Below are 56,185 nucleotides of genomic sequence, written 5' to 3'. Positions count from 1 at the left end.
AATGATTGTTGATATTTTAAAAACAGATCAAGGTAAGAAAGCTATTCAAGATGTATTAACTGATGAAAAAATGAAACAAGCACTCATACTAGATGAAACAGTAGTAAAGAAAACGATTGAAGATGCCATGGTATCCGATAAAGGGCAACAATTCTGGGAAAAGCTCTTTAAAGATCCTGAGTTCTCATCAAAATTTGCTAAAAGTATGGGGAAAGAACAAACTCAATTAATGAAAACCTTATTAAAAGACCCTGAATACCAAGCAGGCGTTATAGAAATTATGAAAAATCCTGAAGTAGAAAAAATGATGTTACAAACAATGAAGAGTAAAGAATACCGTCAATATCTACAACAAGTACTAACAGAAACTGCTGAAAGTCCACTCTTCCAAGCCAAGATGATTGATATCATTAGTAAAGGTGTGCAAAAAGCTGAAAAAGGCGGATCTGGCAAGAAAGAAGCAGGCGGTGACGGTGGTTCTCAAGGCGAGAAGAAGGAAGAACAGTAAAAAATAATAACTATAATAACGAGTGGACAATTTATATATTGTTCACTCGTTATTACTTTATCTTGCTATTAACAGACAAAATGGACCCCTCTAATTAAGCGAAAGGTTTACTAGCAACAAAAGCCTTATTGTTGTCAGTAACAGGTGAACCCCACTGATTAAAGTTTCACTTTATTTTTGTGTAACAGCTGTTTTATCAATTACTGTTTCAGCTATTTTACTATAAATAATGCCCGTTGTATGTGTATCTTCATATACTGAAGGAGCAAAGTCTTCTTTATTCCAATCGGGTTGTTGCAGTGGAATACGACCAAGAACATTCGTTTGTAATTCGGTAGCTAACTTATCTCCCCCACCTTTTCCAAATACATATTCTTTCTCACCAGTTACCTTACTTTCAAAATATGCCATATTCTCAACAACACCAAGAATACTATGTTCAGTGCGCAATGCCATCGCTCCAGCACGCGCTGCTACAAACGCAGCTGTTGGATGAGGCGTCGTTACAATAATCTCTTTGCAAGATGGCAACATTGAGTGCACATCTAACGCAACATCACCTGTGCCTGGTGGCAAATCTAGTACTAAATAATCTAAATCGCCCCATTCTACTTCTGTGAAGAAGTGGTTTAACATTTTCCCAAGCATAGGTCCTCTCCAAATAACTGGTGCATTATCCTCTACAAAGAAGCCCATTGAGATTACCTTTACACCTAAACGTTCCACCGGAATTATCTTGTCACCTCTTACGATAGGACGTTTTTCTATCCCCATCATGTCTGGCACACTAAAACCGTAAATGTCCGCATCAATAATACCAACTTTTTTTCCTAAACGAGCTAAAGCAACTGCAAGGTTAACGGAAACAGTTGATTTTCCCACGCCACCTTTTCCACTCGCTACTGCTAAGAATGTTGTTTTTGAATTAGGTGACAATAAAGATTCACTTTGCTCTTCTTCTTGTTCCAGTGCAAACTGAGCTAATTCCTCTTCTGTAAATTCTGCAAAACGAAGTCCAACTGTTGCTGCCCCAAGTTCTTTTACTAACTTTACAATTCCAGACTGCAACTGCATTTGTTCCGCTGTACCGGTTTTTACGATTGCAATTTTGACACTCACATGTTCCTTCTCTGGCTTGACTGTTACCTCTTTAATTGCACTTGTTTCTTTTAATGTTTTATGTAAAAACGGATCTACAATCCCTTCTAACGCTTCAACCACTTGCTCTTTCGTTACCATAATTAGCCCAGCCCCCTGTATGAAAAATAACGTAATGTTAATTGAATTTATCTCTGCTTATCCTTGAAATAAATGCGTTTACATTTCCAGTATAACATATTTTCCGAAAACTTCGTTAACGAGAGAAGCTCAAAAAAATCCTCCTTATTCTGGAGGATTTCCTTTTTCCGTGAAATAACGTAATATACCACGGTATATTGCAGCTGCTACCTTTTGCTGATATTTCTCCGAATTTAACATATACCTTTCGTTCACATTCGATAAAAAGCCAGCTTCAATTAAAGCACCTGGTGTTTTAGAATACTTTAATAAATATACATGCGAAATTGTCTTAGCAGAACGATTCGTGTTCTCTAAACTTGTTCTCAATTCAGCCTGTATAAATTTTGCAGCACGTTCATTTTCAATCGAAGAGCGGTAATAGAACGTTTGTGCGCCTTTCGATCCACTACTAGTTAAAGCATTTAAATGAATACTTGCAAAAAAGTCTACATCAGGTTTATTGATGATTTCTACACGTTTTTTTAAATCCTCTGCTTTACGTCTACTATATGACTTTGTATCTTTGTTAGCTAAATCATAATCTCCCTCACGCGTTAAAATAACTAGTGCACCTTGTTCTTGTAAATAGTCTTGTACCTTTTTTGTAATTTCAAGCGTAATATCCTTTTCTATAATATCCTTTCCACCAACAGCCCCTCCATCTGGTCCACCATGCCCAGCATCTAACACAATTACTTTCCCTGATAAGGGTAAATTCCAAGCTCGCCACGATTTTGTAATTTGAAATTCTTGCTTGACTAAAAAAAACAATACAACCGCAGCGAGTGCAAAAGAGATAATTCGAATTCTCTTCATACCTTTCCTCCTCCAGCTAGTCCCTCTAATTACTTATATGGGACAAGAGGAAAGTTTATGCTTGTCTTAATGAAGCTTTAATCGATATCTTCTTTCACCTTTTTCATACCCTTCTTGCCACCACAATCCTATAAACTGCTGACAAGATTCAAAAAGTAACTCCTCATCTTTCAACTTTATTTCTCGCATAGTCATACTCGTTAAAAATTGAAATAGCGTTTCAGTTAATTGTTGTTCTTCTTCTAAAGCTCTATATTTCACATCAAAAAACGATTCACCATAATAACCAAATTTACTGTATCTCGCTCCTAATAAATAAGATTCTATCCCTAATTCAATACAGTAATCTTCATACTGACGATGAAGCTCTTGCATTTGAAAGGCATCACGAATATTTGAACGCAATGTTTTTAATGATAATTCCCGCAACATCTTCCGCTCGTATTTTAACTGCTTTTCTTTTTGTTTTTCTTGTAAGCTGACAATGACATTCATAGTACATATAAACCTCCCTAATACGTATTAGTCTAAACTTCTAAAGAAGAAGCATACGCGTGGCGGGAGCACTAAAATATTCCAAGCTATAAAAATTGCAAAAGAGGAATGAAACATAAAAAACCCCAACCAAAATGGTTGGGGTTTGTAGTTCGCAAAAATTAACGTTTTGAGAACTGAGGTGCACGACGTGCGCCTTTAAGACCGTATTTTTTACGCTCTTTCATACGTGCGTCACGAGTTAATAGACCTGCACGTTTTAATGTTAGACGGTATTCTGGATCAGCTTTTAATAAAGCGCGAGAAATACCGTGACGAATAGCACCAGCTTGACCAGTGTATCCACCACCATTTACGTTTACAAGTACATCGTAGTTACCTAAAGTTTCTGTTGCAACTAGAGGTTGTTTCACTACTTCACGTAATGCAGCAAATGGGATATAGTTTTCAAAATCACGACCGTTAATGATAACGCGTCCTTCGCCTGGAACTAGGCGTACGCGCGCTACTGAACTCTTACGACGTCCAGTGCCATAGTATTGAACCTGTGCCAAAGTAAGCCCTCCTTTAATTAATTATCCGCGAAGTTCGTAAACTTCTGGTTTTTGTGCTTGGTGTGGATGCTCTGCTCCAGCATACACGTTAAGTTTCTTAGAAACTTGACGGCCTAAGCGTCCTTTTGGAAGCATGCCTTTAATTGCAAGCTCTAACATTTGTACAGGGTAGTTTGTACGCATTTCAAGAGCTGTTCTTTGCTTAAGTCCACCTGGGTGGTTAGTGTGACGGTAGTAAATTTTATCGTTTAATTTATTACCTGTTAAATGAATTTTCTCAGCGTTAATAATAATTACATGATCACCCGTGTCAACGTGTGGTGTAAATGTAGGTTTGTTTTTACCACGTAAAATGGATGCTACTTCACTAGCAAGGCGACCTAAAGTTTGACCTTCAGCATCAACCACATACCATTTACGCTCAACTTCGTTAGCTTTTGCCATAAAAGTCGTACGCATGTGTTTCCCTCCTCGTTATCTTTTCCATAGAAAAAATCTATTGTTTATCTTAAACACGATTTCCTTCCGGGGCTAATCGTGGTTTTAGAAACAATACCATATGTTATGATATACTTTTGAGTTTCTAATGTCAAGCAAATGTTACACCAGGATTAGTTGTTATAGTTTACCTCCCATAAGTAAAGCCCATGACCTGGAGCCATCTTTCCAGCAAACTGACGATTTTGTTTCGCTAAAATCTCTGGAATGCTATCAGGATCAAGCTTTCCTTGCCCTACGCTAAGTAACGTACCAACAATAATTCTGACCATATTATATAAAAATCCATTACCTACAAAACGAAAAATTATTTCATCATTTTGTTCAATTAACTCGATTTCATAAATTGTTCGCACTTTATCTTTTTTGTCAGTTTTTGCCGAACAAAAAGAAGTGAAATCATGTGTTCCAATAAAATAAGGAATTGCTTTTCTTATAGAGTTGATTTCGAGCGGGTATGGATATTGATATACGTAATTTCTACGGAATACATCCGCAGTCTTTGATAATAATACACGATAACGATATTCTTTTTTCTCAACACCGTAACGTGCATGAAATTCTTCTGTTTTTTTCTCTACTTGCCTAATAACAATATCATCTGGCAACATTGTGTTTAAAGCATTAATCCATTGCCATTCTTCAAGAGACAAAGGAGTATCAAAGTGTATTACTTGTCCTTTTGCATGAACTGTAGAATCTGTTCTACCAGATGCCTGAACACGAACAAGTTCTCCCTTATGCAATTTCTGCAATGCTTTTTCTATCTCCTGTTGAACAGTACGATGGTTCGGCTGAATTTGATAACCACAAAAATGCATGCCATCATATGCAACCGTACATTTTATTCTATCCATTTCTCTATTCTCCATTACGATCGCACCCATGCCAAAATACAAGCTAAACAAAATAAGCTGACAATCGTTACTGTATCGCTTGTTTTCCAGCGTAGTTGCCTAAATTTAGTACGTCCTTCACCACTTTGATATCCACGAGCTTCCATCGCAATGGCTAAGTCCTCTGCACGCTTAAAAGCACTGATAAACAGAGGAACGAGCAGTGAAATAATAGCTTTCATTCTATCTTTTATCGGTCCCCCGGCAAAATCAATACCACGTGACGCTTGTGCTTTCATTATTTTACTCGTTTCATCCATTAATGTCGGGATAAAACGAAGAGAAATTGACATCATTAATGCGATTTCATGAACAGGAACCTTTATACGCTTCAACGGCTTTAATAACGTCTCCAAACCATCTGTAATTTCAATAGGTGTCGTCGTTAACGTTAATAATGTCGTCATTAAAATAATAACGAAGAATCGTACAGAAATGTATATCCCTTGCTCTAATCCTTTTTCATATATCGAAAACCAACCAAGCTGGAATAGTACATCCCCCTCTTTATTTGTAAAAATATGCAGGAAAAATGTAAAAAGAAAAATCCATAAAATTGGTTTTAAGCCCGAAAGTACATAACGAATCGGCACTTTTGCAAAAAATAAAGCAATGAGTGCATATAAAAATAAAAATCCATATGAAATCGCATTATTTGCTAAGAAAACAACAAATACATATAAAAAGACAATCAGCAGCTTCGTACGTGGATCAAGTTGATGAATAAGTGAATTCCCCGGGATATATCTCCCAATAATCAACTGCTGCATGATTCATGACCACCTTTTCGTAACACCTGCACAACTTCATGAGTAAGATCCTCTAAAGATAAGGTAGCCTTTGGAATTGAAATACCAAACTTCTCTTCAATTGCACGTTTATACTTTAATGACATAGGAAGATCCACACCAATTTTCTCTAGTTCATCAGCATGTGAAAATACTTCCTCTGCACTTCCTTGCAAAAAGACCGTTCCTTTATGCATAACTACAATCTGCTCCGCATACTGAGCAGCATCCTCCATATTATGCGTTACAAGGATGACTGTAAGACCCTTCTCCTTGTGCAGCTTATAAAACATCTCCATAAGTTCGTTCTGCCCTTTTGGATCTAGTCCTGCTGTAGGTTCATCTAATACAAGCACTTCAGGTTCCATTGCCAGTACACCCGCTATAGCAACACGTCTCATTTGTCCACCACTTAATTCGAACGGAGAACGTGCTAACAGTTCTGGTTCTAGCCCTACAAGTTCAATTGCCTTTCTAGCCTTTTGCCTTGCTTCGTCTACAGATACTCCAAAATTAGTAGGGCCGAAACAAATATCTTTCTCCACAGTCTCTTCAAACAACTGATGTTCTGGGAATTGAAAGACAACCCCTACTTTCTTACGTAGTGGCTTTAGCTTTTTTTCTTTCTTTCCTGCCGAAATCAAATGTTCACCAATTTGAACTGTACCATTTGTCGGCTGCAATAAACCATTTAAATGTTGAATCATCGTCGACTTTCCTGAACCGGTATGACCGATAATGGCATAATAGCCCCCACTTGGAAACGACACGTCTACATCATAAAGTGCGCGTCTTTCAAATGGAGTTTTATATTGATAACGATGTTCTACTTTTTGGAATGTAATCTCCAAAGTTCGTTCACCAAGCTTTCCATTGTAAGATGCGTATTTTGCAAGAGAATTTCATTTCTTTTTAATAATTCTGCTATTTTCACCGAAAACGGTACATCTAAGCCAATTTCTTGGAGCATATGAGAGGATTTGAAAATTTTTTCTGGAGTCCCTTCCTCTAATATTTCTCCCTTATTTAAAATAATGACACGATCTGACTGTGCCGCTTCTTCTAAATCGTGCGTAATTGATAACACGGTAATACCTTTTTGAGTAACAAGTTGTCTAACCGTTTCTACTACTTCACGTCTCCCTTGAGGGTCTAACATTGACGTTGCTTCATCTAATATTAAAATAGATGGTTGAAGTGCTAAAACGCCTGCTATTGCCACTCGCTGCTTTTGCCCACCAGATAAGGAATGAGGCTCATCATTAAGAAAATCTTCCATACGGACAAGTTGCAAGGCCTGTTCTAATCTTTCAATCATTTGTTCTCTTGGCATTCCGATATTCTCCAAGCCAAATACAACATCATCTTGCACTGTCGTTCCAACAAATTGATTATCTGGATTTTGAAATACCATTCCAATTTGTTTTCGAACATCCCATACCGTTTCCTCTGATAAAACCATTGTATCATTTACTGTAATAGTCCCTGCTTCTGGCAAAAACAAACCATTCAATAATTTTGCAAGTGTAGACTTTCCTGAACCGTTTTGACCAATAATAGATACCCATTCTCCCTCATATAAGGAAAATGAAACATCTTTTAATGCATAAGTGGCTGCCCCAGGATATTGAAATGATATATTTTCTATCCGAAGTTTCTCTTTTTTCAATAGAAGGCACCCTTTCCTTCGCCAAGTTAGCCTATTTTTATATTTAAAAAAAAGGGCCATGACCAGTTTCTTGAAAAGAACTGTCCTGCCCTTTTAATTATCATTATACTAACTCGATAATTACCATTGGTGCTGCGTCTCCGCGACGTGGACCAATTTTTGCAATACGAGTGTATCCGCCTTGGCGCTCAGCATAGCGTGGAGCTACATCAGCGAATAGTTTTTGAAGTGCATCTTGACCAGTCTCAGCGTTAGCTACTTCATTGCGAATGAAAGCTGCTGCTTGACGACGAGCATGAAGATCTCCGCGTTTACCTAAAGTGATCATTTTTTCCACTACAGAACGAAGTTCTTTTGCACGAGTTTCTGTCGTTTGGATGCGCTCGTTGATAATTAAATCAGTAGCTAAATCACGTAACATAGCTTTACGTTGCGCACTTGTACGGCCTAATTTTCTGTATGCCATTCGTAGTTCCCTCCTTTGTTGATGGGTTTAAATCCTCAGTCGTCTTTACGTAAACCTAAACCTAATTCCTCAAGTTTATGTTTAACTTCTTCTAAGGATTTACGTCCTAAGTTACGAACTTTCATCATATCTTCTTCTGTTTTGTTCGCAAGCTCTTGTACAGTATTAATTCCTGCACGTTTTAGGCAATTATAAGAACGAACAGAAAGGTCTAGTTCTTCGATAGTCATCTCAAGAACTTTCTCTTTTTGATCTTCTTCCTTCTCGACCATAATCTCAGCATTTTGTGCTTCATCAGTTAAACCAACAAAGATATTTAAATGCTCAGTTAAGATTTTGGCACCTAAAGAGATAGCTTCTTTTGGCCCGATGCTTCCATCCGTCCATACATCAAGCGTAAGCTTATCATAATTAGCCACTTGTCCGACACGTGTCTTTTCCACTTGGTAAGTCACACGTGATACTGGAGTATAAATAGAATCAATAGGAATTACTCCTATTGGTTGATCTTCGCTTTTATTTGCATCAGCTGGCGTATACCCACGGCCACGCTTTGCAGTTAAACGCACGCGGAAATGCGCATCTTTTGCTAACGTTGCAATGTGTAAATCTGGATTTAAGATTTCTACATCACTATCGTGAGTAATATCAGCAGCTGTGACAATACCTTCGCCCTGTACATCAATTTCCAACGTCTTCTCTTCTTCAGAGTAGATTTTAAGAGCTAACTTTTTCAAGTTTAAGATGATCGTCGTAACGTCTTCTACTACGCCCTCAACTGTTGAAAATTCATGTAATACGCCATCGATTTGGATAGCAGTAACAGCGGCACCAGGGAGTGAGGATAAAAGAATACGACGTAAGGAGTTACCCAAAGTAGTACCATATCCACGCTCAAGCGGTTCAATTACGAATTTACCATATTTAGCATCTTCGTTAAGTTCAACCGTTTCGATTTTCGGCTTTTCGATTTCAATCATTAACTAAACCCTCCTTCAAAACGTCGAAACCCCGGTTAAACAAAGGTATAACCCCTGTCTAACCGAAAGTCCCCCTTAGGCAGTTCCCGATTGTGCACAACAAGCGATGTTTCTGTACGAAATTTCTCGATAATGCATCATATCCATTATAGACAAAAGGGAAAATTCTATACAGAAAAATTACACACGACGACGTTTTGGTGGACGACATCCATTATGAGGAACTGGAGTAACATCTCTAATTGCTGTTACTTCTAGACCTGCAGCTTGAAGAGCACGAATTGCAGCTTCACGACCAGCACCAGGACCTTTAACAGTAACCTCTAAAGTTTTTAAACCGTGTTCCATTGCAGCTTTAGCAGCAGTTTCAGCAGCCATTTGCGCAGCGAATGGAGTAGATTTACGAGATCCACGGAAACCAAGTGCACCAGCACTAGACCAAGAAAGTGCGTTACCGTGAGTATCTGTAAGTGTTACGATTGTGTTGTTGAAAGTAGAACGAATATGAGCTATACCAGCTTCAATATTCTTTTTCACACGTTTTTTACGAGTGTTTGTTTTACGTGCCATTGTTAGTTCAACCTCCTTTACTTATTATTTCTTTTTATTTGCTACTGTACGACGTGGACCTTTACGTGTACGAGCATTGTTTTTAGAGTTTTGACCACGAACTGGTAAACCACGACGGTGACGAAGACCACGGTAAGAACCGATCTCCATTAGACGTTTGATGTTAAGAGATACTTCACGACGAAGGTCTCCCTCAACTTTAATACGATCGATGATATCACGGATACGTCCTAATTCGTCTTCCGTTAAATCACGAACTCGTGTTTCTTCAGAAATACCTGCTTCAGCAAGAATTTTTTCAGCAGTTGTGCGACCAATGCCGAATACGTAAGTTAAAGAAATAACAACGCGTTTGTCTCGAGGAATATCTACACCTGCGATACGTGCCATTACGAATGCACCTCCTTCTGATTAACCTTGTTTTTGTTTATGTTTAGGGTTTTCACAAATAACCATTACTTTTCCACGTCTACGAATAACTTTACATTTTTCGCAGATTGGTTTAACTGACGGTCTTACTTTCATGTCTCGAACCTCCTTAAAGATTACGGAGTGCTATATTATTTAAAACGGTACGTAATACGACCACGATTTAAATCGTACGGAGATAATTCTACCGTAACTTTGTCTCCTGGTAAAATACGAATGAAGTTCATACGGATTTTACCAGAAACGTGAGCCAATACGACATGCCCATTCTCTAATTCTACTTTGAACATAGCATTTGGCAACGTTTCAAGAACGGTACCTTCGACTTCAATTACATCATCTTTAGCCATTCAATAGTTCTCCCTTCTTCAAATCAGTAACATTTTACACTGCTCTGAAATCCCGGAGAGCCAGCTACTTATAAAGTGGTAAGGATTTCGTATCCTGCTTCTGTAAGAGCAATCGTGTGCTCAAAATGGGCACACCATTTACCATCTACCGTTACCACTGTCCAGTCATCAGATAGTGTTTTTACATATCGTCTTCCTTGATTCACCATCGGCTCAACACAGATGACCATTCCCGGCTTTAATCTAGGGCCTCTATTTGGTGGACCATAGTGCGGGATTTGAGGGTCCTCATGTAAGTCTTGCCCGATTCCGTGACCAACATACTCCCTAACGATCGAGAATCCATTCTCTTCAGCATGGGTTTGAACCGCATGTGAGATATTTGATAATCTCTCGCCTGGTTTTACTTGTTCTAGACCAAGATACAACGATTTTTCTGTGACATCAAGTAGCTTTTGAACAGATTCAGAAATGTTTCCAACTGGATACGTCCATGCAGAATCTCCATGGTACCCATTGTATTTCGCACCAATATCGATACTGATGATATCGCCCTCTTTGAGCTTGCGCTTCCCTGGAATTCCGTGTACAAGCTCTTCATTTACAGAAGCACATATGCTCCCCGGAAATCCGTTGTATCCTTTAAAAGATGGCGTAGCACCATATTTTTGAATCGTCTTTTCCGCTATTTGATCGAGCTCTTTCGTTGTAATTCCTGGAGTAATGTGCTGTTTCAACTCTTGATGAGTCAAAGCAACGATCCTGCCAGCTTCTCGCATGATTTCTATCTCGCGAGGAGTTTTGCAGATTATCATTACGCTAAGCCTCCGATGAGAACATCGATATCAGCAAATACTTTATTGATATCTTGCTCACCATTAATGCTTTGTAAGTAACCAAGCTCTTCGTAGAAATCAAGCAAAGGTTTTGTTTGCTTAATATTTACATCTAAACGATTTGCTACAGTTTCTTCATTGTCATCAGAGCGTTGATATAATTCGCCACCACATTTATCGCACACATCAGCTTTTGCTGGTGGATTGAATTCTAAGTGGTAAGTCGCACCGCACTCTTTACAAATGCGACGGCCTGTAAGGCGTTTTAATAACAACCCTGAATCCACATTAATGTTTAAAACATAGTCGATTTTTTTGCCAAGATCTTTCATAATTTCTTCAAGAGCTGATGCTTGTGCAACAGTTCGTGGGAAACCGTCTAGTAAGAAACCTCTTACGCAGTCGTCTTGACTTAAACGTTCACGAACGATTCCGATTGTAACTTCATCTGGAACAAGTGCACCTTTATCAATAAAAGATTTTGCTTGTAGACCCATTTCAGTTTCAGCCTTCATAGCTGCACGGAACATGTCTCCTGTTGAAATGTGAGGGATGTTATACTTGGCAACAATCTGTTCGGCTTGTGTACCTTTACCAGCACCAGGAAGCCCCATTAAAATTAAGTTCATCCTTGTTCCCCCTCAGAGTACATGAGCATGTAGGGAAGACAATTCTTCCCACTTACTCACTGCTTGATAAACCCTTTGTAATGGCGTTTTACCAGTTGGCTTTCTAGCTGCTTCATTGTTTCTAAAGCAACGCCGACAACGATTAACATACTCGTTCCACCGATCTGTGCAGATGGAGGAAGATTTCCCAATTTCGTAAAGATAACTGGTAAGATTGCAATCGCTGCTAGGAAAATTGATCCTACAAAGGTCAAACGATACAAGATTTTTGTTAGATATTGTTCCGTATTCTTACCCGGACGAATACCTGGAACATATCCACCTTGCTTGTTTAGATTCTCTGACATTTGCTCTGGATTAACCTGAACAAATGCATAGAAATATGTGAAGGCTACAATGAGCGCAACATATATGATCATTCCCACTGGGTGAGAATAGTTAAAGTTTGCAATAATCCACTGCGATACATCATGTTTCGGGAAGAACTGTGCAATAGTCGGAGGCGTAATTAAGAATGAAACAGCAAAAATTACTGGAATAACACCAGCACTATTTACCTTAAGCGGTAAATGTGTGTTTTGTGCTCCAGCATAACCACCATTTCCTCCTGTTACACGCTTCGCATATTGAATTGGGATCTTTCTAACAGCCTGTTGAATGAAAATAACACCCACAATAACTGCTAGCACAGCTAGTAAAATCAATGCAACTTTAACGATACTCATGAACAATTGATCTCCGATATTTTGAAACTGTTGCTGATACACTTGAGATATAACACTTGGGATCGCTGCGGCAATACCGCCAAAGATAAGGATGGAAATACCATTACCTACACCTTTAGCTGTAATCTGTTCACCTAACCACATTAAAAATGCAGTACCAGCAGTCAGTACCGTAGCAATGTATAAATAAGTGCTCCAACCTGGATTCAAAATTAATTGTCCACCTACCATACCGTTAAAACCGATTGACATACCAAACCCCTGAATAAACGCAAGAACAATTGTAAAGTAACGCGTGAATTGCGTTAATTTACGACGGCCCATTTCACCTTGCTTCGACCATTCCGAAAATTTAGGAACAACATCCATCTGCAATAATTGCACGATGATGGATGCTGTAATATACGGCATGATTCCCATCGCAAAGATGGAGAAGTTTTTCAAGGCTCCACCGCCAAATGTATTTAGAATACCTAAAGCATTTAATTGATCTTGTGCCTTCAGTACGTCTCCATTTGTAAATGGCACGGGGATAAACGTGCCAATCCTGAATACGATTAACATCGCTAAAGTGAATAATATTTTACGTCTTATCTCAGCAACGCGCATAAAGTTGGAGATTGTACGAAACATTAGATCACCTCAACTGATCCGCCAGCTGCTTCAATTGCTTCTTTAGCACTTGAAGAGAACTTGTGCGCTTTAACAGTTAGTTTTTTCTCTACTGCTCCGCTTGCAAGAACTTTAACACCGTCGTTTAACTTGCTGATAACGCCAGTTTCCAGCAATAATTCAGGTGTTACTTCTGTACCATCTTCAAAACGATTTAACGTTGATAAGTTTACAATAGCAAACTCTTTACGGTTAATGTTTGTGAAGCCGCGTTTTGGTAAACGACGGAATAATGGAGTTTGACCACCTTCGAAGCCAAGACGAACACCGCCGCCAGAACGTGCGTTTTGTCCTTTATGACCTTTACCAGCAGTTTTACCGTTACCAGAACCGATACCACGACCGACACGGTTACGTACTTTACGAGAACCTTCTGCAGGTTTTAATTCATGAAGTTTCATTCCCAGGCACCTCCTTATATTAATGAGTTATCCTTAAGCTTCTTTTACAGTTACAAGGTGAGAAACTTTGTTGATCATACCAAGAATAGCAGGAGTTTCTTCCTTAACTACAGTTGAATTCAACTTTTTAAGACCTAAAGCTTCTACCGTCGCACGTTGATCTTGTGGACGACCAATTACACTACGAGTGAGGGTAATTTCTAACTTTTTCGCCATTTGTTTTCCCTCCTTAACCTAGTAGCTCTTCTACAGATTTACCGCGTAATTTTGCAACATCTTCAGCGCGCTTAAGTTCGCTTAATCCGTTCACAGTAGCGCGAATCATGTTGATTGGTGTGTTAGAACCAAGAGATTTCGAAAGAATATCTTGTACACCAGCTAATTCAAGGACCGCACGAACAGGTCCACCAGCAATAACACCAGTACCCTCAGCAGCAGGTTTTAAGAATACTTCACCAGCGCCAAAATGACCGTTGATTGTGTGTGGAATTGTTGTACCAACTAATGGTACAGCGATTAAGTTTTTCTTAGCGTCTTCGATAGCTTTACGGATTGCGTCTGGTACCTCTTGTGCTTTACCAGTACCGAATCCAACATGACCGTTTTTATCGCCAACTACAACTAGTGCAGCAAAGCGGAAACGACGACCACCCTTAACAACTTTCGCGACACGATTTATCGTAACTACACGTTCTTCAAGTTCTAATTTACTTGGGTCAATGCGATGCATCAATTTTCCCTCCTTTGACCATTAAAATTGTAATCCAGCCTCACGAGCAGCTTCAGCTAGAGCTTTAACACGGCCATGGTATAAGTAACCACCGCGATCAAATACTACTTCTTTAACGCCTTTCTCTACAGCACGCTTAGCAACTGATTCTCCAACTTTCGTAGCAGCTTCAATATTGCTAGTACCGTTAAGAGCAAGGTCTTTATCAAGAGTAGATGCACTTACTAACGTTACACCATTCACATCATCAATAACTTGAGCGTAAATATGTTGGTTAGAACGGAACACGTTTAAACGTGGACGCTCTGCAGTACCAGTAAGTTTAGCACGTACACGTGCATGTCTTTTCTTACGAGTCGCATTTTTATCAGCTTTAGTGATCATTCTTGTCACTCCTTTCTCTCACCTAACGGGTTTACTTAGCAGTTTTACCTTCTTTACGACGAACAACTTCGCCTTCGTAACGAATACCTTTACCTTTGTAAGGCTCAGGAGCACGTACAGCACGGATGTTAGCAGCGAATTCGCCAACACGTTGCTTGTCGATACCTTTAATTACGATCTTAGTTGGTGCAGGTACTTCAACTTCAAGACCTGCTTCCGGAGTCATTTCTACTGGATGAGAATAACCTACGCTTAATACAAGTTTATCACCTTGTTTTTGAGCACGGTAACCAACACCGACTAATTCAAGTCCGCGTGCGAAACCTTCAGTTACACCTTCAACCATGTTTCCGATTAAAGCACGAGTTGTACCGTGTAATGCACGGTGTTCCTTCTGTTCAGATGGACGCTCAACTGTTAATGTATTCTCTTCAATTTTGATAAGCATATCAGCATTGAAAGTACGAGTTAATTCACCTTTAGGGCCTTTTACTGTTACAGTATTGTCTTCTGCAACTGTAATAGTAACACCTGCAGGGATTTCAAGAATCTTTTTACCAATACGAGACATGTGGTCACACCTCCGTTCGTTTTAAATATATATTACCAAACGTATGCTACTACTTCTCCACCAGTTTGTAATTGACGAGCGTCTTTGTCTGTCATTACTCCCTTAGATGTAGAAACAAGAGCGATACCTAATCCGTTAAGTACACGTGGTACTTCGTCAGCTTTAGCGTAAACGCGTAAGCCAGGTTTACTGATACGTTTTAATCCAGTGATTACACGTTCATTGTTTGCACCATATTTCAGGAAAATACGAAGGATACCTTGTTTGTTATCCTCGATGTATTCTACATCACGAATGAAACCTTCACGTTTTAAAAGTTCAGCGATCTCTTTTTTGATTTTAGAAGCAGGAACCTCTAATTTCTCATGACGTACCATGTTCGCATTACGGATGCGAGTAAGCATGTCTGCAATTGGATCTGTCATCACCATGTGTTTTACCTCCTTCCCATTTGTGGGTTTTACCAACTAGCTTTTTTAACACCAGGAATTTGACCTTTATATGCAAGTTCACGGAAACAAATACGGCAAAGTTTAAATTTGCGGTATACAGAATGCGGACGACCGCAGCGTTCGCAACGTGTATACTCTTGTACTTTAAACTTAGGAGTACGCTTTTGTTTCGCTATCATAGATTTTTTAGCCACGTTTTCGCCTCCTCTACTTAGCGTTGGCTTCCATTATTTTTGGAATGGCATACCGAATTGTGTTAACAGTTCACGAGCTTCTTCATCAGTTTTCGCTGTAGTAACGATTACGATGTCCATACCGCGGACTTTGCTTACTTTATCATAATCAATCTCAGGGAAAATAAGTTGCTCTTTAACACCTAATGTATAGTTTCCACGACCATCGAATGATTTCTTAGAAACACCACGGAAATCACGTACACGTGGTAAAGAAACTGATACTAATTTGTCGAAGAACTCATACATTTGCTCGCCGCGTAAAGTTACTTTCGCACCGATTGGCATACCTTCACGAAGACGGAAACCAGCGATTGATTTTTTAGCACGAGTTACAACAGGTTTTTGACCTGTGATTTGTGTTAATTCTTCTACTGCGTTGTCTAACGCTTTTGAGTTAGATACCGCGTCACCAACACCAGTGTTGATTACGATCTTTTCGATTTTTGGTACCTGCATTACAGATTTATAGTTAAACTTGCTCACTAGAGCAGGAGTAATTTCCTTTTGGAACTTCTCTTTAAGGCGATTCAATGAAGTGACCTCCTTTCTTAAGAAAATTATTTATCTAATAATTCACCAGATTTTTTTGCAATACGAACTTTTTTACCATCTTCTACTTTGAAGCCTACGCGAGTAGGTTCACCTGTTTTCGGATCTAAAATCATAACGTTAGAAACGTGAATAGGTGCTTCTTTAGTAATAATTCCACCTTGTGGATTTAATTGAGATGGCTTAGAGTGCTTCTTAACGATATTGACACCCTCAACGATAACACGGTTTTGCTTTGGGAAAGCCACAAGGATAACGCCTTGTTTTCCTTTGTCTTTACCAGTGATTACCTGTACTTTATCACCTTTTTTTACATGCATCTTAATTCTGCACCTCCTTAGCAAGGCAATACCTTAAATTATAGAACTTCTGGAGCTAAAGAAACGATCTTCATGAAGTTGCTATCACGTAATTCACGAGCTACTGGTCCGAAGATACGAGTACCACGTGGGCTCTTATCGTCTTTAATGATAACCGCTGCGTTTTCATCAAATTTGATGTAAGAACCGTCCGGACGACGAGCTCCGCTCTTCGTACGTACTACTACTGCTTTAACAACGTCACCTTTTTTAACAACGCCACCTGGTGTTGCTTGTTTTACCGTAGCAACGATAATGTCACCAATGTTAGCATATTTACGACCAGAGCCGCCTAATACTTTAATTGTTAAAAGTTCACGTGCACCAGAGTTGTCAGCAACTTTCAAACGAGATTCTTGTTGGATCATGTTATGAAACCTCCCTTCGGACTAAAAATTCCGATTCGTCTATTTAGATAATAACCGCTTCTTCAACGATTTCAACTAAACGGAAACGCTTAGTAGCAGAAAGCGGGCGAGTTTCCATGATTTTAACGATATCGCCAAGTTTCGCTTGGTTTTGCTCATCATGGGCTTTGTACTTCTTAGAATACTTAACACGTTTTCCGTACAAGGAATGAGTTTTGTAAGTTTCAACTAAAACTGTAATCGTTTTGTCCATTTTGTCAGACACTACACGACCAGTATAAACTTTGCGTTGGTTACGTTCGCTCACTATGCAAACCTCCCCTCAATTTATCGATTAATTCCGATCTCTCTTTCACGAACTACAGTTTTCATACGAGCAATTGCTTTACGCACTTCACGAATGCGAGTTGGATTCTCTAATTGTCCTGTAGCAAGTTGGAAGCGAAGATTAAACAACTCTTCCTTTAAAGCTTTAACTTTTGTTTCGATTTCGGCAGTGGTTAATTCACGAATATCATTAGTTTTCATTAGATTCACCACCATTTTCTTCACGTTTTACGAATTTACATTTCACAGGTAACTTGTGAGCTGCAAGACGTAATGCTTCGCGTGCTACCTCTTCAGATACACCCGCGATTTCGAACATAATTTTCCCAGGTTTTACTACTGCTACCCAGCCTTCTGGTGCCCCTTTACCGGAACCCATACGTACTTCTAGAGGTTTTGCAGTGTAAGGTTTAGAAGGGAAAATTTTAATCCATACTTTACCGCCACGTTTCATGTAACGAGTCATTGCACGACGAGCAGCTTCGATTTGACGGTTTGTAATCCATGAAGCAGCTTGTGCTTGTAAACCGAATTCACCGAAAGCAATTTCAGTTCCACCTTTAGCACGACCACGCATTTTACCACGATGCTCTCTACGATATTTTACGCGTTTTGGCATTAACATATTATTTTCCTCCTTCCTCAGAAGCTTTCTTTTTTGTAGGAAGGACTTCTCCACGGTAGATCCATACTTTTACGCCTAATTTACCGTATGTTGTATCAGCTTCAACTGCTGCATAGTCAATATCAGCGCGAAGTGTATGAAGTGGAACAGTTCCTTCACTGTAAGATTCTGCACGAGCGATATCAGCTCCGCCAAGACGACCAGAAACCTGTGTTTTAATACCTTTAGCACCTGCACGCATAGCACGTTGAATAACTTGCTTTTGTGCACGACGGAATGATACACGGTTTTCTAATTGACGAGCGATGTTTTCGCCTACTAATTTAGCGTTAAGATCAGCTCTCTTAACTTCTAAAATGTTGATGTGTACACGCTTGCCTGTTAATTGGTTAAGAGCTTTACGAAGTGCTTCAACTTCAGTACCACCTTTACCAATTACCATACCAGGTTTTGCAGTGTGAATTGTAACATTTACACGATTTGCTGCACGTTCGATTTCTACTTTAGCAACAGCAGAATCTTTTAAGCGTACATTAATGTACTCACGGATTTTGATGTCTTCATGTAATAATGTAGCGTAATCTTTCTCAGCGAACCAACGAGATTCCCAGTCACGGATAACGCCGACACGAAGACCAATTGGATTAACCTTTTGACCCATCGATTATCCCTCCTTCTTTTCTGATACCACAACTGTGATGTGGCTTGTGCGTTTGTTAATTTGGCTTGCACGACCCATTGCACGTGGACGGAAACGTTTTAACGTTGGACCTTCGTCAACGAAAACTTTTTCTACAACTAGGTTGTTAATGTCCATCTCATAATTGTGCTCTGCATTTGCGATTGCAGATTTTAAAACTTTTTCTACAACTGGAGAAGCAGTTTTTGGTGTGTGGTTAAGGATAGCAATCGCTTCACCCACTTGCTTACCTCGGATTAAGTCTACTACTAAACGAACTTTACGAGGAGCAATACGAACTGTTCTCGCTACTGCTTTAGCTTGCATTGAAGTGCCTCCTCTCATTATCTTCTAGTTTTCTTATCGTCAGCAAGGTGACCTTTGTACGTACGAGTTGGTGCGAATTCACCTAACTTATGGCCAACCATATCCTCAGTGATGTACACAGGTACGTGTTTACGACCATCATATACAGCGATTGTGTGTCCGATGAACTGAGGGAAGATTGTTGAACGGCGAGACCAAGTTTTAACAACTTGTTTTTGCTCAGATGCAACTAATTTTTCCATTTTGCTCATTAAGTGATCATCGACAAATGGTCCTTTTTTTAAGCTACGAGCCATTTTGGTGCCTCCCTTCGTGATTGGCGTACGGTTCTAGAAATGAACCGTACTACAATCCCATTATTTTTTACGACGACGAACGATAAATTTGTCAGACGCTTTGTTTTTCTTACGAGTCTTGAATCCAAGAGTTGGTTTACCCCATGGAGACATTGGAGACTTACGTCCGATTGGAGAACGTCCTTCACCACCACCGTGTGGGTGATCAACAGGGTTCATTACAGAACCACGAACTGTTGGGCGTTTACCTAACCAGCGAGAGCGACCTGCTTTACCGATTTTGATAAGTTCGTGTTGTTCGTTACCTACTTGACCGATTGAAGCGCGACAAGCAGATAATACAAGACGTACTTCACCAGAAGTTAAACGTACAAGTACGTATTTACCTTCTTTACCAAGTACTTGAGCAGATGTACCAGCAGAACGAACTAATTGTCCGCCACGACCAGGCTTAAGCTCGATGTTATGAACAACAGTACCTACTGGAATGTTGATTAATGGTAATGCGTTACCGATTTTAATGTCAGCTTCTGGGCCAGACATAACTTCCATACCTACTTCTAAAGATTTAGGAGCAAGAATGTAACGTTTTTCACCGTCAACGTAGTTAATTAATGCGATATTCGCAGAGCGGTTTGGATCGTATTCGATCGTAGCAACGCGTCCTGGAATTCCATCTTTGTTACGCTTAAAGTCGATGATACGGTATTGACGCTTATGTCCGCCACCTTGATGACGTACAGTGATTTTACCTTGGTTATTACGACCAGCCTTCTTGCTTAAAGGAGCAAGTAATGACTTTTCGGGTCTATCAGTCGTGATTTCAGCGAAATCATTCGTAGTCATATTACGACGACCGTTAGTAGTTGGATTATACTTTTTGATTCCCATCTCAATTTCCCTCCTTCTTTAGTAAGAATTAAACGCCTTGGAAGATTTCGATTTCTTTGCTGTCAGCAGTTAGCTTAACGATTGCTTTACGACGACGGCTAGTAAAACCAGCGTGACGACCAACGCGTTTTGCTTTCGGCTTGTAGTTCATGATGTTCACTTTTTCTACTTTAACACCAAAGATCGCTTCAAGAGCATCTTTAACTTCTGTTTTATTAGATTTAACGTCCACATCGAACGTGTATTTTTTTTCAGCCATCATTTCCATAGAACGTTCAGTGATAACTGGGCGCTTAATGATATCACGAGGATCTCTCATTATGCAAGCACCTCCTCTACTTTTTCCACTGCCGCTTTTGTCATGATTAGCTTATCATGATGAAGCACGTCTAAAACGTTTACGCCATCAGCAGTGATTACTGTTACTCCAGGGATATTGCGAGCAGATAACTCTACAGATTCGTTTGCATCAGCAGTTACGATAAGAGCTTTCTTCTCAACAGTTAATCCTTTAAGTACTGCTAGCATGTCTTTTGTTTTTGGTGCATTTAACACTAGGTCTTCAAGAACTACAATGTTGTTCTCAACTACTTTAGTAGCTAATGCAGATTTGATTGCTAAACGACGAACTTTCTTAGGAAGTTTGTACGCATAGCTTCTTGGTGTAGGTCCGAATACCGTACCACCACCACGCCATTGAGGAGAGCGGATAGATCCTTGACGAGCACGTCCAGTTCCTTTTTGACGCCATGGTTTACGACCACCACCGCGAACTTCAGAGCGAGTTTTTACTTTGTGTGTACCTTGACGTAAAGATGCACGTTGCATCATTACAGCTTCGAAAAGTACAGCTTCATTTGGTTCGATACCGAAAATAGCTTCAGCTAATTCGATTTCACCAACCTGTGAACCAGTTTGGTTATATACAGTAACTTTTGGCATTGGAATTCCTCCTTCCTATTGTGAATTATTTGCTAACCTTCACAGCGCCTTGAACAACTACAAGAGATTTCTTAGCACCTGGAACGTTACCTTTTACTAGTAATAAGTTGCGCTCAGTGTCAACTTGAACGATTTCTAAGTTTTGGATAGTAACTTGGTCTCCACCCATACGTCCAGCAAGTTTTTTGCCTTTGAATACACGGTTCGGAGCAACTGGGCCCATTGAACCTGGACGACGGTGATAGCGAGAACCATGAGACATAGGTCCGCGAGATTGTCCGTGGCGTTTGATAACACCTTGGAAACCTTTACCTTTAGAAATTCCTGTTACATCAACGATTTCACCTGTAGCGAATACGTCAACTTTTACCTCTTGACCAACCTCTAATCCGTCCACGTCTGCATCGCGGATTTCGCGAATGAAGCGCTTAGGAGTTGTAGATGCTTTAGCAGTGTGGCCTTGTTCAGGTTTGTTAGTTAACTTTTCACGTTTATCTTCAAATCCTAACTGGATTGCATTGTAGCCATCAGTTTCAGTTGTTTTCTTTTGAAGAACAACGTTTGGATTAGCAGCGATAACTGTTACTGGGATTAACTCACCGTTCTCAGCAAATACTTGAGTCATACCGATCTTTCTTCCTAAGATTCCTTTGGTCATGAGTTACACCTCCTACATTTTTAAGTTATATAAATTATAGTTTGATTTCGATATCTACACCAGATGGTAAGTCTAAACGCATTAATGAATCTACTGTTTGTGGAGTAGGACTCACGATGTCGATTAGACGTTTGTGCGTGCGCATTTCGAATTGCTCACGAGAATCTTTGTACTTATGAACAGCACGAAGAATTGTGTAAACAGTTTTTTCAGTTGGTAATGGGATCGGACCAGAAACTGTTGCCCCAGAACGCTTAGCTGTTTCTACAATTTTCTCAGCTGACTGATCAAGAATACGGTGATCGTAAGCTTTTAAACGGATACGAATTTTTTCTTTTGCCATTATTTTCCCTCCTTCGTTCGCCTATTTCTAAAATAGACCTTCTCCATGGAAATTTCCCCACACCATGCCATGGCAAAGCGGCCGGGTGTGTCAGCAACCTTCCACTTCATCGCAGTCAAAGACCAACATTGTCTATTATACAATGTTATTCGTCTAGATGCAAGCATCTTTTTGTTTGCATCTGCTTTTCTCTACTTTTGCTATTATACATGGCACTTTAAAGAATTTCAAGTTTTCATCTAACAGAATTCATTTTACAGTTTCTGGATTATCTTTTGTCGTTTTTATATTACTATAGAAGAAACTCGTCAAAACAAAAAACACCCTCTTCTTCCTTATATAAACGCAAACAAAAAACCTAAGGGAAAATCCCTTAGGTTTTTTTATATCAGTTAAGATTACTCAACGATAGTAGCAACTACACCGTAACCTACTGTACGTCCACCTTCACGAATAGAGAATTTAGTTCCCTCTTCGATAGCGATTGGAGCGATAAGTTCGATAGTCATTTCGATGTTGTCACCAGGCATTACCATTTCAGTACCTTCTGGTAATTGGATGATACCAGTTACGTCAGTTGTACGGAAGTAGAACTGAGGACGGTAGTTAGCGAAGAATGGAGTGTGACGTCCACCTTCTTCTTTAGATAATACGAAAACTTCAGCTTTGAATTTAGCGTGAGCTTTTACAGAACCGCTTTTTGCAAGTACTTGTCCACGTTGGATGTCTTCACGAGCAACCCCACGAAGTAAAGCACCGATGTTGTCTCCAGCTTGAGCTTGGTCAAGAAGTTTACGGAACATCTCTACACCAGTTACAGTTGTAGAAGCATTTTCTTCAGCAAGACCGATGATTTCTACTACGTCACCAACTTTAACGATACCGCGCTCAACACGACCAGTAGCAACTGTACCACGACCTGTGATAGAGAATACGTCCTCTACAGGCATTAAGAATGGTTTGTCAGTTTCACGTTCTGGAGTTGGGATGTAAGCATCAACTTCAGCCATTAATTCAATGATTTTTGCTTCCCAATCAGCTTCTCCTTGAAGAGCTTTAAGAGCAGAACCTTTGATTACAGGAATGTCGTCGCCTGGGAATCCGTATTCAGATAATAGGTCGCGAACTTCCATTTCTACTAATTCTAATAATTCTTCGTCATCTACCATGTCGCATTTGTTTAAGAATACAACGATGTAAGGAACACCTACTTGACGAGAAAGAAGGATGTGCTCACGTGTTTGAGGCATTGGGCCATCAGCAGCAGATACTACTAAGATACCGCCGTCCATTTGAGCAGCACCAGTGATCATGTTTTTAACATAGTCAGCGTGACCTGGGCAGTCAACGTGTGCATAGTGACGAGTTTCAGTTTCGTACTCAACGTGTGCAGTTGAGATTGTGATACCGCGCTCTCTTTCTTCTGGAGCAGCATCGATTTGATCGTATCCGCGTGCTTCAGCACCACCAGCTTTTGCAAGAACTGTAGTGATCGCAGCAGTTAATGTAGTTTTACCATGGTCAACGTGGCCGATTGTACCGATGTTAACATGGGGTTTAGAACGTTCGAATTTAGCTTTAGCCATTCTAAATTCCTCCTTAGTTTATATAGGTTATTTTATATTTAGACTAGAAAGTGAAACTTACGTCCCACTTTCTAAGCTTACATAAGTAGTTATACTTGAACAATCGATAAAAATCAATTATTCACCTTTATTTTTTTTGATAATTTCTTCAGAAACAGACTTTGGTACTTCTTCATAGTGGTCAAACACCATAGAGAATGTTCCGCGTCCTTGAGTGTTAGAACGTAATGACGTTGCATAACCGAACATTTCAGAAAGTGGAACCATAGCGCGAACAACTTGTGCGTTACCGCGAGCTTCCATACCTTCTACACGTCCACGACGAGATGTTACGTCACCCATAATGTCACCCATGTACTCTTCAGGAATTACAACTTCAACTTTCATCATTGGCTCAAGAATTACTGGGCTACATTTAGAAACCGCAGCTTTAAGTGCCATAGATGCAGCGATTTTGAACGCCATCTCAGATGAATCGACATCATGGTAAGATCCGTCAACTAATGCAGCTTTAATGTCAACTAGTGGATAACCAGCTAGTACACCATTTTTAAGTGCATCTTCAAGACCTGCTCCAACAGCTGGGATGTATTCACGAGGAACTACACCACCGACGATCTTGTTTTCGAATTCGAATCCTTTACCTTCTTCGTTAGGTTCAAACTCAATCCAAACGTGACCGAATTGTCCACGACCACCAGATTGACGAGCGAACTTACCTTCAACTTTCGCAGCAGCGCGGAAAGTCTCACGATATGCTACCTGAGGAGCACCAACGTTTGCTTCCACTTTGAATTCACGACGCATACGGTCAACGATGATATCAAGGTGAAGTTCACCCATACCAGCGATGATAGTTTGGCCAGTTTCTTGGTCAGTGTGAGCACGGAATGTTGGATCTTCTTCAGAAAGCTTAGATAATGCTGTACCCATTTTATCTTGGTCAGCTTTAGATTTTGGTTCGATAGCTACAGAGATAACTGGCTCTGGGAATTCCATAGACTCAAGGATAACAAGGCTCTTCTCGTCACAAAGAGTATCACCAGTAGTAGTATCTTTTAAACCTACAGCAGCAGCGATATCACCAGCGTAAACTGTTGAAATCTCTTCACGGCTGTTAGCGTGCATTTGTAGGATACGACCTACACGCTCACGCTTACCTTTAGTTGAGTTTTTCACGTATGATCCAGAGTTTAACACACCAGAGTACACACGGAAGAACGTTAACTTACCAACATAAGGGTCAGTCATGATTTTGAATGCTAAAGCTGCGAATGGTTCTTCATCGCTAGACTTACGTTCTACTTCTTCATCTGTATCCGGTAGAGTACCTTTAATAGCAGGTACATCTAGTGGTGATGGAAGGTAGTCGATAACTGCGTCTAACAGAATTTGAACACCTTTGTTTTTGAATGCAGAACCACAGATTACTGGGAAGAATTCTACAGAAGTTGTAGCCTTACGGATACCAGCTTTAAGCTCTTCTACAGTGATTTCTTCACCTTCTAGGTACTTCATCATCATTTCTTCATCAAGCTCAGCTACCGCTTCAATAAGTTTTCCACGGTATTCTTCAGCTAATTCTTTGTGCTCTTCAGGAATTTCAACACGTTGAATGTCTGTTCCTAAATCGTTACCGTACATGTAAGCACACTCTTCAACAAGGTCAATGATACCATTGAACTCATCTTCAGCACCGATTGGTAACTGAATTGGATGTGCGTTTGCTTGTAAACGATCGTGGATTGTTCCTACAGAGTATAAGAAATCTGCACCGATCTTATCCATTTTGTTAACGAATACGATACGAGGTACGCCGTAAGTAGTAGCCTGACGCCAAACAGTTTCTGTTTGTGGTTCTACACCAGATTGCGCATCAAGTACCGCTACAGCGCCATCAAGTACGCGTAAAGAACGTTCTACTTCTACTGTGAAATCTACGTGTCCTGGAGTATCAATGATGTTTACACGATGACCTTTCCATTGTGCTGTAGTTGCAGCAGAAGTAATTGTGATACCACGCTCTTGCTCTTGCTCCATCCAGTCCATCTGAGATGCACCTTCGTGAGTTTCACCGATTTTATGAATACGTCCTGTGTAGTACAGAATACGCTCAGTTGCTGTTGTTTTACCAGCATCGATGTGAGCCATGATACCAATATTACGAGTGTTTTCTAAAGAGAACTCTCTTGCCATTTGGTGTCTTGCTCCTTCCATATATGGATTGGATTTTTTTATTTTAAGTAGCAAAAAAGCCACTTTATATTGTTACACATGTCAGTATGTCCAGTACTCTCATTATGTAAAACGAGCGCCCGATGAAAGGGAGAGGCATTCTCCCTCTCCACACTTCCATAAGCGACAAATAAAGCGGTTTATGCTTACATTTATTTTACGTTGAATCCTACCAACGGTAATGAGCAAATGCTTTGTTAGCTTCTGCCATTTTATGAGTGTCTTCACGTTTCTTAACAGATGCACCAGCGTTGTTAGCTGCATCTAAGATTTCGTTAGCAAGACGCTCTTCCATAGTTTTTTCACCACGAAGACGAGCGTAGTTTACTAACCAACGAAGACCTAAAGTTGTACGGCGTTCTGGACGAACCTCAACTGGAACTTGGTAGTTAGCACCACCAACACGACGAGCGCGTACTTCAAGAACAGGCATGATGTTCTTAAGAGCTTGCTCGAATACTTCCATTGGCTCTTTACCAGTACGTTCGTTTACGATATCGAACGCATTATAAAGAATTGTTTGAGATTTACCTTTTTTACCGTCAACCATCATTTTGTTGATAAGGCGTGTTACTAGCTTCGAATTGTACATTGGATCTGGTAACACGTCACGTTTCGCAACAGGTCCTTTACGAGGCATATTGAGTTCCTCCTTTCATTTTAAAGTTATTATTTTTTAGCAGGTTTTGGTCTCTTAGTACCATATTTAGAACGTCCTTGCATACGTTTGTCAACACCAGCTGTGTCAAGCGCACCACGAACGATGTGGTAACGTACCCCCGGTAAATCCTTTACACGACCACCGCGAATTAATACTACGCTATGCTCTTGTAGGTTATGACCGATACCTGGGATGTAAGCTGTAACCTCGATACCGTTTGTTAAACGTACACGAGCGTATTTACGTAACGCTGAGTTAGGTTTCTTTGGAGTCATTGTACCAACACGAGTACATACACCACGTTTTTGAGGTGCAGAGATATCAGTTGATTTTTTCTTTAAAGAGTTAAAACCTTTGTTTAACGCAGGTGATTTAGATTTCCATACTTTATCAGTACGACCATTTCTCACTAATTGGTTAATAGTAGGCATTTGATTATCCTCCCTTCGCATGTTTGTATGACCACATATCCAGGTGGTTCATTATTAGTTGAAAACAAAGTTTTTGCAAGGAAGAGCAAATGCTCTCTCCTCACAAAAACAGTTTTAACTTATTATTCCTATTGCTGAAGCTCCCACTTGAATCCCCGAAGCTTTACCAAGCTTACGAACTGATTCAACTTTTGTTATGGGCACGTTATATTGCATTGCAACACGAATGATAGCATGGGTTAACCGCATGTCAGCATCCTCTGCGATGACAACTTCTTTAACTGTACCATTTTTGATTGCCTCCAATGTACGTTTATGACCAACGACTACATTTTCAGCAGTTGATACTTTTTGATAAGACATATAAATATCCTCCAAAGCATCGTTCAGGAGCAACCTTGATTATAGTAACATTTTGACTCATACAATGTCAACTAAGATTAATTGTTTTTATACAAAATTTATGCCGGAAAATTTTACTGTTCCACATAAACCTCATCGTTTTCTACATTCATGTCATCTTGTGTTGTTTTTACAAGATCCACTTTGCGATAACGATTCATACCTGTTCCAGCAGGAACAAGTTTACCGATAATAACATTTTCTTTTAATCCTAGAAGTTCATCGCGTTTACCCTTAATTGCTGCATCAGTTAAGACACGAGTTGTTTCTTGGAACGATGCTGCAGATAAGAATGAATCTGTTTCAAGTGAAGCTTTTGTAATACCAAGTAGAACAGGTCTAGCTGTTGCTGGTTGCTTACCTTGCAGTAAGACCTTAGCATTCGCATCAGTGAACTGATGGATATCTAGTAATGTTCCTGGTAATACATCTGTTTCACCTGCATCACTTACACGAACTTTACGTAACATTTGACGTACCATTACTTCTACGTGTTTGTCACCAATTTCTACCCCTTGCATACGGTATACTTTTTGAACTTCACGTAATAAGTATTCTTGAACCGCCGTAATGTCCGTTACTTTTAGTAATTCTTTCGGATCAATAGAACCTTCTGTTAACTCTTTACCGTGGCTAATTGGCTGTCCTGGAGTTACTTTCAGACGAGCACCGTAAGGAATAGCATACGTACGAGCTTCAACTTCACCCTGTACAACTACTTCTTGGCGATCTTTAACGTCGTTGATCGCTGCGATAACACCGTCGATTTCACTGATAACTGCCTGACCTTTCGGATTACGAGCTTCGAAGATCTCTTGGATACGAGGTAAACCTTGAGTAATATCATCTCCGGCAACCCCACCTGTATGGAATGTACGCATCGTTAACTGTGTACCTGGCTCACCGATAGATTGAGCTGCGATAATACCTACCGCTTCTCCTACTTCTACGTCTGTTCCAGTTGCTAAGTTACGACCGTAACACTTCTTACATACACCGTGGCGAGTGTTACACGTAAACGCTGAACGAATGTTTACAGTTTCAACACCCGAATTTTCAACGATATGAGCGATATCTTCAGTAATTAATTGATTTTCAGCAACTAATACTTCACCTGTTTCAGGATGTTTTACAGTTTTTCTTGCAAAACGTCCAACAAGACGATCATATAATGACTCGATAACTTCATTACCCTCTTTAATCGCACCAATTAATAAACCGCGATCTGTTCCACAATCATCTTCACGAACGATTACATCTTGTGCAACGTCAACAAGACGACGTGTTAAGTAACCAGAATCGGCAGTTTTAAGTGCTGTATCGGCAAGACCTTTACGCGCACCATGCGTAGAGATGAAGTACTCAAGTACTGTTAAACCTTCACGGAAACTCGATTTGATTGGAAGTTCGATGATACGACCAGATGGATTGGCCATAAGACCACGCATACCAGCAAGCTGAGTAAAGTTAGATGCGTTACCACGGGCACCTGAGTCACTCATCATGAAGATTGGGTTGCGTTTATTCAAGGATTTCATCAGTTTTCCTTGGATAACATCTTTTGCATTACTCCAAATAGAGATAACGCGATCGTAACGTTCTTCTTCCGTGATTAAACCGCGACGGAATTGTTTAATTACATTATCTACTTTTGCTTGTGCTTCGTGGAGAATTTCATCTTTTTCGCCTAATACAAGAATGTCAGATACCCCAACTGTAATACCAGCTTTTGTAGAGTACTTGAATCCTAAGTTTTTCATACGGTCAAGCATGCGAGACGTTTCTGTAATTTGGAAACGTTTGAACACTTCCGCAATGATGTTACCAAGGATCTTCTTGCTAAATGGCGCCACTTCTTCGCGACTAGCAATAATTTCTTTAATGTTCGCACCTTTTTCAACGAAATATTTCGCTGGTGTTTCTTTTTCAAGGTTTGAATTTGTTGGTTCATTAATATAAGGGAACGACTCTGGTAAGATTTCGTTAAATATTAATTTACCAACTGTTGTTAATAGAAGCATACTCTTTTGCTCTTCAGTAAATGTTGCGTTGTTTACTGCACTTGCAGCTACTGCAACACGTGTATGAAGATGAACATATCCATTTTGATATGCAAGCAATGCTTCATTTGCATCTTTGAAGACCATACCTTCACCGATTGCACCTTCACGCTCAAGTGTTAAGTAATAGTTACCTAATACCATATCCTGAGATGGAGTAACAACTGGTTTACCGTCTTTCGGGTTCAAGATGTTTTGTGCCGCTAACATAAGAAGACGAGCTTCAGCTTGAGCTTCTGATGATAAAGGTACGTGAACGGCCATTTGGTCACCGTCAAAGTCCGCGTTGTATGCAGTACATACAAGTGGGTGAAGACGGATTGCGCGACCTTCTACTAATGTAGGTTCAAACGCCTGGATACCAAGACGGTGAAGTGTTGGTGCGCGGTTTAGAAGTACTGGATGTTCTTTAATCACAGACTCTAAAACGTCCCAAACTTCAGGTTGTACACGCTCGATTTTACGTTTCGCACTCTTAATGTTATGTGCTAATCCTTTTTCAACTAACTCTTTCATTACGAAAGGTTTGAACAGTTCAAGCGCCATTTCTTTTGGTAATCCACATTGATACATCTTTAAGTTCGGTCCTACAACGATTACAGAACGACCAGAGTAGTCAACACGTTTACCTAATAAGTTTTGACGGAAACGTCCTTGTTTACCTTTAAGCATGTGAGATAGTGATTTTAATGGACGGTTACCTGGACCAGTAACTGGACGGCCACGACGACCATTATCGATTAATGCGTCTACAGCTTCTTGTAACATACGTTTTTCGTTTTGAACGATGATGCTTGGTGCACCTAAGTCCAATAGACGTTTTAAACGGTTGTTACGGTTAATTACACGACGGTATAAGTCGTTTAAGTCAGAAGTAGCAAAACGTCCACCGTCTAACTGTACCATTGGGCGTAGTTCTGGTGGGATTACTGGTAGAACATCTAAGATCATCCAAGACGGTTCATTTCCAGAGTTACGGAATGCTTCTAATACTTCTAGACGTTTAATAGCACGAGTACGGCGTTGTCCTTGTGCTGTTTTTAATTCTTCTTTTAAGAAGTCTACTTCTTTATCTAAATCGATGTCTTGTAGTAGCTTTTTAATTGCTTCTGCACCCATAGCAGCTTGGAATGTGCTACCATATCGATCACGATATGCACGGTATTCTTTTTCAGAAAGTAATTGCTTCTTATCAAGTGGTGTATCTCCACTTTCTGTTACAACATAAGAAGCGAAATAAATTACTTCTTCAAGCGCGCGAGGGGACATGTCTAAGACAAGTCCCATGCGGCTCGGGATACCTTTGAAATACCAAATATGAGATACAGGAGCAGCTAATTCGATATGACCCATACGTTCACGACGTACTTTTGCACGCGTTACTTCAACGCCACATCGATCACAAACTACACCTTTATAACGTACACGTTTGTATTTTCCGCAATGACATTCCCAGTCCTTTTGTGGTCCGAAAATACGCTCACAGAACAAGCCATCTTTTTCAGGCTTTAACGTACGATAGTTAATAGTTTCTGGTTTCTTAACTTCACCGTATGACCAAGAACGAATCTTGTCAGGTGAAGCAAGTCCAATCTTCATATATTCAAAGTTATTTACATCTATCAAGGGGCCTACCTCCCTTTTAGTCTACAGGTTATCCCAATTATTCCTTAGTTGTCTCAACTTCGACATTCAATTTATCTGCTGATTGATGATCATCGTCATCTTCTGTATCACGCATTTCAATTTCTGTATCGTCGCTAGACATCATTTTAACGTCCATACCTAAACTTTGCAGCTCTTTAATCAATACTTTGAATGATTCAGGAACGCCTGGTTCTGGAACATTTTCGCCTTTAACAATTGCTTCATAAGTCTTAACACGTCCAACAACATCATCAGACTTCACTGTTAAGATTTCTTGAAGAGTATAAGCAGCACCGTAAGCTTCAAGTGCCCAAACCTCCATCTCACCGAAACGCTGTCCACCGAACTGAGCTTTACCTCCAAGAGGTTGCTGCGTTACAAGTGAGTATGGTCCAGTAGAACGAGCATGAAGTTTATCGTCAACCATGTGCGCAAGTTTGATCATATACATGACACCAACAGATACGCGGTTATCGAATGGTTCACCAGTACGTCCGTCATACAGGATTGTTTTCGCGTCATTTGCCATACCAGCTTCTTCAATTGTGCCCCAAACATCTTCCTCACGAGCACCATCGAATACTGGTGTTGCAATGTGAATGCCAAGGTATCTTGCTGCCATACCAAGATGAAGCTCTAATACCTGACCGATATTCATACGAGATGGTACCCCTAATGGGTTTAACATGATATCGATTGGCGTACCGTCTGGTAGGTAAGGCATATCTTCTTCTGGTAAAATACGAGAAATAACACCTTTGTTACCGTGACGTCCGGCCATCTTGTCACCTTCAGAAATTTTACGTTTTTGAACGATATATGCACGTACAAGTTGATTCACGCCTGGTGGCAATTCATCGCCATCTTCACGGTTGAATACTTTTACGTCTAAGATAATACCGCCACCACCGTGTGGTACACGTAGTGATGTATCACGTACTTCACGCGCTTTTTCTCCAAAGATAGCATGTAATAGACGTTCTTCAGCTGTTAATTCTGTTACACCTTTAGGTGTTACTTTACCAACAAGTAAATCTCCATCTTTTACTTCAGCACCAACGCGAATGATACCGCGCTCGTCAAGGTTACGTAATGCGTCTTCCCCAACGTTTGGAATGTCACGTGTAATTTCTTCTGGTCCAAGCTTCGTATCACGAGCTTCTGATTCATATTCTTCAATATGAATAGAAGTGTACACATCATCTTTTACAAGGCGCTCACTCATGATGATCGCATCCTCGTAGTTATAACCGTCCCAAGTCATGAAGCCAACAAGCACGTTACGTCCAAGTGCTAGTTCACCTAATTCCATAGAAGGACCATCCGCAAGGATTTCACCTTTTACAACTTCATTTCCAACACTTACGATTGGACGTTGGTTGTAACAAGTTCCTTGGTTAGAACGAATGAATTTTTGCATTTTGTAGCGATCTAAGTCGCCTTTTACTGTTTGACCGTCAACTTCTACATAGCGACGTACCCAAACTTCACGTGCTTCTACGCGCTCAACAACACCAGGATGTTTACAGATTACTGCAGCACCTGAGTCTTTTGCTGATACGTACTCCATACCTGTACCTACAATCGGAGATTCCGGATTCATTAACGGAACCGCCTGACGTTGCATGTTCGCTCCCATAAGTGCGCGGTTAGAGTCATCGTTTTCTAAGAACGGAATACAAGCTGTCGCTGCCGACACTACTTGTTTTGGAGATACATCCATGTAGTCGATGCGTTCTCTATTTGTGACAATGTTTTCACCACGGAAACGAGCTACGATATCTTCACTTAGGAATTCACCTTCGTCAGATAATTTCATATTCGCTTGGGCTACAACATAGTTATCTTCTTCATCTGCTGTTAAGTAATCAACATGCCCTGTTACAAGACCAGTTTCTGGGTCAACACGACGGTATGGTGTTTCAATGAAACCAAACTCATTTACTTTCGCGAACGAAGATAATGAGTTAATCAAACCGATGTTTGGTCCCTCTGGTGTTTCAATCGGACACATACGACCGTAGTGAGAGTAATGAACGTCACGCACTTCAAAGCCTGCGCGCTCACGCGTTAAACCACCAGGTCCTAATGCAGATAGTCTTCGTTTGTGAGTTAACTCTGCTAATGGGTTTGTTTGGTCCATAAACTGAGATAACTGAGAACTTCCGAAGAACTCTTTAATAGATGCAATAACAGGACGAATATTAATTAGTGCCTGTGGTGTAATTGCATTTGTATCTTGGATCGACATTCTCTCACGAACAACACGTTCCATACGAGAAAGACCGATACGGAATTGATTTTGTAACAGTTCTCCAACAGAACGCAGACGACGGTTTCCTAAATGGTCAATATCATCTGTATCCCCTACTTTGTATAGTAGGTTGAAGAAGTAACTGATAGAAGCAAGGATATCACCTGGTGTGATGTGTTTCACATCACGAGTAATGTTTGCATTACCAATTACATTAATTACGCGTTCGCCTTCCGACTCAGGAGCATAAATCTTAATAGATTGCAGCTCAACATCGCCTTCTACCACTCCACCCATTGGTTTCGCTGTTTTGAATCCAATGTTTTTCTCTAAGTAAGGTAAAATGCGATCAAGTGTACGACGATCTAAGATTGTTCCTTCTGCCGCTAAAATTTCACCAGTTTCTGGATCCACTAATGTTTCAGCTAAACGTTGATTAAACAATCTGTTTTTAATGTGTAACTTCTTGTTGATCTTATAGCGACCTACATTTGCTAAATCGTAGCGCTTTGGATCAAAGAAACGAGACACAAGTAAGCTCTTAGCATTTTCTACTGTTGGTGGTTCACCAGGACGTAGACGCTCATAAATTTCAAGCAATGCTTTTTCTGTGCTATCTGTGTTGTCTTTTTCTAATGTGTTGCTTAAGTATTCGTTATCACCTAAAAGCTCGGTGATTTCTTGATCAGAGCCAAACCCTAATGCGCGTAACAAAACAGTTACAGGAAGTTTACGCGTACGGTCAATACGCACATATACAACATCCTTAGCATCTGTCTCATACTCTAACCAAGCTCCGCGGTTTGGAATTACAGTAGCAGTAAAACCACGTTTTCCGTTTTTATCCACTTTGCCACTATAGTATACGCTTGGAGAGCGAACTAACTGGGAAACGATAACACGTTCTGCACCGTTAATTACGAATGTTCCAGTCTCTGTCATGAGTGGGAAATCTCCCATGAACACATCTTGTTCTTTTACTTCACCAGTTTCCTTGTTGATTAGACGCACTTTTACACGAAGTGGTGCTGCATACGTCACATCACGCTCTTTGCATTCGTCTACAGAGTATTTAGGTTCACCTAAGCTGTAGTCGATAAATTCAAGCGATAGATTTCCCGTAAAGTCTTCAATCGGAGAAATGTCTTGGAACATTTCTCGCAAACCCTCATCAAGAAACCACTGATAAGAAGAGGTTTGAATTTCGATAAGATTTGGTAACTCTAATACTTCACTAATACGGGCATAACTTCTTCGTTGGCGGTGGCGTCCGTATTGAACTAGTTGACCTGTCAACTGCTTCACCCCTCAAATCATGAGTATTATAAATGCACAAAAAAATTTGTGCAAAATCACAAATAAATACAACTACTGCTATTAGCGTAGTCTCTTTCTCTTAAAGATAAATACGTTGAGTCTTTCTACCTGCTCAAAAAAGAAAAATGGCTTCTATAAGAAAACCATCATTCTGTTTCATAATCTGCTGATTTTACTATCTTTTCCAAGAGAAACAAAAATATACATCTTTCTCAACGCAGAAAATCATATATTGGCATTGTATAATGTTAACATAGCCAAAAATAACCGTCAACGTTTTTTTGATTTTATGATATAATATCCTTTTTTCTTTTCTACAACCTCAACTTCAGAAAATACTTCTTCTAGTTTTTTTAGCGCAGACGGTGCACCTTGTTTCTTTTGAATAACAATCCAAAGCTCCCCATCTGGAACTAAATACTCCACAGCTTTTTCTAAAATCTCATGTACGATATCTTTACCCGCACGAATCGGAGGGTTAGATAGAATAGCAGCATACTTACCATCTACATTTTCATAGACGCTACTTTGAAAAATACGTATATTCTCGATTTTGTTATTAGCGGCGTTTTCTTTCGCAAGCCCAAGTGCCCTCTCGTTCACATCCACCATGTGAACTTCACGACCTTGAAACTCTTTCGCTAACGACAAACCAATAGGACCGTATCCGCAACCTACGTCTAATATATTACCTTTAATATCTGGCATTTGAAACGCTTCAATTAAAAGACGGGAACCAAAGTCCACTTCGTTTTTCGAGAACACCCCATGATCAGATAAGAAAGTAAATCGAGATCCACGAAGGGCAAACTCCCATCGCTTACGATCACTTTTACTAGAAGGGTCGTTAGAAAAATAATGGTCTGCCATATGGCCACCTCTTTTCTTTACAGTTAAAAAAAAAGCTCGCATGAGAGCGAGCTTTTTTTAAAGCATCAAAAGTTAATTACTTAACTTCTACAGCAGCGCCAACTTCTTCAAGTTTAGCTTTGATTTCTTCAGCTTCTTCTTTAGCAGCAGCTTCTTTGATTACTTTTGGAGTGTTGTCAACTAATTCTTTAGCTTCTTTTAAGCCAAGACCAGTGATTTCACGAACAACTTTGATAACTTTGATTTTTTGTGCACCAGCGCTAGTTAGTTCCACATCAAATTCAGTTTTCTCAGCAGCAGCTTCTCCAGCGCCACCAGCAACAGCTACAGGAGCAGCAGCAGTTACGCCGAATTCTTCCTCGATAGCTTTTACTAAGTCGTTAAGTTCTAATACAGTCATAGATTTAACTGCTTCAATGATTTGTTCTTTAGTCATTGTAAATATCCTCCCTTAAATAGGTTTGTATTGTTTTATCGATAATACGTAATTATCTTTTAAAAAATTAAGCGCCTTGCTCTTCCTTTTGGTCTGCAACTGCTTTAGTAGCAAGTGCAAGGTTACGGATTGGAGCTTGAAGAACGCTAAGAAGCATAGAAAGTAAGCCTTCACGTGATGGAAGAGTAGCAATTGCTTTAACCTCATCAAGTGTTACAAGTTTACCTTCGATTACGCCCGCTTTAATTTCTAAAGCTTCATGATCTTTAGCGAAGTCGTTTAATACTTTCGCAGGAGCAACTACATCCTCGTTACTGAACGCGATTGCGTTTGGTCCTGTTAAGAATTCATTTAACTCAGCCATTTCAGCAGATTCTGCAGCACGACGAGTTAGAGAGTTTTTGTAAACTTTGAACTCAACGCCAGCTTCACGTAATTGCTTACGTAATTCTGTTGCTTCAGAAACTGTTAAACCACGGTAGTCAACAACGATTGTAGATTTACTAGCGCGAAGTTTGTCCGCGATTTCAGTTACAACTTGTTGTTTAGTTTCGATTACTTTGCTCATGTTATTACACCTCCTGTAGATTATATAGAAGATGTACCGAAAGTGCACTAAAAACCTCCATGCCCAACTTGTAGACATGGAGGCATATAGTCACAGAAAAAAGATTCCGCTTCGTATATTAACACCTAGGTAGGAAATTAAGTCTATTGACACCTACTGTCTACGGTACACTAATTAAATTCACAACATAAATGATTATATTAAAACTTCTTTATGAAGTCAACTTCCAAAATTTACGCTAATGTAGAAACGTCTACACGTACGCCAGGTCCCATTGTAGAAGCAACTGTTACGTTCTTCATGTAAGTACCTTTTGCAGCAGCTGGCTTAACTTTTTGTAAAGTGTCAGCAATTGTTTTGAAGTTTTCTACTAATTTAGCATCTTCGAAAGATACTTTACCGATTGGAACGTGGATGTTACCAGCTTTATCAACGCGGTATTCAACTTTACCAGCTTTGATTTCGTTAACAGCTTTAGTTACATCGAAAGTAACTGTTCCAGTTTTAGGGTTTGGCATTAAACCTTTAGGTCCTAATACGCGACCAAGTTTACCAACTTCACCCATCATGTCAGGAGTTGCTACTACTACATCGAAATCGAACCAACCTTGTTGGATTTTACCGATGTAATCAGTATCGCCTACGAAGTCAGCTCCAGCAGCTTCAGCTTCTTTAGCTTTTTCACCTTTAGCAAATACTAATACACGTTGTACTTTACCAGTACCGTGTGGAAGAACAACTGCACCACGGATTTGTTGGTCAGCTTTCTTAGGGTCAACACCTAAACGGAATGCAGCTTCTACAGTTGCATCAAATTTAGCTGTGTTTGTTTTCTTTACTAATTCTACTGCTTCTGTTGCAGAGTAAGCAGCTGCACGATCAACAAGCTTTGCAGCTTCTACGTACTTTTTACCTCTTTTAGCCATTTTTATTTCCTCCTCGAATGTGGTTTTAGCGGAATAACCTCCCACGTTTACGCCTGTTTTCAGGTATAACCTGAGGATGAGCGCCATCCATTTATTTAAAAACGATAATCATTTACGATAATAAAGGTTGCGAATTGGAATTCCAGACCCGCAACCTTTTTTAAAAACAAATCGAATTAGTCTTCGATAACGATGCCCATACTGCGTGCAGTACCTTCAACCATACGCATTGCAGCTTCTACGCTAGCAGCGTTTAGGTCAGGCATTTTAGTTTCAGCGATTTCGCGTACTTTATCACGCTTAACAGTTGCCACTTTATTACGGTTTGGTTCACCAGAACCAGACTCAATACCAGCTACTTTCTTAAGAAGAACAGCAGCAGGAGGAGTTTTAGTAATGAAAGTGAATGAACGGTCCTCAAATACCGTAATTTCAACAGGGATGATAAGACCAGCTTGATCTGCTGTACGAGCGTTAAACTCTTTACAGAAGCCCATGATGTTAACACCTGCTTGTCCTAATGCTGGACCAACTGGTGGAGCTGGGTTAGCTTTACCTGCAGGAATTTGAAGCTTTACCATTTTAATTACCTTTTTAGCCACGAGACACACCTCCTTAAGTCCGTGATGTGGTCAATTGGACAGTGATTTGCCCTCCCACGTCATATTTTATCTGTAAGGATAAAATCTTTCAAAAAACGTCTCCGATAACGAAGACGTACTGACTTAAAAGATATTATCACTTTTTACAATTCATTTCAAGTTTCATTTTATAATTTTTCAATTTGATGGAAGTCAAGTTCAACTGGAGTCTCGCGACCAAACATGTCCACAAGCACGCTAACCTTTTTCTTCTCCACATCAATTTCTTCAATAGCACCTGTATAATCTGCGAATGGCCCCTCATTTACACGTACTGTCTCATGAAGTTCAAAGTCGAAATCAACCACTTCGTTGTCCATTCCCATATGTTTCATAATGGTAACAACTTCCTCTTCTAATAGAGGTGATGGTTTAGATCCAGAACCAGAAGAACCAACGAACCCAGTTACACCCGGCGTGTTACGTACAACATACCAAGAGTCATCAGTCATGATTAATTCTACTAATACATAACCTGGGAACACTTTTCTTTTCATTAATTTTTCTTTTCCGTTTTTCATTTCTACTTCTACTTCTTCCGGGACAACAACACGGAAAATTTTATCTTGCATACCCATTGATTCTACACGTTTCTCTAGGTTTGCTTTTACTTTATTTTCATATCCAGAATAAGTATGGACAACATACCAACTTTTTTCCATTCATTTAGGACGAGCGTCCTTCCCTCCCTGACGTACATTTTTTTGCGCAAATGAAAAAACCCGTTCACCGGGCTTTTACACAGTTCTTATAAATAACATTATATCATGGATAAGTGCTTCTTATTCAAGAATTAACCAAGAATTAACCGAATTAAAGAAGAAATGCCCATATCAACTACTGCGAAGAAAATCGCAAAGAACACAACTGTAGCAACAACAGTCGCTGTTGAGCGGAGTAATTCATCTTTTTTAGGCCAACTTACTTTTTTCATTTCGCGACCTACATCGCCGAAAAAGTTCGTTAAACGCATCTGCGGGACCTCCAGTGTATTATTTCAATTATTTATTTTGTTTCCTTGTGAACTGTATGCTGATTGCATGTTTTACAAAACTTTTTTATTTCAAGTCGCTCTATTGAGCTCGTATCTTTCATAGTAGAGTAGTTTCGATTTTTACACTCTTCACATGAGAGTACAACTTTTTTCCTCATTAGTTACACCAACCTTGTAACATTATGTCCCTAAAAATGTATCATACAATAAAAGACAATGTCAATGACATGCATTTTGTACTCTCTACAAAAGAAAACAGGTGATTTATTTTACACCTGTAGCACTTGTTACTTCTTATGAATTTAAAGTTGTACTTTCTCTCATTTCCATATATCGTTCCAATTTCCTCTTTACTCTTTGTAAAGCGTTATCAATAGATTTCACATGCCTGTTTAACTGTTCTGAAATCTCTTGATAAGAACGACCATCTAAATATAAAGAAAGCACTTTTCTTTCTAAATCGCTTAATAATTCAGATATTTTTGATTCTATGTCTGTATATTCTTCCTGGCTAATGATCATCTCTTCAGGATCAGTCACCTTCGCTTCAGAAATAACATCCAATAACGTTCGATCAGATTCCTCATCGTAAATCGGCTTATCTAAAGACACATACGAATTTAAAGGAATATGTTTTTGTCTTGTTGCCGTTTTAATAGCGGTAATAATTTGTCGAGTGATACATAGTTCAGCAAATGCTTTGAATGAAGACAGCTTGTCCTCTTTATAATCACGAATTGCTTTAAACAACCCTATCATACCTTCTTGAACAATGTCTTCTCGATCGGCACCCACTAAAAAGTAAGATCTTGATTTCGCACGAACAAAGTTCTTATACTTGTGAATTAAATATTCTAGAGCGTCAGTATTACCTTTTCGAACTAACTCAACGATTGCCTCATCCTCTAAATCACGAAATGTAACGTCGCCTATACTTACGAAGCCTGCTTCCACCTTGATCCCTCCGACCGCTATTTATTTAGCAATATTATACAGTAAAAAGATAAAGAGCGTCAATGCTTCAACGCTCTCCTCTTCTTAATTTTTCTAATTTTTCTGTAATATCTTTACTGAATATCTTTCGCATGGCGGGCTGCTGTTCTTTCGTGTCTTTTGTACGCCTTCTTACTTGTTGTTCCATCGCTTGTACTTCCAACTCTAATTCACGCGCAGATTTTCGAAGGGCACCTTGCCCAAATATAACCCATTGTTCTGTATAATCAGAAGTCGCAACATATATTTGTGTATTTATATTTCTAAGCTCTATCGCAAGTTGCTCTATCTTTTCGTCTGCAGTTTGATTCTTTCGTGTGAATATTACTTCTACACGAGATTGTTTCATCTTTTTTTCAATACCATGGACTGTATAGGCATCAAAGACTATCATCACTTTTGTGCCTGTATAACCTTGATAATCCGCCATCTTATCAATAAGCGCATCTCTTGATGATTGTAAATCTACATCCCGCAGTTTCTTCAAATCTCCCCAAGCTCCGATAATGTTGTAGCCGTCAACGATTAAAATATCGTTCATTTTTTATTTACCAATTTCGTGACGTTTACGATATACCTCATACATTAACAAACTTGCGGCTACTGAAGCATTTAAGGATGTAACTTTACCAACCATCGGTAGAGTGATTAAGAAATCACACTTTTCACCAATAATACGACTCATACCTTTTCCTTCACTACCAATTACTAATCCAATCGACATTGTACCATCTAAATTACGGTAATCCGTTTTCCCTTTGGCATCTGTACCAGCAATCCAAAGTCCACGCTCTTTTAATTCATCAATTGTACGAGATAAGTTTGTTACGCGCGCAACAGGAATGTATTCAATCGCTCCTGTTGATGCTTTCGCAACTGATGCGGTAAGTCCCACAGCTCTTCTCTTTGGAATAATAATTCCATGAGCTCCTGTTGCATCAGCAGTACGCATAATAGAACCTAGGTTATGCGGATCTTCAATCTCATCTAAAATCAAGAAGAATGGATCTTCATTACGTTTTTCTGCCACTTTGAATAAATCTTCTAACTCTGCATACTGATATGCAGCTACTTGAGCAATTACACCTTGATGATTACCCTCAACTAATTGATCTAACTTTTTCTTTGGTGCATGTTGTAAAATAATCTTATTTTCTTTCGCTAATGCTAGTACAATTTGTACTTGTCCTTTGGCAGCACCTTCTGCGATCCAAATTTTATTAATATCTCTCCCTGATCTTAACGCTTCAATTACAGGGTTACGTCCGATAATATATTCACTAGTCATGATGATGTGCCCCCTTCCTTTTCTTCTAAAACTGCTATTGCCTTATATACAATTTCGTCTAATCTTTCACGATTATTTAATAAATGATGGTAACCAATTAGCGCTTCAAAGGCTGTACTATGTCGATATGTTTGTACATCCGTATTTTTCGGAACTGTACCTGAATTTGCATTACGCCCTCTTCTTAATACCGCCTCTTCTTCCTCTGTCAAAAATGCCGTCTCTAATAAATGATAAACAACTTTCGCCTGTGCTTTTGCTGAAACAAAGCTCGTCCCTAAGCGGTGTAATTGATTAGGTCGAACTTTTCCTTTTTGAAGGAGGTGATAGCGGATATATTGTTCATATACCGCATCACCCATATATGCTAACGCCAAGCTGTTTAATTGCTTTGCATCGATCATCCTTATCCTCTTTTCCATCTTGTACCTTGAGCGGTATCTTCTAAAATAATATTACGTTCTTTTAAATCGTCACGAATTTGATCAGACAATGCAAAATCACGATTTTTACGAGCTTCAATGCGCTTTTGGATAAGCTCTTCAATTTCTTCATCCAGTAATTCTTCTTTTGATAATTCTAATCCTAAAATATCAAATAACGTTTCCAGTTGTTTTACGTATGCTTCAATCACAACTTTAGATGTATGCTCTTCAAGTAAATATTGATTTGCATGATTTGCTACGTTGTATAATTCGGTAATTGCATTTGCAGTGTTAAAGTCATCATTCATTGCCTCTTCAAATGCAGTCTGGAATTTCTCTATTTCAGCTAACCATTTCTCATTATGGTCCGTTAAATCCGTACTACTCTCCATACGATGCTTTAAGTTTCCATAAGCTGTTTTAATTCTTTCCAGTCCATTATTCGTACTTTGTAATAACTCTTCACTAAAGTTAATCGGGTGACGATAGTGTACTGATAACATAAAGAATCTAATTAACTGCGGGTCGTATTGCTTAATAATATCGTGAACTAAAATAAAGTTACCCAGCGATTTAGACATCTTCTCATTGTTAATATTAATATATCCATTATGCATCCAGTAACGTGCAAACGTTTTTCCAGTCAATGCTTCTGACTGCGCAATTTCATTTTCATGATGTGGGAATGCCAAGTCTTGACCACCAGCATGAATGTCAATTGTATCCCCTAAGTACTTACGCGCCATTGCTGAGCATTCAATATGCCATCCTGGACGTCCTTGCCCCCAAGGGCTTTCCCAGAAGATTTCTCCTTCTTTCGCAGCTTTCCATAAAGCAAAATCAAGAGGGTCTTGTTTCTTTTCCCCTACCTCAATACGAGCACCGTGACGTAAATCTGCGATTGGTTGATGTGATAATTTACCGTAACCTTCGAATTCCTTCGTCTTAAAGTACACATCACCCTCTGATTCATATGCATACCCTTTATTCACAAGTTCTTGAATAAATTCAATAATGATATCCATATTTTCTGTTACACGAGGATGAACTGTTGCGTGTTTGCAACCTAGTGCTGTTACATCTTCAAAGTACGCTTCAACAAAGCGATCAGCAATTGTCGGTACATCTTCACCTAATTCATTTGCCGCTTTAATTAATTTATCATCTACATCCGTAAAGTTAGATACATATTGCACATCGTATCCTTTGTATTCTAAATAACGACGCACTGTATCGAATACCATAGGAGGCCTTGCATTCCCAATATGAATGTAGTTATAAACTGTAGGTCCGCATACATACATCTTTACCTTATTTTCTTCTAATGGAACAAACTCTTCTTTTTGACGTGTTAACGTATTATAAATGTGAATAGTCATTTTTATCCTTCCTTTCTACCTTTAATTCCAATTGTTTCTTCAATTTATCAAGTTCTACTTCCATAGCCTTTAATTTATCAAAAATCGGATCCGGAAGGTCAGAGTGATTTAATTCTTGACCAATCTTTACTCCATTTTGAATAACGACACGGCCAGGTATACCTACAACTGTAGAATGTGCAGGAACTTCTTTTAATACGACAGACCCTGCTCCGATTTTAGAATTCTCTCCCACAGTAATAGAACCAAGAACTTTAGCACCCGTCGCAATTAATACATTATCCTGAATTGTTGGATGCCTCTTTCCTTTTTCTTTTCCTGTACCACCTAATGTAACCCCTTGATAAATCGTTACATTATCACCAATTTCACAAGTTTCTCCGATTACAACTCCCATTCCATGATCTATAAAAAAACGTCGACCAATAGTTGCTCCTGGATGGATCTCAATGCCAGTAAAAAAGCGGCTCACTTGTGAAACAAAACGTGCAAGAAAGAAAAAATTTCTTTTATAAAAAGCATGTGCAATTCGATGGGCCCAAACTGCATGTAATCCAGAGTAAGTTAAAATGACTTCGAAATAACCTCTTGCCGCTGGATCCTGTTCAAAAACGACTTCAATATCTTCCCGAAGCCTCTTAAACATCGGTGTTCCCTCCCCTTTATGGGCTGCTTTTTTGTCGAGCGAACTAACTCCCCTAACTCATCACTTCTCCCCTAATTCTTTATATAAGGAGATAAATTCTATATTCATACCTATTTACACGGTATAAAAAAAAGGCGTCTCTGTCATATTGACAGAGACGCCTTTTAAGCGCGGTTCCACTCTGTTTAGGCTTAAAAAAGCCTCAAACTCATCCATGATAACGGTGTACACCGCTTCTGCTTACTTTGCGGCCTAAGACATCCCACGAAGCAATTCGCTGTTCAGCAGAAGACTCGAAGGGGCATTTCAAAAATCCGCTTATAAACCACTCCCAGCCTAAAGGTGGTTCTCTCTGTAAAAAGCCTGATTTTCTACTTCTCCTTCTCGTCGCTTTTCCTTATTAGGTTTTAGGTATACTTATTATATTTCTAAACCTAGAAAATGTTAACCAATTACTTTTTGAAGACGATTTAAAACTTTTTCTTTTCCAAGAAGTGCAATAGCATTCGGAAGCTCTGGACCATGCGTTTGTCCTGTAGTTGCAACACGGATTGGCATAAATAAATTTTTACCTTTATGTCCTGTTTCCTTTTGAACTGCTTTAATCGCTGCCTTAATTGCTGCTGGCTCCATTGCTTCTAGAGCTTCTATTTGACCAGCAAATGCACGAAGTACTTCAGGTACTTGTTCACCATTTAGTACTTCTTGTCCTTCTTCTTCATAATCAACATGATCTTTAAAGAACATTTCAGAAAGCTCTACAATTTCAGCTCCAAAACTCATTTGTTCATGGTATAAAGCAATTACATCACGAATCCAAGCTTGGTCTTGTTCGCTTAAAGTTTCTCCCACACGTCCAGCTTTCACTAAATGCGGTAAGCTTAACTCTACAACCGTATCTAAATCTTGCTTTTTCATATACTGGTTGTTCATCCATTTTAGTTTTTGAGAATCAAATAATGCAGGTGATTTTGATAAACGAGCTGCATCGAACATTTTGATAAACTCATCTTTAGAGAAGATTTCTTCTTCTCCTACCGGAGACCAACCTAGTAGTGCAATAAAGTTAAAGATTGCTTCTGGAAGATACCCAAGCTCTTTATATTGCTCAATAAATTGAATAATAGATTCATCACGCTTACTTAACTTTTTACGACTTTCATTAACAATTAGAGTCATATGACCGAATTGTGGAATATCCCAGCCGAAAGCTTCATAAATCATCATTTGTTTCGGTGTATTTGAAATATGATCATCACCACGAAGTACATGTGTAATTTCCATTAGATGATCATCTACTGCTACTGCAAAGTTATAAGTTGGAATTCCATCCTTTTTCACAATAACAAAATCACCGAAATCATTTGAATGGAACGCAACTTCATCTTTTACAATATCTTTGAATGTGTAGTCACGATCAGCTGGTACACGGAAACGAATACTTGGAATACGTCCCTCAGCTTCAAATTCTTTCACTTGTTCTTCAGTTAATTCACGGTGGTTACCTGCGTAACGAGGTGTTTCACCGCGAGCGATTTGTCCTTCACGCTCTGCTTCTAGCTCTTCTTCTGTCATATAACATTTATAAGCTAGACCACGCTCTAATAAATCTTCATATAATTTTTTATAAATATCTAAACGCTCTGTTTGGCGATATGGTCCAAATTCACCACCAACATCAACACCTTCATCCCAGTCCATACCGAGCCATTTCAAGTATTTTAATTGGCTTTCTTCTCCACCAGCCACGTTACGTTTTACATCAGTATCTTCAATACGAATAATAAATTTGCCATCTAAATGACGAGCAAATAAATAATTAAATAATGCCGTACGCGCATTTCCGATATGTAAGTGTCCTGTTGGACTTGGCGCGTAGCGCACTCTCACTTGCTTTTCCATAATTGGTACACCTTCCATTCTTAATGTCAACACATTCTATAATTGTACACCAAAAAAATGTGATTATCCATCTTACGAATTAAAAACCATTATTTTTTCTGTAATAAAACAACCGCTTGAGAAGCAATCCCTTCTTCTCTACCTGTAAATCCTAATTTTTCTGTTGTTGTTGCCTTTACATTAATGTTATCGATAGACGTTTCTAACAGTTCACTAATGCGCTTACGCATACTCTCAATATGTGGTGCCATTTTTGGTTTTTGAGCAATAATTGTACAATCTAAATTTCCTAACTCGTAACCTTGTTCACGCACAAATTCCCAAACTTTTTGTAACAATACAGCTGAATCTGCATCTTTAAAAGCTGGGTCTGTATCAGGAAAATGCTTTCCGATATCTCCTGCTGCAATCGCACCTAAACATGCATCAGCAATCGTATGTAACAATACATCTGCATCTGAATGACCGATTAATCCTTTCTCGTGTGGAATTGTAATTCCACCGATAATCAACGGGCGCCCTTCCGCAAATTCATGTACATCAAAACCTTGTCCAATTCGAAACATCCTTACTTCCTCCTTAAGCTAAACTACTGAGCTTTATGACTCTATATTATATCGCTATCCTTATAAAGAAAAGCCCGGCTGTTGCCGAGCTTTTCTTTATTAACACGTCATCAATGTTATTTCTTCTGAACACGTAGGAAACTTTCAGCAATTAATAGATCTTCCGGAGTCGTCACTTTAATATTATAGTAACTCCCCTCTACTACACCTACTTGCTTCCCCACACGTTCTACGAGACTTGCATCATCTGTGCCAAGAAAACAACTTTGCTTTGCGCTTCTATGAGCTTCTAGCAAAAGAGAAACAGAGAATCCTTGTGGTGTTTGTACAGCGTTAAGTTGAGATCGCTCTACCGTTTCTACAACAACACCCTTCTCTACTTTCTTAACAGTATCTTTTACTGGCACTGCACAAATGGAAGCTCCATATTTTTCTGCTGCAGTTAATACATCGCGAATCACTTTATTCGTTACGAACGGGCGCGCCCCGTCATGCACAAGAACATATTCGACACCACTCGCATACTGAAGTGCGTTATAGACGCTATCTTGTCTTTCGGCTCCACCCTGAATGAATTGTACGTGCTTTTCAATCTGGTACTTCTGCATTAACTCTTCAAAATACGGGCGTTCTTCTTCGTTAATTGCCATAATAATACTTTTGCACGCTTTATCTTTTTCAAAAGCACGCAATGTGTGCACAATAATTGGTACTTCATCTATAAGTAAAAATAACTTATTTTTACCAGCACCCATTCGTTTTCCTTGGCCCGCTGCCGGAATAATTAATGTATACATATTAATAATCCTCTACTTATAATGCTTTTTCTAGCAATTTACGTTTTGCGAAAATCATACGACCAGCCGATGTTTGTAATACGCTAGTAACAAGTACGTCAAGTTGTGAACCCACATACTCTCTACCATCTTCTACTACAATCATCGTACCATCATCTAAGTATGCAACACCTTGATTTTGTTCTTTACCATCTTTCACAACATAAACACTTAATTCTTCACCAGGGAGTACGACTGGTTTAATCGCATTAGCTAAATCATTAATGTTTAACACCGTAACCCCTTGTAATTCAGAAACTTTGTTTAAATTGAAATCGTTTGTTACTACAGTTCCACCAGTGATTTTTGCCAACTTTACAAGCTTGCTATCTACTTCTTGGATATCATCGAAATCGCCTTCATAAATTTCTACCGGAATTGGCATCTCCTTTTGAATACGATTTAAAATGTCTAGCCCTCTGCGGCCACGATTACGCTTTAAAGCATCTGAAGAATCGGCAATATGCTGAAGCTCTTCTAATACGAATTGCGGAATGACAATTGTTCCTTCTAAAAACTTTGTTTGGCAAATATCTGCAATACGTCCGTCAATAATTACACTCGTATCGAGAATTTTCCAATGAGTCGTAGATTTTTCTGCTTCGACCTCTACCTCTTCATTCTCACTATTGTTTTTCTTCTTACCTCCGCGTTGGGGTAATGTAAATAATCCTAGCAATTCATTCCTCTTTTTAAATCCTACTTGGAATCCTAAATATCCAAGTAAAAGGGTGAAGAACACTTGCAACACCGTACTAATAACTGGAATTGTAAATTCACGAATTGGTATCAAAATTAAATATGCAACAATAAGACCAGAGATTAATCCTAATGTACCAAATAAAACATCTGCTACAGGCGCCTTTACAAGAGCCTCTTCAATATGCTTAATAAGTTGAACAATATAATCTACAAGCCAAAATGTTGTTAAAAATAAAATAATTGCACCAATAATTGCACGAACATACGATCCTTCCAACAAAGGAACCGCACCGATATCTAATACATTAATAATTTTTGGGATTAAGTAAATCCCTAACGCTCCCCCGATCACTAAAAAGAAGAGCTGTACAATCCGTTTTAACATCCAACCACCTCCTACTCATTATTAACCATTGTTTCGCTAATCAAAACGCCGAATGCAAAAGCGGACGTGTTTTTTTTGTAAATAGTTTTATTTACCAATATATCATATCATATACCAAAAATGTTCTAGTGTCGTTATATTATAGAATCAATGTAATATTCTTAATTGTGTCTACTCATATAGAGATGCTCTTGAATTCTTTTTAGACCTTCTCGTATTTTCTTCGCTCTCACTTCTCCAATTCCTTCCACATCATCCAATTCATTAATAGTTGCTCGGCAAACACCTTGCAATGTTTTAAATCGATTAATTAAATTCTCGATAATAAGTGGCGGAACACGAGAAATCTTGCTTGTGATTCGGTACCCTCTAGGTGTCACACTTTCTTCTAAACTTGTTTGTCCTGGATAGCCAAGCAATTTAACTAAATCACTATCCTCTAAAAGTTGTGTATTTGCAAGATCTTGTAACTTTTTCAATATTTGATGATGGTCTTGTGTTTTCTCCTGGTGATAATCTTTAATTAACAATGCTGCCTCTGCCTCTAAATCAGCTAGTAATTCTGTAAGCTGTAAACGAATTAACCTACCTTCTGTTCCTAACTCATGAATATAGCTCAATATTTCATTTTTAATACGCAGCACCATTTCAACACTATGTAAAACGTGAACCACCTCGGACATTGTAACGACCTCTTCAAATTCTAGAATACCCAAATTCGTAATGCCGTCATTCCATACAGCCTTATATTTTTCTAGCGTTTGAATTGCTTGATTTGCCTTCGTTAAAATGACACCTATATCTTTTAATGTATAACGTAAGTTCCCTTGATATAGCGTAATTACATTACGTCTTTGTGAAATGGCCACAACAAGGCTGCCCGTCTGCTTTGCTACACGCTCTGCTGTTCGGTGACGCATACCTGTTTCAATAGAATCAATAGATGAATCCGGAACTAACTGTGCGTTTGCAATTAAAATTTTACTTCCAGTTTCATTTAAAATAAGTGCTCCATCCATTTTTGCTAATTCATATAAACTAGCAGGAGAGAATGCGCAATTAATATGAAAACCACCATCAACAATGCTTTTAATCTGCTCATTATACCCAAGAACAATTAGTCCCCCTGTTTGTGCGCGAAGTACATTATCTATCCCTTCGCGCAGTGGTGTTCCCGGGGCCACGAGCTGTAAAATATTAATTATACTTTTGACACGTTGCTTATTTTCTTCCATAGCCTAGCCTCCTAATGTCAAACGAAGCGCTTCTCCTAAATTAGAAACACCTACAACCTCAATCCCCTCTGGAATTGTCCACCCCCCTAAATTTTTTCTAGGAATGATAGCACGTTGAAATCCTAATTTAGCTGCTTCTTGTACACGTTGTTCGATTCTTGATACTCTTCTTATTTCTCCAGTTAATCCAACTTCTCCTATTACCGCATCAGTTGGTGCCGTAGATTTATCTCTAAAACTTGAAGCTATACTTAAGGCAACAGCTAAATCAATTGCCGGTTCATCTAATTTCAAACCACCAGCTACTTTTAAATACGCATCTTGATTTTGTAATAGTAAACCTGTTCTTTTCTCTAGTACCGCCATAATAAGCGAGACACGATTATGATCAATTCCTGTCGCCATTCTTCGAGGATTTCCAAAACTAGTAGGGGAAATTAATGCCTGTATTTCTACTAAAACTGGTCTTGTTCCTTCCATTGAGGCAACTACTGTTGAACCTGCAACTCCAACTGGTCTTTCCTCAAGGAAAATTTCAGAAGGATTTAAGACTTCTGCAAGGCCAAGTTCTTTCATTTCAAAGATACCCATTTCATTCGTAGAACCAAAACGATTCTTTACAGCTCGTAAAATACGATATGTATGGTGTCGATCTCCTTCAAAGTAAAGAACTGCATCGACCATATGTTCTAGCATACGCGGTCCCGCAATTGCACCTTCTTTTGTCACATGCCCTACGATAAAAATTGGGATTCCCTTTGTTTTTGCAAGTTTCATTAATTCTGCTGTACATTCACGTACTTGCGCCACACTACCAGGAGCTGATGTCACTTCAGGTAAATGTATCGTTTGAATAGAATCAATAACAACAAAAGCAGGATTCATCTCTTCAATATGTGCTGCAATACGCTGTAAATCTGTCTCTGATACAACAAATAGATTACTACCATTTACATGTAAACGATCTGCACGAAGTTTAATCTGCTTTGCTGACTCCTCACCTGATATATACAATACATCATATGAAGCATCTGCTAATTGCGAGGAAATCTGTAATAATAACGTTGATTTTCCAATCCCAGGGTCCCCACCAATAAGTACTAAAGATCCATCTACAATTCCGCCACCTAGTACACGGTTAAACTCCTGAAATTTTGTTTCAATACGTGCCTCAGACTTTGTTTCTACTTCTGTAAGACGTCTTGGTTTTGTTACTTCTGTTTGAATTGCATTTGCATAATTTAGGCGTCTGGATGATACAACGGGTTCCATCTCTTCAACAAGCGAATTCCATTGACCACACCCTGGACATTTACCCATATATTTTGGTGATTGATAACCACACTCTTGACATGTGAATTTTGTTTTCTTTTTAGCCATATCTTTTTATATTTCACTTCGCTTTCATCTATAAACATTTGACCTTCTCGTACAAGAAAGAGGGCTATCTCGTAGCCCTCTTAGTTTGTCTATACTTATTTTACCTTTTCAGCACTATGAATGACAAATGTTTCCCCTTCTACATCAAAGATAACTTTTTGCCCTTTCTCAATAGCACCTTTTAAAAGTTCTTCCGATAGTCTATCTTCTACATGCTTCTGAATTGCTCTACGTAGTGGACGAGCACCATATTCACGATCAAACCCTTTATCAGCAATAGCTGCAATCGCCCCTTCTGTTAATTGCAATTCAATTTCTTGTTCTTTTAAGCGATTCACTAACTGATTTACCATAAGAGTCACAATTTCTTGAATATGTTTTTTCTCAAGCATATGGAATACGATAATTTCATCAATACGGTTTAAGAATTCTGGACGAAATGCCTTTTTCAGCTCATCCATTACTTTACCTTTCATATCCGAATAATCACGGCTTTCATCTTGTACGTTAAATCCAAGATGTTTGTTACGTTTTAACGCCTCAGCACCAACGTTAGACGTCATAATAACAATCGTATTACGGAAGTCAACTGTACGTCCTTTAGAATCAGTTAAACGACCATCTTCCAATACCTGTAGTAAAATATTAAATACATCGGGATGCGCCTTCTCTACTTCATCTAATAGGACAACTGAATACGGCTTACGACGAACCTTCTCTGTTAATTGTCCGCCTTCTTCATACCCAACATATCCTGGAGGAGAACCAACTAAGCGAGAAGTTGAATGTTTCTCCATATACTCAGACATATCAATGCGAATCATTGCATCCTCATCACCGAACATAGATTCTGCCAATGCTCTTGCTAATTCTGTTTTACCTACACCTGTTGGCCCTAAGAAAATAAATGAACCAATTGGACGTTTCGGATCTTTTAGTCCTGCTCTTGCACGACGAACAGCTTTCGCTACAGCCACTACCGCTTCATCCTGGCCAATGACACGATCATGAAGAATGGATTCTAAGTTTAATAATTTATCAGTCTCTGTTTGTGCAAGTTTAGAAACAGGGATACGTGTCCATGTAGAAACGACATTTGCAATATCTTCTACCGTAACCTCTGAATTTTCTTTTCCTTGTTGCTCTTTCCACTGACGCTTTGTATCTTCCAATTTCTCACGTAAGCGTTGTTCCATATCACGTAAGGAAGCAGCCTTTTCAAACTCTTGACTTTGTACAGCCGCATCTTTTTCTTTTCGAATTTCCTCAAGCTTCACTTCAAGCTCTTTTAAGTTTGGTGGTGTTGTATAAGAGCGTAAGCGAACCTTTGAAGCAGCTTCATCAATTAAATCAATTGCTTTATCCGGTAAGAAACGATCCGTAATATAACGATCAGAAAGTTTTACAGCTGCATCAATTGCATCATCTGTAATAGACACACGGTGATGCGCCTCATAACGATCGCGTAAACCTTTCAAGATTTGAGTTGATTCTTCTAGACTCGGCTCATCAACATGAATTGGCTGGAAACGTCTCTCTAAAGCTGCATCCTTTTCAATATATTTACGATACTCATCTAAAGTTGTCGCACCAATACATTGTAATTCTCCGCGTGCTAAAGATGGTTTTAAAATATTTGATGCATCGATTGCACCTTCTGCTCCACCTGCACCGATTAATGTATGAAGTTCATCAATAAATAGAATAATATTCCCTGCTTGACGTATTTCATCCATTACTTTCTTTAAACGATCTTCAAACTCACCACGATATTTCGTCCCAGCTACCACTGTTCCCATATCTAGTGTCATAACACGCTTATCTCTTAACGTTTCAGGAACTTCATTATTTACGATTTGCTGTGCTAACCCTTCAGCAATTGCTGTTTTACCTACACCAGGCTCTCCAATTAACACTGGATTGTTTTTTGTTCTACGGCTTAACACTTCAATTACACGTTGAATTTCTTTACTACGTCCAATAACAGGATCCAAACGATTCTCACGTGCAACAACTGTTAAGTCGCGTGCTAAACTGTCTAGTGTCGGTGTATTGGCATTTGTCGATGAACCACCTTGGTGACCTGAACTTGCTTCGTTACTTCCAAGAAGTTGTAATACTTGTTGTCTTGCTTTGTTGAGGCTTACGCCTAAATTATTTAAAACACGTGCCGCTACACCTTCACCTTCACGGATTAAGCCAAGTAAAATATGTTCTGTTCCAACGTAAGAATGTCCTAGCTTACGCGCTTCATCCATAGACAATTCAATAACTTTTTTAGCACGAGGTGTATAATGTACAGTTTGAGAAGCTTCTGTTCCACGTCCAATTAACGCTTCTACCTCTTTTTGCACTTTTTCCGGGCTCAATCCAAGAGCAATTAACGCTTTTGCTGCAATTCCTTCACCTTCGCGTACAAGCCCAAGTAAAATATGTTCTGTTCCAATATTATTATGCCCAATGCGAATTGCTTCCTCTTGAGATAAAGCTAATACTTTCTGTGCTCTTTCTGTAAATCTTCCAAACATCATAGAAATCGCCTCCTACTTGCGCTTAGTTTTTTTCAATACGTAATCGCTCACGGATTAAGGTTGCTCTTCGATAATCTCTTTCTTCTGGTCCTAAAGGTCCTCCTGCATATTGTTGTAAAATACCTGGTTGCGTAAGAACCATTAGCTCAGTCAAAATATTTCTCGATATACCTTTTATATATCCTAGATCAATACCAAGTCGTACATCCGATAAGCAAGTTGCCGCTTCTGCAGATTGAATTAAACGACTGTTTGCTAGTATACCGTAAGAACGATAAACCTTATCTTCAAGCTCAATACTCGAATTTTGTACAATTAATTCTCTGGCCAATTTTTCTTGTTGTATAATTTGCTGCATGACACTCTTTAAATCTGCAATAATATCTACTTCGGATTTCCCTAGCGTCATTTGATTTGATACTTGAAATATATTACCTAACGCTTCGCTACCTTCACCGTATATTCCTCTTACTACTAACCCTAATTTTTGAATTACTTGTATAATACGGCTAATTCTTTTTGTTAAAACCAGCCCTGGTAAATGAATCATTACAGAAGCTCTTAATCCTGTACCAACGTTAGTAGGACAACTCGTAATATATCCAAGTGATTCATCAAAAGCATATTCAACCTCTTTCTCAATCCAATTATCTATTTGATTAGCGCTTTGAAGCGCCTTTGATAACTGTAGCCCTGGAAATAGGCACTGAATCCTAATGTGGTCTTCCTCATTAAGCATCACACTAATGTGTTCGCTTTCTGATAACAGACATGCTCCATATTCGGTCCCTGCGAGATTTGGACTAATTAAATGCTTTTCGACTAAAACTCTCCTTTGAAGAGGCGTTAATTCATTCATTTTTAATAATCCAAACTTCCCAAAGGGCTCTACCGATTTATTTATAAATTTCTTTTTAAATAATTCTTGAACCTGTTGAGCTTCCTCTTCGTTTTGCATAGTAGAAAATTGATATTGCTTAAAATTACGAGCCAAACGAATTCGACTACTTAAAACAATATCAGAATCAGGGCCATCCCCCTTCATCCATGGACTAATCGCTTCATTCATAATTTTGTCCAGTGACATAGAACTACTCCCCCTCTCTATGCTCACTAAGCTGAGTTTCAAGCCCTCGAATTTCATCTCTTACCTCAGCAGCTTTCTCAAACTCCTCATTCTGTACATATTGTTTCAGAATAAGTTTTAGTTCATCTAATTCTTTCTTTAAGTGGATATTTCCTTCCATTCGTTCCGGAATTTTTCCACAATGTTCTGTATGTCCACCATGAAGTCGCTTTAACAATGGGTTTAAGTGTCCTTTAAATGTATCGTAACAAGAAGCACAACCAAAGCGTCCCACTTTTGTAAAATGTTCATATGTCATCTTACAATCTGGACATCTTACTGTATTTGTATTTGAAAACCCGTTTTTTCCTTCTCCAAACATTGTTGATTCACCGTGTAATAAACCAGCAAATACATCATGAAATGAAAAGTTAGACTGTGATGATTGAAAGAAAGACGTATAGCCACTTTGCTCCGCACATTGCTCACAAAGATGAACTTCCGCCTTCTTCTCGTTGATTACTTTTGTATAATGTAAAGTTGCTGGTCTTATATTACAGTTTTGACAAGTCATCAATATCCCCACCTTTACAATAGGAACGATCTACCTCATGATACTTTTCATACATTACTAGATTGTCCTCTTTCCTTAATCCATTTAGATAAAAGTACATGCTCTTTTTCAAAACTTCTACAATATTTAACTGCCCTATCTTAATTATCATTCTTTTACAAAAGCTGTATTTATTTATATTTCAGTGTTCTTAACATTGCGCATAATATTCGAGCCCTAAGTTCATCTCGAGAAGGAATATCCATTGATAATACAGAACGATCTAGTACACTTAACATTAGTTTTGCTTCACGGCCTGTTATAATTCCCTCTTCTAATAAACGTATAATCATACTCTCTGCATTCCCTTGTGCAACGCTATGATCAATCATATGAAGCATTTGATCAATAATGTCTATATCATCATGCAGTTTGACTTTTATAATGCGAATGTAACCTCCACCACCACGTTTACTTTCTACTATAAATCCTCTTTCTAATGTAAAACGGGTATTGATTACATAATTGATTTGAGATGGTACGCACTCGAATCGATCCGCAATCTCATTTCTTTTGATTTCAATCACATTATTATTACTTAAGTCAATAACTTGCTTTAGATATTGCTCAATGATATCAGATATATTTCTCATTTATCCGCCACCTTTATTGACTTTGACTATCTTTGACTTTAATTATATACGTATTAATAAAATTTGCAACTCTTTTGCTTATTCACTATCCTAGCCACATTCCCCTGCATTTAATCAAAATAGTAATTATTTAAGCACATTTTTTTAATTACTATGGATTATAAAAGAAAACACGAAAAAACACGAGTCATTTGACTCGTGTTTAGTTGCTTGGCGACGTCCTACTCTCACAGGGACAAGGTCCCAACTACCATCGGCGCTAGAGAGCTTAACTTCCGTGTTCGGTATGGGAACGGGTGTGACCTCTCTGCCATCAT

71 protein-coding genes, 1 rRNA gene and 2 other annotated features (1 of these 74 cut by a window edge) are annotated in these 56,185 nt (G+C 39.1%); of the genes, 1 reads left to right on the top strand and 71 read right to left on the bottom strand.

Annotation, left to right across the window (positions count from 1 at the left end):
- A protein-coding gene (gerD, locus tag ACTFRM_RS29790; protein WP_000827295.1) for a spore germination lipoprotein GerD crosses the window boundary here: on the top strand, window positions 1–508 show its 3' portion. Its footprint begins 110 nt before the window's first position; 508 of the gene's 618 nt are visible here — the last part of the coding sequence; its start codon lies off the left edge, out of view; the stop codon is at window positions 506–508.
- 171 nt (window positions 509–679) lie between these two features.
- Here gerD and ACTFRM_RS29785 read toward each other — a convergent pair whose 3' ends face one another.
- From ACTFRM_RS29785 to rrf, 71 genes are all read right to left on the bottom strand, one after another.
- A complete protein-coding gene (locus ACTFRM_RS29785) occupies window positions 680–1,747 on the bottom strand; it encodes a P-loop NTPase (RefSeq protein ID WP_163093564.1) in 1,068 nt (355 codons plus the stop codon).
- A gap of 144 nt (window positions 1,748–1,891) precedes the next feature.
- Window positions 1,892–2,605, bottom strand: coding sequence for an N-acetylmuramoyl-L-alanine amidase CwlD (gene cwlD, locus ACTFRM_RS29780; protein WP_000822439.1), 714 nt, complete (start codon window positions 2,603–2,605; stop codon window positions 1,892–1,894).
- Between the two features lie 66 nt (window positions 2,606–2,671).
- Complete coding sequence (locus ACTFRM_RS29775) at window positions 2,672–3,100, bottom strand: DUF2521 family protein (RefSeq protein WP_001101005.1); 429 nt, start codon at window positions 3,098–3,100, stop codon at window positions 2,672–2,674.
- Window positions 3,101–3,261: 161 nt separating this feature from the next.
- Window positions 3,262–3,654, bottom strand: a complete 393-nt coding sequence (rpsI, locus tag ACTFRM_RS29770; protein ID WP_000079986.1) for a 30S ribosomal protein S9 — start codon at window positions 3,652–3,654, stop codon at window positions 3,262–3,264.
- Window positions 3,655–3,675: 21 nt separating this feature from the next.
- Entirely contained in the window at window positions 3,676–4,113 is a 438-nt protein-coding gene (gene rplM / locus ACTFRM_RS29765) for a 50S ribosomal protein L13 (protein ID WP_001260793.1), read from the bottom strand.
- A gap of 152 nt (window positions 4,114–4,265) precedes the next feature.
- Window positions 4,266–5,009, bottom strand: a complete 744-nt coding sequence (truA, locus tag ACTFRM_RS29760; RefSeq protein WP_002098927.1) for a tRNA pseudouridine(38-40) synthase TruA — start codon at window positions 5,007–5,009, stop codon at window positions 4,266–4,268.
- A gap of 14 nt (window positions 5,010–5,023) precedes the next feature.
- Window positions 5,024–5,818: an energy-coupling factor transporter transmembrane component T family protein gene (locus tag ACTFRM_RS29755; RefSeq protein ID WP_001186526.1), complete on the bottom strand. Its 795-nt coding sequence runs from the start codon at window positions 5,816–5,818 to the stop codon at window positions 5,024–5,026.
- On the bottom strand, window positions 5,806–6,687 hold the full coding sequence (locus ACTFRM_RS29750) for an energy-coupling factor ABC transporter ATP-binding protein (protein ID WP_000406533.1): 882 nt from the start codon (window positions 6,685–6,687) through the stop codon (window positions 5,806–5,808). Before ACTFRM_RS29750 ends, ACTFRM_RS29755 begins: the two co-directional genes overlap by 13 nt.
- Window positions 6,663–7,505, bottom strand: coding sequence for an energy-coupling factor ABC transporter ATP-binding protein (locus ACTFRM_RS29745; RefSeq protein ID WP_000711757.1), 843 nt, complete (start codon window positions 7,503–7,505; stop codon window positions 6,663–6,665). The genes ACTFRM_RS29750 and ACTFRM_RS29745 overlap by 25 nt, the downstream gene beginning before the upstream one ends.
- Window positions 7,506–7,608: 103 nt before the next feature.
- Complete coding sequence (gene rplQ, locus ACTFRM_RS29740; protein ID WP_000331490.1) at window positions 7,609–7,971, bottom strand: 50S ribosomal protein L17; 363 nt, start codon at window positions 7,969–7,971, stop codon at window positions 7,609–7,611.
- Between the two features lie 35 nt (window positions 7,972–8,006).
- Entirely contained in the window at window positions 8,007–8,951 is a 945-nt protein-coding gene (locus ACTFRM_RS29735) for a DNA-directed RNA polymerase subunit alpha (RefSeq protein WP_000569643.1), read from the bottom strand.
- Between the two features lie 180 nt (window positions 8,952–9,131).
- Window positions 9,132–9,521, bottom strand: a complete 390-nt coding sequence (gene rpsK / locus ACTFRM_RS29730) for a 30S ribosomal protein S11 (RefSeq protein WP_000101798.1) — start codon at window positions 9,519–9,521, stop codon at window positions 9,132–9,134.
- A 24-nt stretch (window positions 9,522–9,545) separates the two neighbouring features.
- On the bottom strand, window positions 9,546–9,911 hold the full coding sequence (rpsM, locus tag ACTFRM_RS29725) for a 30S ribosomal protein S13 (protein WP_000090788.1): 366 nt from the start codon (window positions 9,909–9,911) through the stop codon (window positions 9,546–9,548).
- A gap of 21 nt (window positions 9,912–9,932) precedes the next feature.
- Window positions 9,933–10,046, bottom strand: coding sequence for a 50S ribosomal protein L36 (gene rpmJ / locus ACTFRM_RS29720; RefSeq protein ID WP_000868344.1), 114 nt, complete (start codon window positions 10,044–10,046; stop codon window positions 9,933–9,935).
- A gap of 35 nt (window positions 10,047–10,081) precedes the next feature.
- Window positions 10,082–10,300 (bottom strand): translation initiation factor IF-1, encoded by a 219-nt coding sequence (infA, locus tag ACTFRM_RS29715; protein ID WP_001029884.1) that lies wholly within the window; start codon window positions 10,298–10,300, stop codon window positions 10,082–10,084.
- A 68-nt stretch (window positions 10,301–10,368) separates the two neighbouring features.
- A complete protein-coding gene (gene map, locus ACTFRM_RS29710) occupies window positions 10,369–11,115 on the bottom strand; it encodes a type I methionyl aminopeptidase (RefSeq protein ID WP_000582539.1) in 747 nt (248 codons plus the stop codon).
- Entirely contained in the window at window positions 11,115–11,765 is a 651-nt protein-coding gene (locus ACTFRM_RS29705) for an adenylate kinase (protein ID WP_001048989.1), read from the bottom strand. The genes map and ACTFRM_RS29705 overlap by 1 nt, the downstream gene beginning before the upstream one ends.
- 56 nt (window positions 11,766–11,821) lie before the next feature.
- A complete protein-coding gene (gene secY / locus ACTFRM_RS29700) occupies window positions 11,822–13,123 on the bottom strand; it encodes a preprotein translocase subunit SecY (protein WP_000490117.1) in 1,302 nt (433 codons plus the stop codon).
- Entirely contained in the window at window positions 13,123–13,563 is a 441-nt protein-coding gene (gene rplO / locus ACTFRM_RS29695) for a 50S ribosomal protein L15 (RefSeq protein ID WP_000766081.1), read from the bottom strand. The genes secY and rplO overlap by 1 nt, the downstream gene beginning before the upstream one ends.
- Window positions 13,564–13,596: 33 nt before the next feature.
- Entirely contained in the window at window positions 13,597–13,779 is a 183-nt protein-coding gene (rpmD, locus tag ACTFRM_RS29690) for a 50S ribosomal protein L30 (protein WP_001085234.1), read from the bottom strand.
- Window positions 13,780–13,792: 13 nt separating this feature from the next.
- On the bottom strand, window positions 13,793–14,293 hold the full coding sequence (gene rpsE / locus ACTFRM_RS29685) for a 30S ribosomal protein S5 (RefSeq protein ID WP_000554646.1): 501 nt from the start codon (window positions 14,291–14,293) through the stop codon (window positions 13,793–13,795).
- A gap of 21 nt (window positions 14,294–14,314) precedes the next feature.
- Window positions 14,315–14,677, bottom strand: a complete 363-nt coding sequence (gene rplR / locus ACTFRM_RS29680; RefSeq protein ID WP_000628816.1) for a 50S ribosomal protein L18 — start codon at window positions 14,675–14,677, stop codon at window positions 14,315–14,317.
- A 31-nt stretch (window positions 14,678–14,708) separates the two neighbouring features.
- Complete coding sequence (gene rplF / locus ACTFRM_RS29675; RefSeq protein ID WP_000086558.1) at window positions 14,709–15,248, bottom strand: 50S ribosomal protein L6; 540 nt, start codon at window positions 15,246–15,248, stop codon at window positions 14,709–14,711.
- A gap of 32 nt (window positions 15,249–15,280) precedes the next feature.
- Window positions 15,281–15,679: a 30S ribosomal protein S8 gene (rpsH, locus tag ACTFRM_RS29670; RefSeq protein ID WP_000245511.1), complete on the bottom strand. Its 399-nt coding sequence runs from the start codon at window positions 15,677–15,679 to the stop codon at window positions 15,281–15,283.
- 29 nt (window positions 15,680–15,708) lie between these two features.
- Window positions 15,709–15,894, bottom strand: coding sequence for a 30S ribosomal protein S14 (gene rpsN / locus ACTFRM_RS29665; protein ID WP_001085700.1), 186 nt, complete (start codon window positions 15,892–15,894; stop codon window positions 15,709–15,711).
- A 33-nt stretch (window positions 15,895–15,927) separates the two neighbouring features.
- Window positions 15,928–16,467 carry a 50S ribosomal protein L5 gene (gene rplE, locus ACTFRM_RS29660; RefSeq protein WP_001080831.1) on the bottom strand — a complete coding sequence of 180 codons (540 nt, stop codon included), beginning with the start codon at window positions 16,465–16,467 and terminating at the stop codon, window positions 15,928–15,930.
- Window positions 16,468–16,493: 26 nt separating this feature from the next.
- Entirely contained in the window at window positions 16,494–16,805 is a 312-nt protein-coding gene (gene rplX, locus ACTFRM_RS29655) for a 50S ribosomal protein L24 (RefSeq protein ID WP_000558200.1), read from the bottom strand.
- Between the two features lie 38 nt (window positions 16,806–16,843).
- On the bottom strand, window positions 16,844–17,212 hold the full coding sequence (gene rplN, locus ACTFRM_RS29650; protein ID WP_000615912.1) for a 50S ribosomal protein L14: 369 nt from the start codon (window positions 17,210–17,212) through the stop codon (window positions 16,844–16,846).
- 43 nt (window positions 17,213–17,255) lie between these two features.
- Complete coding sequence (gene rpsQ / locus ACTFRM_RS29645; protein WP_000004106.1) at window positions 17,256–17,519, bottom strand: 30S ribosomal protein S17; 264 nt, start codon at window positions 17,517–17,519, stop codon at window positions 17,256–17,258.
- A 20-nt stretch (window positions 17,520–17,539) separates the two neighbouring features.
- Window positions 17,540–17,740: a 50S ribosomal protein L29 gene (gene rpmC / locus ACTFRM_RS29640; protein ID WP_000855718.1), complete on the bottom strand. Its 201-nt coding sequence runs from the start codon at window positions 17,738–17,740 to the stop codon at window positions 17,540–17,542.
- On the bottom strand, window positions 17,730–18,164 hold the full coding sequence (gene rplP / locus ACTFRM_RS29635) for a 50S ribosomal protein L16 (protein WP_000928969.1): 435 nt from the start codon (window positions 18,162–18,164) through the stop codon (window positions 17,730–17,732). Before rplP ends, rpmC begins: the two co-directional genes overlap by 11 nt.
- Before the next feature lies 1 nt (window position 18,165).
- On the bottom strand, window positions 18,166–18,825 hold the full coding sequence (rpsC, locus tag ACTFRM_RS29630; RefSeq protein WP_000529956.1) for a 30S ribosomal protein S3: 660 nt from the start codon (window positions 18,823–18,825) through the stop codon (window positions 18,166–18,168).
- Between the two features lie 3 nt (window positions 18,826–18,828).
- A complete protein-coding gene (rplV, locus tag ACTFRM_RS29625; protein ID WP_001148024.1) occupies window positions 18,829–19,170 on the bottom strand; it encodes a 50S ribosomal protein L22 in 342 nt (113 codons plus the stop codon).
- A 17-nt stretch (window positions 19,171–19,187) separates the two neighbouring features.
- Window positions 19,188–19,466, bottom strand: coding sequence for a 30S ribosomal protein S19 (rpsS, locus tag ACTFRM_RS29620; RefSeq protein WP_000124454.1), 279 nt, complete (start codon window positions 19,464–19,466; stop codon window positions 19,188–19,190).
- Between the two features lie 60 nt (window positions 19,467–19,526).
- On the bottom strand, window positions 19,527–20,357 hold the full coding sequence (rplB, locus tag ACTFRM_RS29615) for a 50S ribosomal protein L2 (RefSeq protein WP_000511583.1): 831 nt from the start codon (window positions 20,355–20,357) through the stop codon (window positions 19,527–19,529).
- Window positions 20,358–20,385: 28 nt separating this feature from the next.
- Window positions 20,386–20,676, bottom strand: coding sequence for a 50S ribosomal protein L23 (gene rplW / locus ACTFRM_RS29610; protein WP_001205558.1), 291 nt, complete (start codon window positions 20,674–20,676; stop codon window positions 20,386–20,388).
- Window positions 20,676–21,299: a 50S ribosomal protein L4 gene (gene rplD, locus ACTFRM_RS29605; protein ID WP_001127258.1), complete on the bottom strand. Its 624-nt coding sequence runs from the start codon at window positions 21,297–21,299 to the stop codon at window positions 20,676–20,678. Before rplD ends, rplW begins: the two co-directional genes overlap by 1 nt.
- Before the next feature lie 25 nt (window positions 21,300–21,324).
- A complete protein-coding gene (gene rplC / locus ACTFRM_RS29600; protein WP_000160207.1) occupies window positions 21,325–21,957 on the bottom strand; it encodes a 50S ribosomal protein L3 in 633 nt (210 codons plus the stop codon).
- 34 nt (window positions 21,958–21,991) lie between these two features.
- Entirely contained in the window at window positions 21,992–22,300 is a 309-nt protein-coding gene (gene rpsJ, locus ACTFRM_RS29595) for a 30S ribosomal protein S10 (protein ID WP_001040596.1), read from the bottom strand.
- Window positions 22,301–22,698: 398 nt separating this feature from the next.
- Window positions 22,699–23,886: an elongation factor Tu gene (gene tuf / locus ACTFRM_RS29590; RefSeq protein ID WP_001029614.1), complete on the bottom strand. Its 1,188-nt coding sequence runs from the start codon at window positions 23,884–23,886 to the stop codon at window positions 22,699–22,701.
- Between the two features lie 117 nt (window positions 23,887–24,003).
- Complete coding sequence (gene fusA / locus ACTFRM_RS29585; protein WP_000090370.1) at window positions 24,004–26,082, bottom strand: elongation factor G; 2,079 nt, start codon at window positions 26,080–26,082, stop codon at window positions 24,004–24,006.
- A gap of 208 nt (window positions 26,083–26,290) precedes the next feature.
- Window positions 26,291–26,761, bottom strand: coding sequence for a 30S ribosomal protein S7 (gene rpsG / locus ACTFRM_RS29580; RefSeq protein WP_001137491.1), 471 nt, complete (start codon window positions 26,759–26,761; stop codon window positions 26,291–26,293).
- A 29-nt stretch (window positions 26,762–26,790) separates the two neighbouring features.
- On the bottom strand, window positions 26,791–27,213 hold the full coding sequence (gene rpsL / locus ACTFRM_RS29575; RefSeq protein ID WP_001142341.1) for a 30S ribosomal protein S12: 423 nt from the start codon (window positions 27,211–27,213) through the stop codon (window positions 26,791–26,793).
- Window positions 27,214–27,327: 114 nt separating this feature from the next.
- Window positions 27,328–27,576 carry a 50S ribosomal protein L7ae-like protein gene (locus tag ACTFRM_RS29570; protein WP_000121837.1) on the bottom strand — a complete coding sequence of 83 codons (249 nt, stop codon included), beginning with the start codon at window positions 27,574–27,576 and terminating at the stop codon, window positions 27,328–27,330.
- Between the two features lie 113 nt (window positions 27,577–27,689).
- Entirely contained in the window at window positions 27,690–31,301 is a 3,612-nt protein-coding gene (rpoC, locus tag ACTFRM_RS29565) for a DNA-directed RNA polymerase subunit beta' (RefSeq protein WP_000567939.1), read from the bottom strand.
- A gap of 37 nt (window positions 31,302–31,338) precedes the next feature.
- A complete protein-coding gene (rpoB, locus tag ACTFRM_RS29560; protein WP_000147553.1) occupies window positions 31,339–34,872 on the bottom strand; it encodes a DNA-directed RNA polymerase subunit beta in 3,534 nt (1,177 codons plus the stop codon).
- A gap of 291 nt (window positions 34,873–35,163) precedes the next feature.
- Window positions 35,164–35,763, bottom strand: coding sequence for a class I SAM-dependent methyltransferase (locus tag ACTFRM_RS29555; RefSeq protein ID WP_000763265.1), 600 nt, complete (start codon window positions 35,761–35,763; stop codon window positions 35,164–35,166).
- A gap of 76 nt (window positions 35,764–35,839) precedes the next feature.
- The gene (gene rplL, locus ACTFRM_RS29550; RefSeq protein ID WP_000159736.1) at window positions 35,840–36,199 is read right to left on the bottom strand and encodes a 50S ribosomal protein L7/L12; all 360 of its coding nucleotides are present in this window, start codon (window positions 36,197–36,199) and stop codon (window positions 35,840–35,842) included.
- 67 nt (window positions 36,200–36,266) lie between these two features.
- Entirely contained in the window at window positions 36,267–36,767 is a 501-nt protein-coding gene (rplJ, locus tag ACTFRM_RS29545; RefSeq protein ID WP_000048716.1) for a 50S ribosomal protein L10, read from the bottom strand.
- Window positions 36,768–36,806: 39 nt separating this feature from the next.
- Window positions 36,807–36,951, bottom strand: a sequence feature (ribosomal protein L10 leader region).
- A gap of 49 nt (window positions 36,952–37,000) precedes the next feature.
- Complete coding sequence (gene rplA, locus ACTFRM_RS29540; protein WP_001987630.1) at window positions 37,001–37,693, bottom strand: 50S ribosomal protein L1; 693 nt, start codon at window positions 37,691–37,693, stop codon at window positions 37,001–37,003.
- Window positions 37,694–37,869: 176 nt separating this feature from the next.
- Window positions 37,870–38,295 (bottom strand): 50S ribosomal protein L11, encoded by a 426-nt coding sequence (rplK, locus tag ACTFRM_RS29535; RefSeq protein ID WP_001085872.1) that lies wholly within the window; start codon window positions 38,293–38,295, stop codon window positions 37,870–37,872.
- 167 nt (window positions 38,296–38,462) lie between these two features.
- A complete protein-coding gene (gene nusG / locus ACTFRM_RS29530; protein WP_000415794.1) occupies window positions 38,463–38,996 on the bottom strand; it encodes a transcription termination/antitermination protein NusG in 534 nt (177 codons plus the stop codon).
- 131 nt (window positions 38,997–39,127) lie between these two features.
- Window positions 39,128–39,307: a preprotein translocase subunit SecE gene (gene secE, locus ACTFRM_RS29525; protein WP_001241323.1), complete on the bottom strand. Its 180-nt coding sequence runs from the start codon at window positions 39,305–39,307 to the stop codon at window positions 39,128–39,130.
- 32 nt (window positions 39,308–39,339) lie between these two features.
- Window positions 39,340–39,486, bottom strand: coding sequence for a 50S ribosomal protein L33 (gene rpmG / locus ACTFRM_RS29520; RefSeq protein WP_014481927.1), 147 nt, complete (start codon window positions 39,484–39,486; stop codon window positions 39,340–39,342).
- Window positions 39,487–39,622: 136 nt separating this feature from the next.
- Entirely contained in the window at window positions 39,623–40,282 is a 660-nt protein-coding gene (locus tag ACTFRM_RS29515; RefSeq protein WP_000387193.1) for an RNA polymerase sporulation sigma factor SigH, read from the bottom strand.
- A 67-nt stretch (window positions 40,283–40,349) separates the two neighbouring features.
- On the bottom strand, window positions 40,350–40,862 hold the full coding sequence (locus ACTFRM_RS29510; protein WP_000997886.1) for an NYN domain-containing protein: 513 nt from the start codon (window positions 40,860–40,862) through the stop codon (window positions 40,350–40,352).
- Window positions 40,863–40,865: 3 nt separating this feature from the next.
- Window positions 40,866–41,609, bottom strand: coding sequence for a 23S rRNA (guanosine(2251)-2'-O)-methyltransferase RlmB (gene rlmB / locus ACTFRM_RS29505; RefSeq protein WP_000200238.1), 744 nt, complete (start codon window positions 41,607–41,609; stop codon window positions 40,866–40,868).
- Window positions 41,606–42,013, bottom strand: coding sequence for a Mini-ribonuclease 3 (locus ACTFRM_RS29500; RefSeq protein WP_000564261.1), 408 nt, complete (start codon window positions 42,011–42,013; stop codon window positions 41,606–41,608). Before ACTFRM_RS29500 ends, rlmB begins: the two co-directional genes overlap by 4 nt.
- Window positions 42,014–42,015: 2 nt before the next feature.
- Window positions 42,016–43,413: a cysteine--tRNA ligase gene (gene cysS, locus ACTFRM_RS29495; protein WP_000152276.1), complete on the bottom strand. Its 1,398-nt coding sequence runs from the start codon at window positions 43,411–43,413 to the stop codon at window positions 42,016–42,018.
- Window positions 43,394–44,059: a serine O-acetyltransferase gene (gene cysE, locus ACTFRM_RS29490; RefSeq protein ID WP_000476497.1), complete on the bottom strand. Its 666-nt coding sequence runs from the start codon at window positions 44,057–44,059 to the stop codon at window positions 43,394–43,396. Before cysE ends, cysS begins: the two co-directional genes overlap by 20 nt.
- A 150-nt stretch (window positions 44,060–44,209) precedes the next feature.
- Window positions 44,210–44,456 (bottom strand) — a binding site (T-box leader).
- 47 nt (window positions 44,457–44,503) lie between these two features.
- Entirely contained in the window at window positions 44,504–45,961 is a 1,458-nt protein-coding gene (gene gltX, locus ACTFRM_RS29485; protein WP_000415143.1) for a glutamate--tRNA ligase, read from the bottom strand.
- An 89-nt stretch (window positions 45,962–46,050) separates the two neighbouring features.
- A complete protein-coding gene (ispF, locus tag ACTFRM_RS29480; RefSeq protein ID WP_000488386.1) occupies window positions 46,051–46,527 on the bottom strand; it encodes a 2-C-methyl-D-erythritol 2,4-cyclodiphosphate synthase in 477 nt (158 codons plus the stop codon).
- A 116-nt stretch (window positions 46,528–46,643) separates the two neighbouring features.
- Complete coding sequence (ispD, locus tag ACTFRM_RS29475) at window positions 46,644–47,324, bottom strand: 2-C-methyl-D-erythritol 4-phosphate cytidylyltransferase (protein WP_000288283.1); 681 nt, start codon at window positions 47,322–47,324, stop codon at window positions 46,644–46,646.
- 16 nt (window positions 47,325–47,340) lie between these two features.
- Window positions 47,341–48,450 carry a PIN/TRAM domain-containing protein gene (locus ACTFRM_RS29470; protein ID WP_000919677.1) on the bottom strand — a complete coding sequence of 370 codons (1,110 nt, stop codon included), beginning with the start codon at window positions 48,448–48,450 and terminating at the stop codon, window positions 47,341–47,343.
- Window positions 48,451–48,611: 161 nt separating this feature from the next.
- Entirely contained in the window at window positions 48,612–49,685 is a 1,074-nt protein-coding gene (disA, locus tag ACTFRM_RS29465) for a DNA integrity scanning diadenylate cyclase DisA (RefSeq protein WP_000392158.1), read from the bottom strand.
- Between the two features lie 3 nt (window positions 49,686–49,688).
- Window positions 49,689–51,065, bottom strand: coding sequence for a DNA repair protein RadA (gene radA, locus ACTFRM_RS29460; protein ID WP_001085202.1), 1,377 nt, complete (start codon window positions 51,063–51,065; stop codon window positions 49,689–49,691).
- A gap of 95 nt (window positions 51,066–51,160) precedes the next feature.
- Window positions 51,161–53,596, bottom strand: a complete 2,436-nt coding sequence (gene clpC, locus ACTFRM_RS29455; RefSeq protein WP_000971184.1) for an ATP-dependent protease ATP-binding subunit ClpC — start codon at window positions 53,594–53,596, stop codon at window positions 51,161–51,163.
- Window positions 53,597–53,618: 22 nt separating this feature from the next.
- Window positions 53,619–54,683: a protein arginine kinase gene (locus ACTFRM_RS29450; RefSeq protein ID WP_000050843.1), complete on the bottom strand. Its 1,065-nt coding sequence runs from the start codon at window positions 54,681–54,683 to the stop codon at window positions 53,619–53,621.
- Window positions 54,684–54,687: 4 nt separating this feature from the next.
- Window positions 54,688–55,236, bottom strand: a complete 549-nt coding sequence (locus tag ACTFRM_RS29445) for a UvrB/UvrC motif-containing protein (RefSeq protein WP_000128399.1) — start codon at window positions 55,234–55,236, stop codon at window positions 54,688–54,690.
- Window positions 55,237–55,406: 170 nt separating this feature from the next.
- Complete coding sequence (gene ctsR, locus ACTFRM_RS29440) at window positions 55,407–55,868, bottom strand: transcriptional regulator CtsR (protein WP_001244558.1); 462 nt, start codon at window positions 55,866–55,868, stop codon at window positions 55,407–55,409.
- Between the two features lie 208 nt (window positions 55,869–56,076).
- Window positions 56,077–56,185, bottom strand: a 5S ribosomal RNA gene (rrf, locus tag ACTFRM_RS29435); the annotation flags it as partial.

It is taken from the genome of Bacillus cereus group sp. MYBK227-1, from assembly GCF_051916325.1.
Lineage (GTDB): Bacteria > Bacillota > Bacilli > Bacillales > Bacillaceae_G > Bacillus_A > Bacillus_A cereus.
Note: the sequence above shows the minus strand (reverse complement) of the source record. Positions and strands in the feature narration are given on the sequence as shown.

Bases quoted from the DNA above. Each gene is read 5' to 3' on its own strand.
- radA (WP_001085202.1), bottom strand. From the start codon at position 51,065: ATGGCTAAAAAGAAAACAAAATTCACATGTCAAGAGTGTGGTTATCAA.
- tuf (WP_001029614.1), bottom strand. From the start codon at position 23,886: ATGGCTAAAGCTAAATTCGAACGTTCTAAACCCCATGTTAACATCGGT.
- rlmB (WP_000200238.1), bottom strand. From the start codon at position 41,609: ATGACTAGTGAATATATTATCGGACGTAACCCTGTAATTGAAGCGTTA.
- ctsR (WP_001244558.1), bottom strand. From the start codon at position 55,868: ATGAGAAATATATCTGATATCATTGAGCAATATCTAAAGCAAGTTATT.
- rplO (WP_000766081.1), bottom strand. From the start codon at position 13,563: ATGAAACTTCATGAATTAAAACCTGCAGAAGGTTCTCGTAAAGTACGT.
- rplR (WP_000628816.1), bottom strand. From the start codon at position 14,677: ATGATCACTAAAGCTGATAAAAATGCGACTCGTAAGAAAAGACATGCA.
- rpsK (WP_000101798.1), bottom strand. From the start codon at position 9,521: ATGGCACGTAAAACAAACACTCGTAAAAAACGTGTGAAAAAGAATATT.
- rplF (WP_000086558.1), bottom strand. From the start codon at position 15,248: ATGTCTCGTATTGGTAAAAAGATTCTTGAAATCCCTGCAGGTGTTACT.
- rpmJ (WP_000868344.1), bottom strand. From the start codon at position 10,046: ATGAAAGTAAGACCGTCAGTTAAACCAATCTGCGAAAAATGTAAAGTT.
- rplL (WP_000159736.1), bottom strand. From the start codon at position 36,199: ATGACTAAAGAACAAATCATTGAAGCAGTTAAATCTATGACTGTATTA.
- ACTFRM_RS29735 (WP_000569643.1), bottom strand. From the start codon at position 8,951: ATGATTGAAATCGAAAAGCCGAAAATCGAAACGGTTGAACTTAACGAA.
- rplW (WP_001205558.1), bottom strand. From the start codon at position 20,676: ATGAGAGATCCTCGTGATATCATTAAGCGCCCAGTTATCACTGAACGT.
- truA (WP_002098927.1), bottom strand. From the start codon at position 5,009: ATGGATAGAATAAAATGTACGGTTGCATATGATGGCATGCATTTTTGT.
- clpC (WP_000971184.1), bottom strand. From the start codon at position 53,596: ATGATGTTTGGAAGATTTACAGAAAGAGCACAGAAAGTATTAGCTTTA.
- ACTFRM_RS29470 (WP_000919677.1), bottom strand. From the start codon at position 48,450: ATGTTAAAACGGATTGTACAGCTCTTCTTTTTAGTGATCGGGGGAGCG.
- ispF (WP_000488386.1), bottom strand. From the start codon at position 46,527: ATGTTTCGAATTGGACAAGGTTTTGATGTACATGAATTTGCGGAAGGG.
- rplN (WP_000615912.1), bottom strand. From the start codon at position 17,212: ATGATCCAACAAGAATCTCGTTTGAAAGTTGCTGACAACTCTGGTGCA.
- fusA (WP_000090370.1), bottom strand. From the start codon at position 26,082: ATGGCAAGAGAGTTCTCTTTAGAAAACACTCGTAATATTGGTATCATG.
- ispD (WP_000288283.1), bottom strand. From the start codon at position 47,324: ATGTATACATTAATTATTCCGGCAGCGGGCCAAGGAAAACGAATGGGT.
- rplX (WP_000558200.1), bottom strand. From the start codon at position 16,805: ATGCATGTAAAAAAAGGTGATAAAGTACAGGTAATCACTGGTAAAGAC.
- disA (WP_000392158.1), bottom strand. From the start codon at position 49,685: ATGGAAGAAAATAAGCAACGTGTCAAAAGTATAATTAATATTTTACAG.
- rpmD (WP_001085234.1), bottom strand. From the start codon at position 13,779: ATGGCGAAAAAGTTAGAAATTACCCTCACTCGTAGTGTAATTGGTCGT.
- rpsH (WP_000245511.1), bottom strand. From the start codon at position 15,679: ATGGTGATGACAGATCCAATTGCAGACATGCTTACTCGCATCCGTAAT.
- rpsG (WP_001137491.1), bottom strand. From the start codon at position 26,761: ATGCCTCGTAAAGGACCTGTTGCGAAACGTGACGTGTTACCAGATCCA.
- rplD (WP_001127258.1), bottom strand. From the start codon at position 21,299: ATGCCAAAAGTTACTGTATATAACCAAACTGGTTCACAGGTTGGTGAA.
- ACTFRM_RS29705 (WP_001048989.1), bottom strand. From the start codon at position 11,765: ATGAACTTAATTTTAATGGGGCTTCCTGGTGCTGGTAAAGGTACACAA.
- ACTFRM_RS29555 (WP_000763265.1), bottom strand. From the start codon at position 35,763: ATGGCAGACCATTATTTTTCTAACGACCCTTCTAGTAAAAGTGATCGT.
- rpmC (WP_000855718.1), bottom strand. From the start codon at position 17,740: ATGAAAACTAATGATATTCGTGAATTAACCACTGCCGAAATCGAAACA.
- ACTFRM_RS29445 (WP_000128399.1), bottom strand. From the start codon at position 55,236: ATGACTTGTCAAAACTGTAATATAAGACCAGCAACTTTACATTATACA.
- rplC (WP_000160207.1), bottom strand. From the start codon at position 21,957: ATGACCAAAGGAATCTTAGGAAGAAAGATCGGTATGACTCAAGTATTT.
- ACTFRM_RS29785 (WP_163093564.1), bottom strand. From the start codon at position 1,747: ATGGTAACGAAAGAGCAAGTGGTTGAAGCGTTAGAAGGGATTGTAGAT.
- rpsE (WP_000554646.1), bottom strand. From the start codon at position 14,293: ATGCATCGCATTGACCCAAGTAAATTAGAACTTGAAGAACGTGTAGTT.
- ACTFRM_RS29500 (WP_000564261.1), bottom strand. From the start codon at position 42,013: ATGATCGATGCAAAGCAATTAAACAGCTTGGCGTTAGCATATATGGGT.
- rplJ (WP_000048716.1), bottom strand. From the start codon at position 36,767: ATGAGCAAAGTAATCGAAACTAAACAACAAGTTGTAACTGAAATCGCG.
- rplB (WP_000511583.1), bottom strand. From the start codon at position 20,357: ATGGGAATCAAAAAGTATAATCCAACTACTAACGGTCGTCGTAATATG.
- rpsM (WP_000090788.1), bottom strand. From the start codon at position 9,911: ATGGCACGTATCGCAGGTGTAGATATTCCTCGAGACAAACGCGTTGTT.
- rpsL (WP_001142341.1), bottom strand. From the start codon at position 27,213: ATGCCTACTATTAACCAATTAGTGAGAAATGGTCGTACTGATAAAGTA.
- rplP (WP_000928969.1), bottom strand. From the start codon at position 18,164: ATGTTAATGCCAAAACGCGTAAAATATCGTAGAGAGCATCGTGGTAAA.
- rplQ (WP_000331490.1), bottom strand. From the start codon at position 7,971: ATGGCATACAGAAAATTAGGCCGTACAAGTGCGCAACGTAAAGCTATG.
- cwlD (WP_000822439.1), bottom strand. From the start codon at position 2,605: ATGAAGAGAATTCGAATTATCTCTTTTGCACTCGCTGCGGTTGTATTG.
- ACTFRM_RS29450 (WP_000050843.1), bottom strand. From the start codon at position 54,683: ATGTCACTGGACAAAATTATGAATGAAGCGATTAGTCCATGGATGAAG.
- nusG (WP_000415794.1), bottom strand. From the start codon at position 38,996: ATGGAAAAAAGTTGGTATGTTGTCCATACTTATTCTGGATATGAAAAT.
- ACTFRM_RS29570 (WP_000121837.1), bottom strand. From the start codon at position 27,576: ATGTCTTATCAAAAAGTATCAACTGCTGAAAATGTAGTCGTTGGTCAT.
- ACTFRM_RS29510 (WP_000997886.1), bottom strand. From the start codon at position 40,862: ATGAACGATATTTTAATCGTTGACGGCTACAACATTATCGGAGCTTGG.
- map (WP_000582539.1), bottom strand. From the start codon at position 11,115: ATGATAATCTGCAAAACTCCTCGCGAGATAGAAATCATGCGAGAAGCT.
- rpsS (WP_000124454.1), bottom strand. From the start codon at position 19,466: ATGGCTCGTAGCTTAAAAAAAGGACCATTTGTCGATGATCACTTAATG.
- rpsC (WP_000529956.1), bottom strand. From the start codon at position 18,825: ATGGGTCAAAAGGTTAATCCAATTGGTCTTCGTGTCGGCGTTATCCGT.
- rplA (WP_001987630.1), bottom strand. From the start codon at position 37,693: ATGGCTAAAAGAGGTAAAAAGTACGTAGAAGCTGCAAAGCTTGTTGAT.
- rpmG (WP_014481927.1), bottom strand. From the start codon at position 39,486: ATGAGGAAAAAAGTTGTACTCTCATGTGAAGAGTGTAAAAATCGAAAC.
- rplV (WP_001148024.1), bottom strand. From the start codon at position 19,170: ATGCAAGCTAAAGCAGTAGCGAGAACAGTTCGTATTGCTCCTCGTAAA.
- rplM (WP_001260793.1), bottom strand. From the start codon at position 4,113: ATGCGTACGACTTTTATGGCAAAAGCTAACGAAGTTGAGCGTAAATGG.
- infA (WP_001029884.1), bottom strand. From the start codon at position 10,300: ATGGCTAAAGATGATGTAATTGAAGTCGAAGGTACCGTTCTTGAAACG.
- ACTFRM_RS29775 (WP_001101005.1), bottom strand. From the start codon at position 3,100: ATGAATGTCATTGTCAGCTTACAAGAAAAACAAAAAGAAAAGCAGTTA.
- ACTFRM_RS29755 (WP_001186526.1), bottom strand. From the start codon at position 5,818: ATGCAGCAGTTGATTATTGGGAGATATATCCCGGGGAATTCACTTATT.
- cysS (WP_000152276.1), bottom strand. From the start codon at position 43,413: ATGACTATTCACATTTATAATACGTTAACACGTCAAAAAGAAGAGTTT.
- secE (WP_001241323.1), bottom strand. From the start codon at position 39,307: ATGCGTTTAACGAACTTTTTCGGCGATGTAGGTCGCGAAATGAAAAAA.
- rpsJ (WP_001040596.1), bottom strand. From the start codon at position 22,300: ATGGCAAAAGAAAAAATTCGTATCCGTTTAAAAGCTTACGATCACCGT.
- gltX (WP_000415143.1), bottom strand. From the start codon at position 45,961: ATGGAAAAGCAAGTGAGAGTGCGCTACGCGCCAAGTCCAACAGGACAC.
- cysE (WP_000476497.1), bottom strand. From the start codon at position 44,059: ATGTTTAAGAGGCTTCGGGAAGATATTGAAGTCGTTTTTGAACAGGAT.
- secY (WP_000490117.1), bottom strand. From the start codon at position 13,123: ATGTTTCGTACAATCTCCAACTTTATGCGCGTTGCTGAGATAAGACGT.